This is a genomic window from Sphingobacterium sp. xlx-96, assembly GCF_011007365.1.
In the GTDB taxonomy this organism is placed as follows: Bacteria; Bacteroidota; Bacteroidia; order Sphingobacteriales; family Sphingobacteriaceae; genus Sphingobacterium; species Sphingobacterium luzhongxinii.
The window spans coordinates 172,844-230,514 of sequence record NZ_WFKM01000004.1 but is presented as its reverse complement, the minus strand read 5'-3'; the positions used below and the strand labels follow the sequence as shown (position 1 = coordinate 230,514).

Genomic DNA, 57,671 nt, shown 5'->3' with positions numbered 1-57,671 from the left:
GCCTTCTAGGTAATGCTGACCGTGTGCCCATCCACTCAAAAGCGATTTTTTGTTGTTGATACTGCCTAAGGAGTACAACATATCTGTATTTTCGATTTTAAAGACCGGACTATTGTTAAAGACGATATTTACCTTACTATTCATGCCAAAATTTTCTGCTCGTGAAAGATCTAGCTCCGCTTGCAAAATACTTGTCGGTATATAATAATCAGAACTGCTTAGTCCCACAGCTTTGTTTTGTTTATCAGTTGTCAAGAGCGGGTCTACTACAGGTAACTTAAAATGGTATACCAGATCTGAAGAACTACCGATGGTCAATATTTTTCCACCTTGCTCGATGTATTGTTCTAATATTGGGATAGACTTACTTTTCGTAACCTGTCCAAGTAAATGAGTGAATTGAGTAGGAACCAGACGGTCTTCAGGTAGCCTGAATTTAGTTGTTTCCTCTCGTCGGGTGGGAATGCCTTGACCTACAAAAAGCAAGATGTCATATTTTTTAATATCATTATTGTCTATATTTTTCGGATAGAATAGCTCATAGTTAAAGCCGTATTGTTCGAGAATCCAACGCGTCCAACCAGAAGACATAGAACCACCATAATGATCGAATAACCCGATCTTCAGTGGTTTTATAGAGATTAGGTGTTTAGGTTTCTTGTCTATGGCTTGGATATTAAGACTTAGATCATGAATAGTGTTCTGAAGGAGGTTCTGCTGTTTTCCGTCGATGTAAAAGTCTTTTGAATGAAGGTCCCGTTGGGGTTTTAGACCCGCAGCAATTAATTTGTTAACGACCAAAAACGCATCATTTGCTTTTGCGTTGATAAGGTATCCTCCTCGGCTGGTCAGCAGTTTGTCGGTAGGCGGAGTAAGAGCTATTCCATACGGTTTCCGTTCAAAAGGACCTGCAATGTCCTCGTAAAGACGGTCATATTGTACCCCCATTTGGAGGCCTAGTGTCCAACCTGCAGCATCATAAGGTCGGATGGGTGGGCCACCTTCGTATTCGGTATCATGCGGATGATCCTGTGGCTCGAACATATCAATGATTTGTGGACGAAAGGCCTGATTTGTTTTTACAATAATGGAATTTTTTGGATAAGATTTACCAGCAATAGAAAAGTCCTCATGAGCCTGATATACATATATTCCTGATTTTATTAGCGCATTGACAAATTTTAAGGCTGTGCCAAAGTCTGCCTGGTCTGCTGGAATGATATAGCTACGAGGATCTCTGTTTTCGGAGTTACGATATAGACTGTCTACATAAGAAGTTGGGATACCTTTTGATCGAGAAGCGGAGGTCCCGTCGTAGGACATTTTTTTTGATTTAATATCATTTTCGTAGGCTGTTTTTAGCGCGTTAATATATCGTGGATACGCCGTCCAGTGGTCTGTATTACCTCTTTCAATGGAGTTCTTGCCCATTTTGTAGAAGTTGTACAGCAGTTTATCCCCATTTCGGGAGGCATAGTCTAATATGGCCATGTTCATTGATACAGAGTAATCTATGGATTGTTGAAAATGCCACTTTTGGGGAGATACGGGATTAGGTAGACCATTTCTTGGCATCTGTCGCTCAGCTATGAAAGGGATTTCCGCCGGGGTAGGACTACCTGTTGTCTCCGTCAGTATACCGATCATATTATGAAAGTAAGGTGCTGTACGCAACCCTCCATTCCACCAAGTGGAAAATGTGGACTGATCCATACGCACATAGCCAGGCTTGCCCTCTTCATTTAGTCTGTTTATCATGGCAAATCCCACACCATCGATTCCGCTTACGACTAAGGGGTCGTAAACCTGGTTAAAAGGGTCTCGGTAAGGAGGGCCTGCAACAACTGTCCCTTCGGGTGACGTTTGATGATGATTGTACACAATTTGCGGCAACCAGTCTACATACATGACTTTTGCCAGATTGCTCGCTTCTTTCATGTTGTACATAAAGAAATCCCGGTTATTATCATGTCCGACATACTTTTGGTATAACGTAGGAATAGACATGTTTCGATCCTTAGGATTTTCATATTGCATATACCAATCCGCAAGTAAATCCTGTCCATCAGGATTGACATGCCACATCAATACGACGACCTTATCGAGGTAGGTTAGTATCTCCTGATCGTTGCGTGAGGTAAGTTGATAAAGTGTCTCGACCAGTTGGTGCGATCCTACGGTTTCATTTGAGTGCATTCCTCCATCAATCCATACAATAGGTTTACCCGTCTTGGCTAGTTGCATCGCATCTTGCTCACTTATACCTTCGGCACGGCCTAAGGACTGCGATATTTTTCGATACTCTTCTATATTAGCAAGGTTTTCAGGAGATGAAATAATTAAAAGATATTGTTGCCGACCTTCCTCCGTCAGGCCTGCTTTTTGTATCTGTACGCGGTTGGATGATGAGGCTACTTTTAGAAAATAGCTTTCCATCGCTTTGTAATTTGCGATTTTATAATCGTCGCCGATGTTAAATCCAAAATGAGATTTGGGACTGCTGACTTCTTGAGCCTGTGTTTGTGCAAGTCCCAGTGTAAGGGAAAATAGATAGGTGAGTAATTTATTTACTTTCATCATTATTTATCGGAAGTTACGGCCTAAATAGCTTCTAGGGTTTACGAATTATTTCGGTTAATATAATGATAAAGATACTTTTTCTTTTTGGAATCTCTAGCTATATAAGAATCCCTTTAGATCTCCTTCTGATCGGTAAGAATAAAAAAAGCGATTCGTATTACGAATCGCTTTTGTACCCAGCGCCGGAGTCGAACCGGCACATCCGAAGATATTGGTGTTTGAGACCAACGCGTCTACCAATTCCGCCAGCTGGGCATGCTGTTGTTTCATTGTTGACGATGCAAATATAGGTCTAATCCTTAAAAAAGCAAAGAAAAAAAATGTATTTTCTCAAAGTGTCTGATTATGAAATAGAAAGTTTTTTTGACAAGGTTCAAGCCCATAGAAAAGCTATTGAGAGATGGGCTGTATTCTAAAACAATAAAGGCCAGTTTTATGTACTGGCCTTTGCGAGGTATAAAATTAAGTGGACATTAACTAGTGTGCACTCAGTTGCTTTTTCTTTTCTTCATCAAAACCAGCTTCTAGTTCAGCCAATTTTTTCTTGCCATAAGCCATTCTTGTAATAACAACGAATAGCACGGGTACTATAAAGATGGCTAAGAATGTAGCTGCCGTCATACCTCCGAATACAGTCCAACCAATTGTCTGACGAGATACAGCTCCTGCTCCAGTAGAAAGCATCAAAGGAATAATACCTAAGATAAATGCGAGCGACGTCATGATAATCGGACGGAGACGAAGTTTAACAGCATCTAGTGTCGCTTCAATAAGATTCATACCGATGTCTACCCGTTCTTTTGCAAATTCTACGATCAAAATTGCATTTTTGGCAGCCAAACCAATGATAGTAACGAGACCAATCTGTGCAAAGATGTTATTGTCGAGCTGCGGAATAAACATTAACGTTAATATCGCTCCGAATATACCTAAAGGAACGGATAGTAAGATTGAAAATGGTACCGACCAACTCTCATAAAGAGAAGCTAACAATAAGAAAACAAATAGGATACACAGCGCAAAAATCTGTAATGTCTTAGAGCCCGATTGTTTCTCCTGTAATGTCAGTCCGGAGAACTGATAATCGTATCCAGCAGGAAGAGTCTGTGCCGCGACTTCCTCTAGTGCCTTGATCACATCTCCCGAGCTGTAGCCAGGGGCAGCACCACCAGAAATATCTATAGCACGGAATATGTTATAGTGATTGATCAAAGACGGCATAGTGATCAGTTCATAGCTGACCAAAGTTCCTAAAGGAACAGGATTGCCTTGAACATTATTCACATACAGTTTGTTGATATCGTCGATCCCCATTCTATAACCAACATCTGCTTGTGTTACAACACGGAAGTTACGGCCATATTTGGTGAAATCGTTGACATAGCTGCTACCTAGGTATGATGAAATAGTAGCATAGATACTTGAAATTGGCACTCCCATGCGTTTCGCTTGCTCGCGGTTTACTTCCAACTTATAGTTTGGCGAGTTGGAGTTAAATAGGGTATAAGCCATTCCTATTTCAGGACGCTGATTGGCTGCCATTAAGAATTTACCCACGGTAGCCTCGAACTGTTTGATATCTACGGTCTGTAGATCTTGAATCTGTAGCGAGAAACCTCCGGAAGCACCTAGACCCGGAATAGCAGGAGGTGTAACGGCTAATACCCTTGCTTTACTATATTGTGCATATTTCTTCATGATGGTACCTGTGATTTCATTCACAGTACGTTTCCGCTCTTTCCATGGCTTTAGCGATACGAATAGTGTAGCACCATTGGGTTTAAATGCTCTATTTAAGATATTGATACCCGAGATGGATGTCACATATTTTATTTCCGGGAATTCTTTTAAGAATTCTTTTTCCAGTTCTTCCAATACAGCATCTGTCCGTGCTGAAGAAGAACCTTCTGGCAGGGTAACACCGGCAAAAAACATTCCGCCATCCTCTGAAGGTATAAAACCTGTAGGCTTGACTTGGAACATCCACCCCGTGCCAATAAATATACATAGTAATACGATCAGTACTAATGGAGTCGCTTTGATCGCTTTTTTTACACCTTTAGAATAGGAATATGTTACTTTTTCAAACCACAAGTTAAATTTGTAGAAGAATTTGTTTAGGCCTCTGGATTCTTTCGTGACAGAAGTCGGCTTAAGCATTATAGAACAGAGGGCAGGTGTCAATGTTAAGGCTATAAAGGCAGAAAGCATTACCGAAACGGCAATCGTAATCGCAAATTGTTGGTACAATTTACCTACCATTCCTGGGATAAAACCTACAGGCACAAATACCGCTGATAGGATTAACGCAATAGCGATTACTGGAGCTGTGATGTCTTTCATGGCTCGCATAGTAGCTTCTTTTGCGCTCATCTTATAGTTATCTATATAGTGCTGTACGGCCTCCACAACAACGATAGCATCATCCACAACTATACCGATGGCCAATACAAAGGCGAGCATCGTCAGGTTGTTGATCGAGAATCCAAATGCGAGGAAGAAGATAAAGGTACCTACAATAGATACAGGAATAGCAAGTACTGGAATTAGCGTAGCTCTCCAGCTCTGTAGGAAGAAGAAAACTACCAACGTTACCAACAATAGGGCTTCTATCAAGGTCTGGATCACCGACTCGATGGATGCATTTACTACAGAAACCGTTTCGTAACCGATGACATAATCAACATCTTCGGGGAAGGATTTTTTTAGTTTTTCGAGTGATGAAAAGATACCTTCAGCAGTTTCTACGGCATTACCTCCCGGAGTCTGACTGATCATCATACCGGTTGATACCATACCATTTACTTTTGTCGAGGTACCGTAACTGAACTGTCCCAGCTCCACGCGAGCAACATCTTTTAGCAATACAATTGATCCGTCTTGATTGGTTTTAACGACTATCTCTTCGAAATCTTCAACTTCGGAAAGATCAGAATCTGTGATTACAGGATATTCAAACACTGTTGACGACTCTTGTGGTTTACCACCAACACTTCCTCCTGGGATACGTATGTTTTGTTCCGCTATGGCTGAAGAAACATCCGAAGGAGTCATTTTTAAGTTGGCAAGTTTGTTTGCATCTAACCACACCCGCATAGAAAACGGTTGACCAAATGCAGTAACATCACCCACTCCCTTAACACGCATTATCGCATCTTTGATATAAAGGTTGGCGTAGTTGGACAAGAATTTATCATCTCGCGTTCCTTTCGGCGAAACGAGGGATACCAACATCAGGATATCCGTGTTGGCCTTACGTGTAGTAACACCGAGACGACGGACAGCCTCTGGTAAAGATGGCTCGGCGATACCTACTCTGTTCTGAACGTCCAAAGTAGCAATATCGATGTCCGTACCAACCTCAAATGTTACTGTTATTTGTGATTGACCATTTGAAGTACTGTTGGAAGACATATAGATCATTCCAGGAGTACCATTGATTTGGCTCTCTATTGGTGTAGTTACTGTTTGTTCTACGGTCTGCGCATCTGCTCCAGTATAGTTGGCCGTTACGGTAACTGTAGGTGGGGCGATGGAGGGGTATTGACTGATAGGCAATGTCGAAACGGCAATCACACCAACGATGGTGATCAGGATGGATATAACCATCGCCGTTATTGGCCTTTTAATAAATACTTCTGATATCATTATTATTTATTTAGCGTCTAGCAATTATTTTTGTTTGTTTTCTACATTGTTCTCGGCAACTTTAGCTCCTGGCTTTAAGGATGCTGCTCCATCAACCACAATTTTTTGACCTGCTTCAAGCCCTGAGCTTACAACAATTTTGTCGTTTATTTTGTGACCAAGTACAATCTGTTTCAATTCAACTTTGCTACTGTCGTTGATAGTATACACATTGAATGTTCCTAATTGCTCGAATACCGCTTTGTAAGGAATTACTAGTTCTTCTTGTGTCGATGTACTCTCTACATTTAATGTGGTGTTCATTCCTGCCCTAAGTGCATTTGTTCCATTGGAGAAAGATGCCCTGACTTTCAAGGTTCCTGTTTGACTGTCTACGGCTCTATCTATTGTTACTATTCTTCCTGCATCTTCATAGCGGCTGCCGTCAGGCATAGATACATAGATTTGCGTTGACGAGTTTCCTCCCTGAAGTTTTGTGAACTCCGGGATGTCTTTTTCATTAATTTGAAACTCGACAGCAATAGGGTTGGTAGAGGATACCGTATTTAAAAGTGTAGTACCAGCATTAACCAATGCACCATTACGAACTTGCGATATACCGATATTACCCGAAAACGGCGCTACGATTACAGAGCGTTGTAAATTGGTGCGAGCGGTAGTTAGTGCTGCTTCAGCAGCTTGCACTTGCGCTTTTTGATTGTTTACATCTGTCATCGCATAGTCTAGTGTCTGTTTGGCGATAGCGTCTTTCTCTGCTAATGTTTGATAGCGTTGTAAATCTTTCTGTACGCGATCTAGGTTAGCTTTAGCAATTTCTAGGTTGGCTTTTGCTTGGTCGACCGCCGCCTGGTAGCGTATCCTATCGATTTCATAAAGACGTTGTCCTTTGCTTACAAAAGCACCATCCGCGACAAAAATATTGGTTATATATCCTGTTACCTCAGCTCTAATTTCTGTTTCCTGTAATGGAACCACATTTGCCGGGTAGCTCTTCAATCCTGATACAATTTCTTTACCTACGACAGCAGAAGAAACCGGCGTTGCCATCTCTGCTTGTTGTCCCGGAGCTCCTTTGGTTTTATTATCTTTAGAACCACAAGATTGCCATAACAATCCAGAACCGATAAGTAAGGCCGAAAGTAATTGATTTTTATTCATGACGTTATATTTTCTTTGTTAGTGAGGTTGTATTATTTGTTAATTTCTACTGTGCCTAAGGCTTTCTGTATGTCCAGTTTGCTCGACAAGACAGCATAAAGCGAGTTCAGATAGTTCAATTGCGAGGTTTTCAAATCAGTCTCCGCAGTCATTAATTCCAAGTACGTCTTTACACCGGCATCGTACTGCAGTTTAATGGTATTATATACTTCTTCTGAAAGCTCCATATTATCTTTCCCATTGCGCCATTCATTCATATTGGCTCTGTAGTTTGCCATAGCAGCAGAGTACTCTGTACTGATCTGGTTCTCTAGATTTTGGAGATCTAATGCAATCCGTTCTTCCTGTAGCTCCGATTTTTTTATCTCTTGGATTCTCTTTGTTCCTGTAAAAATAGGGACAGATAGGGTTAAACCAACATTTGATCCTGGAAAGTTATCTTTGTATAGATTTGAAAAGCTATCATTTCTATAATTCATTGCGTAGTTGGCATAGGCACTCACTTTAGGCAAGAAATTCCATTTTTGATATTGGGTATTTAATTGCTGGATTGCTTTTATGTTTTCGATTTGCTTATACTCAACCCGGTTTGCTATTTGTAATAATTCTGTTGTATCTAACAGAATATTGCTTTCCAAGCTCTGATTTGCAAAGGACAAAGAGATAGGTTGTGCTGTAGGAATTGCAAGTAATAATTTCATATAATCGTACTTGTATTTTCTATTTTCCGAAGCAGTCTTTAAATCTGCCTTAGCATTATTTAAGGAAATCTGAGCCCTTTTGAAGTCTGTTTTGTCAACAAGTCCTACCTCATAACGTGCATTAGCTTCTGTAAATTGACGTTCTAATCGTAAGATATTCTCGTTAATTATCTTGATCTGCTCTTCACTAGTTAGTATGTCGTAGTACGCTTTACTAACATCTACGACGGTATTTATCTTTGTAGATTCTTCATTAAGGTTGTTCTGTTGGCGCACATACTTGGATGCTTTCGATGCCTGAAACAATTGAGGACTGATCAATGCTTGGTCTGCCTGAAAAGTCAATGCACTATTGTTGCGTTGTCCCAGTGTGATGTTTGAACCGTTAAAGTTCGTTGTGGGCAACTGCATAGCATGACTTATACTTCCATTTGCACTTATTTGCGGAAACCAACCTGATAAAGCTGAAGCAATTTCTCGCTCCCCGATTTCCTTATCAATTTGTGCCTGTTTAATTTCAATTTTATTACGCAGCGCGTAATTAATTAAATCGTCTAATGTTGCATTACCACTAAGTGTTGACTGTTGTGCAAGAGAGGCACTACACCCAAAAATAGTAAGAAAAGTAAGGGATATTATTTTTCTAAAATTATAATTCATATTCATTGTTTTGTTTTACACCGTTCCAAATAATTTCTATTAATTCATCTAAATGTTGTTGATTAAATTGAAGTTTTCCATAAATTACTGACTTTGAGAATGTGACAGCGGCCCCTATATAAGCTGCTGCTATGATATGTACATCTATTTTCCTTATTTGATTGATCTCCATACCTTTCAACAGAAAATCCATAACATTGTTTTCTTCATAGGGACCTGTTGCTTGCTTATTATGTGCAAGTTCATTGAAAGGGGAGTTGTAAAACTGCTCTAGGAAACTGAAAATATCGGTGTTTTCAATCTGAAAAGCACAGAATCGTTGCAATACAAAGGCAAATTGCTCTCGGTAAGAACTTTCTTGATTTATATCTTTAAATATAAATGTGTTAATTTTCGTTTTGCAATAGAAAAAGAGCTCGACAATCAGATTTTCCTTAGAAGGAAAGTAGTGGTAGATCGTACCGATAGCTACGTCTGAGTGTTTGGCAATCATACTCATAGGTGTTCCGTGGAACCCGTTTTCTTTGATGAGTGCTAGTGTATGTCTAAAGATACACTCTATTTTATCTGTAAATTGAACGTTCATTCGGTTGCAAATGTAATGATTGAGAACCAATAAAAAAGTCAAAATTTTGTTATAAAATGGGCCTTCTTAAGAGTGTAAGCTATTCTGGGAAATGTTGATTGAACGTCTATGTGTTAAGAAATTGTTAAGTATCAAGAAAGGTGTTGACAAGTGTTAGATATACACTTATCTTTGTAGTATCATAATTTAGGTTTATAATTGGTTAGTAAAGGTTTTCATTCTCCCCGTTTGAAAACCTTTTTTTTGTATTACGGCATAATCCGGTATAGATAAAATCAAAGGGATTCAAACCTGCATTCGAAAGAAATCTTTATTTACAATTTTTTAAGGCACGTTGTACCTCTTCGTGAGAATAAATGGAATCTTGTTTAGCGAAAGTGGTCGTGATATAGGTTAGAATATAAGCGATGTCCAATTCTGTCAAATGGGGGTTAGCCGGCATCTTTTCGTTGAATTTTTCACCATTTACTGTAATTTCTCCTTGCATACCATTACGGATAATGCAGCTCAATTGCTCTCGGTTTTTCTCGAAAAAAGAGGCATCGGTCAATGGTGGATATAATTTACCAAGCCCCTCACCATTTGCGCCGTGACAGTTTTGACAATTTGCTATATACAGTTTTTGTCCATTGACGGCATATTGAGCAGTTTTTATGTTAAGATTAGAATGGCATGACGCTAGGTAAGCCAAGCTCACTACCGTCATACCTATGATAACGAATATTTTAAATATGCGCATATTACTTGTACTCTTGAAGGAGTATGTCCATGTCGGTTAATAACTTTTGAACTTCTTCTTCGTTCGTACCATCATAAGCACCACGAATTCTTTTGTCGTGATCGATAAGTACTAAGTAGCCTGAATGATCGTATCCTCCAGGCACAGATGCATCTTCTTTGGTGTATACCAGATACTTATCTGAAAGACCGTAAATATCCGCTTTCGATCCTGTAACAAATTGCCATTGATCATTGTCTACACCTAGTTTTGTGGCATAAGATTTCAGCACATAAGGTTGATCATATTTAAAATCGATGCTATGAGAAAGGAAGGCTACTCTATCATCTTTTTTATACTTTTGATAAGCCTTTAAAAGATTTCTTTGCATTGTCGGGCAAATGCTGGGACAATGTGTGAAAAAGAAATTAGCAACGTAGATTTTGTTGTCAAAGAATTTATCAGACAACATTACGCTATCCTGATTCAAAAATTGAAAACTCGGAATCGTAGGGTAGATAGTGTCTCCCTGAACTACTTCGCGTTCGCCTATAATAGGGAGGGGTTTTGATGTAGATTGACATGCTCCAAGCGTCAATACACAGGTTGTCGCGAAAAATAAAGTTCTAATCATATTTCAAATTAAAGTTTACCCAATTTTTTGTTGCTTTCTAGAGAGACATCTTCAAATTGTTTTTTCATGGCTCTTATTTTTTCAATTTCGGCTTGTTGATAAGCTACATCCGTACTATCTGGCATGTACTCTTTCATCCATGTCATCATATTGTCTGTAGCAGCTTCTAAATTGCTTTTCAATGTGATGAGATCTGTCTTAATAAGTGCTGTATCGGCCTTTGCATCCTTTTTCAGAATTTGCCCTAAATTTCCTAAAATAGAATCTATTTTAACGGTAGTTTTGTCAAAGTGTGCAATTTGCGGCATGATTTCATCGTGGATTGTTATTGCTTCTTCCGAAAGCTGTTGATGTTTTACAGCTTCTTTTGTGGCTTGTTGTTGGCAAGCTCCGATTAAAATTACACTTGCTGATAATAGATAGAAAGTTTTTTTCATACGATTCGTTTTTTATAAGTCTTTTTCAAGAGATGCAGTTACAGACTTTCTTTCAAAAGTAAAGTCCAGATTCCTAATGTAAATTTCGTTATGGCATATAGCACATTTTACACCATTTTTATCAAATACGGCTGTAGAGAATGTTTTTATCACTTTGCCTCGTCTTTTAATCTCATCAAAAGCCTCAGCTATATCTTCCTCTTCTAGGTATAGTGAGTAACTTAGGTCCGTTCGTCCTGGTTTGAGATATTCTATGCGGGCAGATTTTAACCAAGCAACAGTTCTTTTTAATCCATTTGCTTGAAAGATTTGATCCAAAAGGATCGAGTGTACTGGGTCCAGTGCAGAGAAAATGGTTCCACCAAATACGGTTTTGTTGGAGTTAATATTCAAAGAGCTTTTGTAGATTTTGACATCAATTCCCTTAAAGCCCTTGTGGACTTGTTTTATCCATATCCTTTGAAAAAAGAAAGGTGGATAAAAACGGAGCAACCATTTAAGTGAAGAAGGATTTAACTTCATATTAACAAAAGTACAATTTATAAGGCTTTAAAAAGCTAAATAGTAGCAATATGTTGTATAAAATGATTTTCTGTAGTAAATTACATGAAATTTAACCGTTTTGTGACTTAAAAACAGTTTTCCTTATTTTTAGATTAACCCCTTATGGATCCTATTCGTACCAAGAATACGTGGTTGTTGATTATGGTGGCCTCATTAGGCTATTTTGTAGACATCTATGATTTGATTATTTTTTCTATTGTACGTGTACGTTCCTTTCAGGATATTGGTATTCCAGAAGAATTGATGCGGGTGAAAGGTGAGTTTGTGTTGAATATGCAAATGGGAGGTTTGTTGTTGGGGGGATTGATATGGGGAGTAATAGCAGATAAGTATGGTCGGATTAAGGTATTGTTTGGATCTATTTTACTGTATTCTCTCGCTAATATATACAATGGTTTTGTCCAAGACGTGACCACCTATGGAGTTGTTCGGTTTATTGCAGGAGTAGGGTTAGCGGGTGAGTTAGGAGCGGGCATTACATTGGTAAGCGAATCAATGCATCGCAGTAAAAGAGGGTACGGCACGATGCTCGTGGCGGGTGTAGGGGTATTGGGAGCTATTCTTGCGTATTTCGTTTCTGAATGGTTTGACTGGCGTACGGCCTATTTTGTAGGAGGCGGAATGGGAATATTATTATTGTTGATGCGTGTGGGAACATTTGAGTCGGGGCTTTTTGTACAATCTGCCGAAAGCAATCATGTGAGAAAAGGAAGTATTCGATTGTTGTTTTCTAGTTCCGATCGAATCAAGCGCTACCTATACTGCCTGTGTATCGGCCTACCTATTTGGTTTGTGGTTGGGGTCTTAGTCACGCAGGCTCCTGAGATAGGAGCTGCATTGGGAGCCCCTAATACATTGAGTGCGGGAAAAGGCGTGATGTTTACTTATCTAGGTATCTCATGTGGAGACTTTATGGCTGGATTGTTGTCGCAGTGGTTTAAATCCAGAAAGAAGGTAGTTTTTTTATGCCAAATATTGATTTTGGTTTCGTCTCTTTGGTATTTGAACAGCGAAGGGATCGAGGAGAAGCAATTTATGTTCCTTGCATTTTTTATGGGTATCGGGGTAGGGTATTGGGCTACGTTTATAACTATTGCGGCAGAACAGTTTGGGACAAACCTGAGAGCTACAGTCGCTACCACTGCTCCAAATTTTGTGAGGGGGGCTCTCATACCTTCAACTTTATTATATGGCTATCTTGTCGGCATGTGGGGGATAATAGTGGCAGCAATAATTACTTTGGTATTACTGACAGCAATTGCCATTTATGCCTTAACGCAACTTGAAGAAAGCTTTGATAAAGATTTAAATTACTACGAAGAGTAATACTAGCGGTCAGGACATTTTTTACAACGCTTTCCTCTTTTATACTTTTTACAACACTTTTTCAGTATACAACATGAAAAATCGCCAAAGGGATTTAAGCCTTTTGGCGATTGTTGAATTTCAAACTCTTGTTGCTCTTGAAATACCATACTTTGCTTATCCATGATGCAAAGATAGTTATTTAGACTTATTTTAAATTAAGCTAATTGTAATTTTTCTTTAAGATCTTCGGAAATAACGTTTGTAGCCTGATTGATCAATTCAGGATCGTCCGAATTATTTACGATGACTCTGTCACAGCTCTCTCTATAAGGGAGCAGATAGATGTTGTATGAAGGGACGACATGATTAATCCATTTATACATGACATCATCATGATCATAACCACGTTCCAGAAGATCCCGTTTCAATCGGCGTTTTAAGGCCACATCTTCGTCGGCGTCTAGAAATATACGATAGTTCAATAAATCATTGATCTCTTCATAATGAAAAATAAATAACCCTTCTACAATTAAGATCGGAGCAGGTTTTATTTCCAACATTTTCGGAGCTATGTTCGGATTATTGAATGTATACTCTTCTTTGTGTATTACTTTGCCTTCAAAGAGATCCTTAATATCTTTGAAAAATGCTTCTCTATCAATTGATGTAGGGACATCAAAATTGTAAAGTCTATTTTCTTCTTGTGTTTTGGTATTCGCAGGAATATAATAGTCATCCTGCGAAATCAATGTAATTTGGTCTAGCTGGAAATGATCCAAAAAACTTTTTAAAAAGAAAGTTTTTCCCGAACCGCTACTTCCAGCAATACCTATCACGTAAGGTTTGTCCATTTATATTTTAAAGTTATGGAAGTTATATTAAGTGATGTGAGTTATGAAGGTGCCTTCTATAACTACATAACCTTTGTCACCATTATAACTTTATTCTAAATATTACTCTTGTTCCAAAGGAATACCATATGTAATTTCGACTTGAAATTTACGGTCTAGCACGCCGATTGAAGTGGCAACAGATTTGGATAAAACTACGATTGCGTCTTGTGTATCTTCGTTATCACCAAATTTGCCCACAACTTTTGCAAAGGTAACACTTCGATTCATAGGATTTGTAATTTTTAATATAGTTCCTATCGGAGCGCTTTTGTGTAAGGCCAAGCTAGTCTGTCCGTCACCTTGCAGACTATCCATCCATACTGCTACACCACGTTCTTTTTTTTCCCGGATACCGTACTTGTTGGGCTTAAACTGGGACTCGTCGATCGGTTGATGTTCCTGTATATCTTGAGGTAGTTCTTGTACAACAGGAACTACGATTTTTGGTTCGGGTTTGGGCAGGCTGTGATTCGGCACTTTTAACAACTGACCTTCACGAAGATTCTCCGATTTTAAGCCATTTACCTTTTTGATGTCATCTACCGAAATACCAAAACGTCTTGAAATAGCGTAAAGTGTTTCACTTTTACTGACTTTATATTCTGTCATATCCCGGGGATCGATCAGAACATTGTCTTTTTCTTGTGGAACGTTTTCATTCTTTATCGCCTGTGTTTCATTTACCGCTTTACCTCTTGGTATTTTTACAGTATCACCATTACGCAGGTTTTTCTTGTTGTTGGCATTCATGATGTCGTTTACAGATACACCATAAGTCCTACTTAGTTGATAATATGTCTCTTGAGGAGTTAATTTATGGACAACATAGCGTTGACCATTTACGATTTCGTTTCCAATAGAATCAGGAGCAACGGTAGACGGTATAGTCAACCTATTTTTGGCTTGAACGGGTGCCAACGTGCTTAATCCTAGTCCTAGAGCTAATAAAAACGATATTTTATGATACGATTTAATAGTTTTATTATGCTTCATAGTTTGCAATTATACTAAATACGCTGCAATTTCTTGTTTAGTATTTGATAAAAAGAAAATATATCCTTTGACTTGAAAATAGGGCTGAGGGATTAATTTGTCTAGACCACTTAACACTATTTTACGATCGAGTATCTCATTTTTAGTCGATAGGCAGAGATGTAAGTCGAAGTATTGTCCCTTCTTTTTGTGATACGACCATATGAAAAAATCCTTATAGGGCTGCAGCCATATTTGATCTTCAAAGTAAAGATCCTTAATGAAATAAGGGAGATTGCCCTGATAGGGGATTGGGTAAGCAATGTTTTTATCAGGGAATGTGAATTTTTGTTCTAGGATATTTGAGACAATCCCTGTGGCTATTTCTACGAAAAATTCAAGACCTGAGGGAATAGATCGATGTACGACCCTAAGTCTATCTTTATAAACATCTTTTAACACGTATTCGTGATGTGTAAAAATAACAGATTGACTAGGGATATGTAACACTTGTATTCCAGCTTGTAGGGGAGAAGAAGAACCGAAACGTTTAAAAATTAAAAACTCATCCTGTATAGCTTCCAGTGTCCATTCTTTTTCTGTAGAGGTGTAATGTTCGAGAAGTGTTTCTCCTTCAAAGCTAATTACGGCAAATGTAGGGAGTGTATCCGTTGGATTCCTGTATTCAATTGCTAGACAATTATTCGAGCAGTCCACTTCTATTTTCCATATTGGAAAAGGGAAGTGTTTTTGAAATGCTTTAATTATTGTATATTTATTCATACTTTAAAAAGATAGAATTATGCTATACAAATTTACAAAATCCATTCTGTTGTTGCTATTTTTTGTGTTTGCAATCAGTACTGTGACAAATGGACAAGATGTATTCAAGACTGATCTTAAAGAAGATGTCGGGGCGAATGCTTGGCGCATAATAAAGAAATCTTATCAACAGGCGCTGGCTGAGCAGGCTGATTACTTTTTGATTGAGATGAATACATTTGGGGGAGCTGTAAATTATGCGGACTCTATCCGTAGTTTATTGCTTAATTCTGACATAAAGACAATTGTATATGTAAATAATAATGCGGCGTCCGCAGGCACGTTGATAGCGCTCGCATCCGACTATATTTTTATGCATTCCGGAGCATCGTTGGGCGCGGCGAGCGTGGTCAATCAGAGTGGTGAGATTATGCCCGAAAAATACCAATCTTATATGCGAGGACTTATGCGGGCTACAGCAGAAGCCAAAGGACGTGATCCAAGAATGGCTGAAGCTTTCGTTGATCCTACGATTTCTATCCCAACTCTTAAAGAAGACGGAAAGATATTGACGTTTACCGCTTCGGAGGCTGTAAAGGCCAAACTGGCGAACGCAGAAGTGAAACGGATTGAAGAGATTTACAGCAATTTAGATATCCAGGCACCGAGTGTTAAAGCTTATGAAAAAACGTGGGTTGACATTATTATTGCTTTTTTAGTTCATCCCATGGTTAGCGGTTTATTAATAATGGGTATTATTGGGGGGATTTACTTCGAACTACAGACTCCGGGTATTGGTTTTGCTTTAGTTTTAGCATTAATTTCAGCAACTTTGTTCTTTGCCCCTTTGTATTTGCAGGGATTGGCTGACCATTGGGAGATAGCTATTTTTGTATTGGGGGTTCTGCTTTTGGCATTGGAGGTATTTGTGATCCCTGGATTTGGTGTAGCAGGTGTTGTAGGGATTATTTTTGTGTTATGTGGGTTGGCTTTTTCGATGTTAGCTAATGATTATTTTGATTTTAAAGTTTCTCAACCCGGTTTATTGATGAATTCTTTTTTGATTGTTATTGGAGCGATGGTTTTCTCCATAATTTTAATGGTGATATTTGGGAAAAATCTTCTCAATTCATCGGCATTTAAGCGTTTAGTGTTGGAGGACGAGCAGCGTGCAGATAGTGGTTATACCTCTTCTGTACCTAAGATTAACTTGCTAAATAAAGAAGGAGTAGCACGAACTGTACTCCGTCCTGCAGGAAAAATAGAAGTAGATGGGGTATGGTATGATGCTGTTGCGCTGGATGGATTTATTGATGCAGGCGAACAGGTCTATGTTGAAAAACATGAAAACTATAATCTATTTGTACGAAAAACAGCCGATAAGCCTGTTTAAGTTTTATGGACTAAAAGAGACGTAATTGCTGTCCATAATTTAGATTGTCGACTCTCTGAGCAAAGGAAAATTTAGTGGTGTTTAGTTGGTTCTTTCTACAGTGCAATTGGAAGGCGGCTTTTATTATTTCGGCGACCTCGCCAGTACCTTTCATGCGCAGTCCAAAGTTGCTATTGTTGACATTGCCTTGATGACAGCTTTGAATAGCATGCCAAATTTTATTGTATCTTTCTGGATAATTCGCTGTTAACCAATCGTGAAATATGTTACCTATCTGTCCGTTAAGACGTACGATAATGTAGTTGGCCCAAAGGGCGCCACTTTGGGCCGAACGCTTTAAAATGGCTGGAATCTCGTGATCTGTTAGTCCGGGGATTATCGGCGCTATGTTGACACCGGTTGCAATCCCTAGTCTACTTAATTCTTCGACTATTTTTAGTCTTTGATTGGCTGTGACCGTTCTAGGTTCCAATTTCTTTCTGATTTCTTCCGATAGCGATGTGATCGATACGTATACTTTCAATAAGTTTTCTTTGGCCAGTTCCTGTAAGATATCAACATCTCTTAATATTAAGCTGTTTTTAGTGATAATACTTATCGGTTGTCCATGGTCTCGCGCGATTTGGAGGATCTGTCTAGTTAGTTTTTGTATACGTTCTATAGGTTGATAACAATCTGTATTGCCCGAAAGGTGTATCGGTTGGAAATCCCATCCTTTTTTACTTATGAATTCTTTAAAAAGTATAGGTGCGTTTTCTTTTATGATGATTTTCTTTTCAAAGTCAAGTCCTGCACTCATATCCCAATATTGATGCGAATTACGTGCGTAGCAATAGATACAACCGTGCTCGCAACCTTGGTAGGGGTTTGCTGAATAGCTCATGCCTACATCCGGACTATCGACTTTATGTACGAGTGTTTTCGCTTGAGAAGGAATGAAAGAGGTGCGGTTGTTTTCCTCTTCGTACATGTCTATCCCTTCGCTAAAGTATTGGTCATATTGTTGCGTCCTATACTTGTTGTGCGGATTGATTTGAGCACCCCTTCCTTTTATTGTTTTTTTACCTTCCATTAGAAAGTAAAATTACTAAAAATAATAGTAATCTAGTGCATTGTTTTAGCTATTAGATATTTGTATAATTCTATTTGAGACCGAAACTCGGCTTTATTATCCCTGACGTAGGCATTGTCCAGGTTATTGTTTAGTAGACGAGCTTTTACATTGCCTTTAAGCTGAATTTTCAACATGTCCAAAATCTCTGTTTTTATCTTTTTATCATTGATTCTAACCGCGGCTTCAAGACGATGGTCCAAATTCCGAGTCATCCAATCGGCCGAAGAAATATAGGTGTACTCCTTACCTCCGTGATAAAAATAGAAAGCACGTGCATGTTCAAGGTATTCATCTACAATGCTTATCGCGCGAATAGGTTGCTTAAAAGAGTCTTGATTGACAGCACAATAGATGCTTCGTACTATCATTTCAATTTTTACGCCAGCCTCGGCGGCTTCGTATATTTTTTTTATGAGCAATTTGTCGCTGAGTGAGTTAATTTTCACGATGACGTGTGCTTTTCTACCCGCCTTAGCTTCTAAAATTTCGTTATCAAAATAATGCATCAAGGTATTACGCATATCTGTGGGACATACTAATAAACCTTTGCCCATTTTTAAAGTCTGTGCAAGATCTTGTTTTGGACGCCGCAAGGCGTTAAAAATTTTATTGATATCCGCCATGATCGCTCGATTGCTTGTCAGGAGGCAATAATCACCATACAGTTTGGCTGTTTTTTCATTTATATTGCCGGTACTCACAAAACCACATTGAATCGTTTTTCCATGGACTCTTTTTTTGATGATACATACTTTAGCATGTATTTTTTTATTCGGAATTCCAAGTAAGACTTTTACGCCCTCCATTTCAAAACGTTCCTTCCATTCCAAATTGTGTTCTTCATCAAATCGTGCACGCAGTTCGAGCATGACCGTGACAACTTTTCCGTTACGCACGGCGTTAACTAGTGCATTGGCGACTTTAGAGTTAGATGCTAACCGATAAGCTGTGATTTGGATGGATAGTACGTCGGGATCCATAGCAGCCTCTCGTAATAGGTCTATGATATGTTCAAACGTATGATAAGGAAAAGAAAGTAATACATCTTTCTTCGTAATCACATCGGTGATACGAGTTTGATCTACTAGGTCTGGATGTAAAAAGGACGATCTTTCTTTAGGCTCATGATCTTTTCTGAAGATAGCTGGAAAGTTCATAAAATCCTTGAAATTATGGATTTTTTGACCAGGAATGATACTGTCCTTTTTCGATATATTTAATTTTTTGATTAGAAATTCTACAAGATTGCTATCCATTTCTTGATCAAATACAAATCGTGTAGGTTTTCCTTTTCTTCGGCTTTTTACAGCTTTGGCAATTTTGTCGGCAAAGCTAGTATTAATATCGTTGTCCAGATCAAATTCAGCATCTCTGGTTATTTTAAAGGCATTTGCCGTAAATCCGTCGAAACCAAAAAAAGAGAATATATGCGGTAAGTTGTGTTTAATAACATCTTCCAATAAAATAACGTGCACTTCTTTGTCAGGACAGGGTAGTAATACAAAGCGATCATGCTGAGCTGTTGGGATTTCTATGAGCGCAAATTTTGTTTCATATTGCCAGTCTGCTTTTTTCATGGCTATGCCTAAGTAGAGAGATTTGTCTCTTAGATAAGGCATAGGCCTATGGTCGTCCAATAATAGGGGAATGACGCTTGATTCTATTTCATCAATATAATATTGTTTAACAAATTTTTGCTGTGCCTCTGTAAGATTCGAACTTGTCTTGATATAGACGCGTTGTTTTTCCATTTCTTTTTGAACCTCTTGCCAGGTGCTATCAAATTTTTTCTGTTGTTTTATAACAAGGGCATTTAGTTCATTAAGAATGAGTTGAGGTTTTTCAAAAAATATATTCTTAGCTTCTTTCTCGTCTACTGCCAGCGCTCGTTTTAGACCAGCTACCCGTACGCGAAAAAACTCATCGAGATTGTTAGAAAAGATGCCGAGAAATTTAATCCTTGAAATAAGAGGTACTGTTTTGTCGGCTGCCTCTTGCAAAACCCGTCCATTAAAACTCAACCAACTAATATCCCTTGGAATAAATTTGCGTGCCATATATTAATTATCGATTTAGAATCAAAGCTATGTTTTAGCTGTTATTTTAATGTTAACTAAATATTAAATAGTCTCAAATCTTACTTTGAGCCGTACCGTTTTACAATGTTGATCGCGTTAAATCTGGACGTATCATAATAGGGGGCATCTACCTGTAGTTCGGTGGGGTAAGGTGCTTGCTTGTCAAAGAAAAAAATACGAGTTACGCTATTATAATCATTGGTTGGAAATAAGTCTGCGCAAGCATCGTAATTTGCATTTGGTATGTCGCCCACCGTAACCGCATAAATGCGTACTATGCCACCTTTATTTTGCTCGTTACGAACGAAGGCTACCTCTTCAAAATTACCAGGGATATCTTTGATAGACGTTTGACTGAAAGAGTCCCAGATTAAATAACCTAAAATAAGAATAATAGGTATGGCAATAAACCATACCCTTTTGTTTTTTTTCATATGTAAATAATTCTTTCATGATCCGCCAGCTAACGGATCCAAAATATATTATGCACGCTTTTATAACGAAAGAGTGTGCATGTTGCTTCGCGGTCATTCGTGTTTGTGCAGAACTGCGACATGGATATTTGATATATAATAATTAATTCTTTTGTGCTCCATCAGTTGACGGCTCGGTTCGTTTCTATCTGTCCGATAGAGCCTATGAGGACTATAAATTAATTGTGATACCCAATAGTTTGTAGAAATCACGTAAGATTGCTTGATGACCGGGCCATGCCGGCGAGGTCACTAGATTACCGTCTATTACGGATTGATCTGCTGGGATGTTTTTCCAATTACCCCCTGCCAATTCGATGTCGGGACCTACAGCAACATAAGCGGTTAGCGTACGGTCCTTCAATACCTTAGCTGTCGTCAAAACCTGTATACCGTGACATATTGCAGCTACAGGTTTATTTTTTTCAAAAAAGTGCTGTACGATCTCAATGACACGCTTGTTTAACCGGATATATTCTGCAGAGCGACCGCCGGCAATATATAGACCATCATATTCGTCGGGATTGACTTGGTCAAAATTTTTGTTGATCGTAAAATTGTGTCCTCTCAGCTCTTTGTAAGTCTGATCTCCGGTAAAATCGTGTACAGCCGTAGGTACTGTATCTCCTTTTTTTCGGTCAGGAGCGATCGCATCAACTTCGATACCTATGGCACCCATCGCTTGATACGGAACCATTGCTTCATAATCTTCAACGTAATCTCCTACTAATAATAATACTTTTTTTGCCATATCATTTAGAATTTTTAATGTGTTTTATTACTATCTAAAAACAATTAAGATGAGGTAAGGTTTTTATTGTTATTTGGATAGTCTTTCGAGCATCATTCGTTTGGTTTTCCTCACCTTAGCTTCCAACTGACTGCGTAGCAGTGCAGTTATAACACCTTTATCTTCTTCAAAATTTACGTTGAATTCGGGTAAGGAAAATGTTTCCAGGACTTCCGCACCATCAAACGGCATTCTTGCTGTCGCGATATCAAGAACAGATTTTCCGCCACGTGTCCCTTGGCTGGTGGCTAAGAGAAAAACAGGCTTGCCATTATATATCTTTCGTCCTTTGATTCGGGAAGTCCAGTCTATAAGGTTCTTGTAACCTACATTATAATTGCCATTATTTTCAGCTAGTGAGATAATCAATAGATCAGCTTGATCTATCTTATCTGCAAACCGTGTTGCAGCCTCAGGAAGACCAATCTCTTTTTCTTTGTCTTTTGAAAAAAGCGGCATTTCAAAATCATTTAAATCAATTATTTCAACAATGTCTTCTTTTTCTTTGTAGTATTTGCTTACTGATGTGGCAAATTTCTTATTGATGGAATCCGAACTATTGCTCCCCCCAAAAACTAGTATGTTCATTTAAAAATAGTTTATTTGCATGGATAGATCCACGTAAGTTTAATGACTACAATTTAAGAATAATTTTATACAAAGACGGCGAAAGATGGATATGATCATAAAAAAAGAGAACTACCAGATCAGGCAGCTCTCTTTTTGTTTTTTTTCTATTGTCTATATATTATACGTTAAAACGGAAGTGCATGATATCACCATCTTCTACAATATAGGTCTTTCCTTCGACGGATAATTTTCCGGCTTCTTTTACAGCAGCTTCTGATCCGTAATGAATAAAGTCCTCGTACTTCGTTACCTCTGCGCGAATGAATCCTTTTTCAAAATCGGTATGGATAACGCCAGCAGCTTGAGGGGCAGTGTAGCCTTTTTCAATGGTCCATGCTCTCACTTCTTGAACACCGGCTGTAAAATAAGTCGCTAAATTCAGTAGTGAATACGCTGCGCGGATCAACTTGTTGACACCCGATTCCTCAAGACCTAGATCATCTAAAAACAATTGTCTTTCTTCATAACTCTCTAGTTGTGCTATTTCTGATTCGATCTGTGCAGAGATTACCAGTACTTCGGCTTTTTCTTCTTTCACAGCATCTCTAACACGTTCTACATAAGCGTTACCTGTATTTACAGACGCTTCGTCTACATTACATACATACAGGACAGGCTTCACTGTAAGCAAAGTAAGATCTGCTATATACTCGAAATCCTCTTCACTGATAGCAGCGGTACGTGCAGATTTACCAGCCTCTAAATGCTCTTTTACAATAGATAAAATCTCAAAAGTTTTTTTGGCATCTTTATCACCTCCGGTTTTAGCCATCTTTTCGACTTTTTGTATGCGTTTAACAACGGTGTCGAGATCTTTTAACTGAAGTTCTGTATCGATGATTTCTTTATCACGGATAGGATCTACAGAACCATCCACGTGGATTACATTGCCATCATCAAAACAACGTAATACATGTATGATCGCATTAGTCGTGCGAATGTTTCCTAAGAACTGATTTCCTAATCCTTCACCTTTTGAAGCGCCTTTTACTAAACCTGCGATATCAACAATTTCAATCGTATTTGGTACAATCTTTTGTGGATTTACAAGTTCTGCCAATTTTGTAAGGCGGGCATCTGGTACCGTAATGACACCTACATTGGGTTCGATTGTACAAAAAGGGAAGTTTGCCGCTTGTGCTTTCGCATTGGACAAACAATTGAATAATGTTGATTTACCTACGTTCGGTAGGCCTACTATACCACATTGTAAAGCCATGAGTCTTGCTGAAATAATTAAAATTTGCACAAAGATAGAAAAATTAGTGTAAGAAAATATGTATTACAATTTGCTTTCTTTGCTTATTTTTGGAACACAAATTATTACTTCGTATGAGATTTTTTTTAATTCTACTCGGGCTTTCATTAAGCCTTGCAGTCTCTGCACAAAAGAGACTAGATCACAAATTCAGTTTTGGGATGAATTATGTTATTGGCGACTCAGAGCAAAGGAGTTCCAATGATTGGTTCGACGCCTTTGAAGACGATTACTTAAGCCTAAAATTTGATTATGTCGCGAGTTTCAAGCTTAATCAATTTATCTCGGTAGGACCTGGGGTAGGCGTACGCCACCTGGTCGCTTTGGATGAGACTTCAAGCGATCATGATATAAATACAAACGTATTAGGTTATACCTCAAATACGATTTCGAATTATTTCGCAATCCCCCTTTTTGTAAACTTCAACGCGCGTTTCATCGATAAAAAAGTGAGCCCCTTTGTTTCCGTTTCAACAGGCTACTCTTTTGCCGTAAACAGCAGCGATATTGAGTTATATGATAGTGATTCTGGTCAACGGGATAATTATACTTCCAAAATGAAATCTGGTTTTATTGCCAATGGGCAGCTTGGTGCCAATATTCGTTTTCGTAATGGTATGAATATTTCTGCTGGGCCTTACTTTGAGTTTCAGCCTACTACAATTGTTAGAACCAATGTTATCAATAGTGGATCGTTCCGTTCAGAGACGAAACGAGATCTTTACCATATCGGACTACAAGTGGGGTTTGCTTTTTAAAGGGTATTAATTTTACATCTTTTAACAGTTCGTCCGTTAATCCTTTTGTCCTACCTGTGCGTCCTAGTTACAAGTAAAAAAAGAAGAACAAGGAGGATGTTATGAAAAGATATTTTTACCTATCGTTATTATTTGTTGGATTGAGTTTTTTTCAGACCAGCAATGCACAGGTAAGTGTAAGTATTAACATTGGCAGTCAGCCATTGTGGGGGCCGGTAGGATACGACTACGTTCGTTATTATTATTTGCCCGAAATGGATGTTTATTATGATGTAAGTAATCGAAGATATACGTATTATCATGGTAACCGGTGGGTTACGAAATCGAAGTTGCCAACTAGGTATAGACATTATGACGTGTACCGGACCTACAAAGTAGTATTGAATGAATCTTCACCGTGGCGTTATCACAGTCGTCATCGTAGCAGCTACGGACGATACGCACATAACCACTCACAGGTGATATTGAGAGACTCACATCGGGATCATTATCATGATCGATATGGTGGTCGTAGAGATGATAAATATTACAAAAAATCACACAGGAAATACGATAAGGATTCTAGGAAGCACGGACGAAAAAAACATGATGATTAACATCTTGGTGCTGGAAATAGTTTAATTGTAGTTAAGTGTTATTAAAGCCTCTAAATCAAAGTATTTAGAGGCTTTTTTTCTTTTTTTTAAAACATCCATTAAAAACAAAAAATTATACTTTGTATTAAGATATTTGTTCTAATTTTGTGGAATATTTAGGGTAATCGTTAATTGCTATATTCATGAGGAAGATAGGTAGAGGGTTTGCTTTTCTGGTTGGAGCTGCTCTCCTAAGTGTTTGGATCATTTCTTGTCAAAATTTATCATCAGCTGCTTTAGGATCTGTAAATAGGGACTCGATAGAAACCATCGAGCAGGAGGAAATTATCTCCGTTAAAAAACCTTTACTTTTAGATAAATGGGATTCGCTACAGAAAAATCAGATTCGGTTTGTAGTGGATACGCTAAAGCCTATCGATATCAAAACGCAAAAAAGAATGCTTAAAGATTCATTGCGACGTGAATTTGATAAGATGCCTAAGCACGTGTTTTTAACTTTTGATGACGGACCTTTGGTAGGAAGTGCGGCTATTGATTCTCTTGCTACAGCGAAGAATGTTAAGGTTAACGCTTTTTTGGTCGGTAGACACGCTAATATGAGCAAAGGTCGTAAACGTGATTTAGCAAAATACGAGAATAATCCTTTGGTTTCTTGTTATAACCATAGTTATACCCATGCCTACAACAGATTCAGTCATTTTTATAGCACACCTCAGACTGCTTTTGAAGATTTTGTCAAAAATGAGAATGATCTGAATTTAAAACATAAAGTAGTTCGTCTTCCAGGGCGCAACATCTGGATATATGATGATGTTCGTAAGATTGATTTGCAGAGTGGCGCTAGTACTGCGGATATGTTGTTTGCGAATGGGTATAAGATTTATGGTTGGGATGTTGAGTGGCGGATCAACAGCCTGACTGGTGTACCGGTACAGGCATTGGAAACGGTTTATGGAAGGATACGTAATTTTATGAACAATAAAAGTTCAATGACACCCAATAATGTCGTGTTATTAATGCACGACGACATGTTTCAGACTAAGAAGGGGCAATATTTATTAGCTGAATTGATTGATCGTCTTAAAAAAGAGAACTACAAGTTTGAGTTTATAGCGGATTACCCTATCAAGTACTAGTAATATTTTTCCCAAAATAAATCAGGGAATGCAACTTTTTTTCTAAAATTACGTTATATATAGTATACCAATTTTAGAAAGGAGGTCATTATGAACCTAATTCACCGAATAGAGCATTGGGGAGATCGTCATCATCCACAATGGTTAGACTATTTCAGAATCGCATTAGGGATTATTATTCTTGCCAAAGGAATAAGTTTTGTAAACGATCAGGAAGCTGTAAGACGATTGATCGAACAAACTAATTTTCAGCTATCCATTTGGGGAGCGGTGCACTATGTTGTGTTCACTCATTTGGTCGGAGGATTATTCGTTATCTTTGGGTTTCAAACCCGATTAGCCACTTTATTGATAATTCCGGTAGTGATCGGGGCGGTGTTTTTTGTCAATATCACTCGTGGTTTCAGTTTTCTGAATTCAGAGTTATGGTTGTCTATCCTTGTAATGATTCTATTAGCTGTTTTTTTGGTGGCTGGATCAGGGAAGTTTTCGCTCGATCATATGATGGATAAACCGGGGTATCGTCGGTCTATATAAAATGGAAAAAGCTCTCCTTTTTGGGAGAGCTTTTTCCATTTGAAATTATTTTTTATTGGTTTCGCACCAATTTTTAGCGTTTACGAAAGCCTCCAACCAAGGTGTGACTTCGTCTTGACGTCCGTTTGGATAATTAGCCCAGTTCCATTGGAATGTCGAACGTTCGATATGTGGCATGGTCACTAGATGACGACCTGTGGTGTCACATAACATCGCTGTATTATAGTCTGATCCATTTGGATTATGCGGGTATTGTTCGTATGCATATTTAGCAACGATCTGGTAAGCAGACTCCTCATTAGGTAGATTGAATTTACCTTCTCCGTGCGAGATCCAAACACCTAATGTAGATCCGGCAAGGGTTTTTAGCATGATGGAGTTGTTCTCTTGCACCTTAACCGAGACAAAGTTTGATTCGTGTTTTCCAGATGTATTGTGGAGCATTTTGCCATGTACTTCATGTTCAGGGTTGATTAACTCCAGTTCCATAAACAATTGACATCCGTTACATATCCCGACAGACATGGTGTCAGGACGAGCGAAGAAGTTATCCAATGCTTTTTTTGCTTTCTCGTTGTACAAGAAAGCTCCAGCCCAACCTTTGGCCGAGCCTAATACATCTGAGTTAGAGAATCCACCAACAGCTCCTATGAATTGAATGTCTTCCAATGTCTCACGTCCAGTTATTAAATCTGTCATGTGCACGTCTTTAACATCAAATCCAGCAAGATACATAGCGTTAGCCATTTCTCTTTCTGAGTTAGATCCTTTTTCACGAAGGATGGCAGCCTTAGGACGTGATCCAGAAGTGGTGAAAGCTGGTTTTTTACCATCGAAATGTGTCGGGAAGACAAAATTTAACGGTTGTTTTTTGTAATTATTGTAACGCTCTTGCGCCATGCCGTTTTTCGACTGTTTTTGATCTAACAGGAAAGATGTCTTGTACCAAGTGTCGCGTGTTTCGGCTACATCGAATGTAAATACATCCGTGTTGTTTTTTAAACTGACAGTATTGCCTTCGATGACCTCACCGATTTTCACAACTTGAATGCCTGCCGTACTGAAAGCTGTTTCTAGCGTAGTATTATCTTTTGCTTGCAAAACCACTGCAATATTTTCGCTGAACAAAGTTTTCACCGTATCAGCTTCGTCTAAGTCGGATAGATCATAGTTAGCTGCTAGATTTACATCCGCGAATGTCATTTCAAGCAATGTAGTCACTAAACCACCAGAACCAATATCATGACCAGCCTCAACCTGACCTGCATTGATCAATTGTTGTATCGTATTGAATGCCGTTTTGAAATAAGCAGCATCTTGGATCGTAGGGGCTTCTGTTCCTACTTTATTCAGAATCTGTGCAAAAGAAGAACCGCCGAGTTTGAATGCATCTTTTGATAGATTAATATAGTAGATAGAACCGCTGTTCTTTTTCAAAACAGGTTCAACTACCTTGTTGATATCTGTACAGTTTCCAGCAGCGGAGATAATCACAGTTCCAGGGGCGATTACATTATCACCGTTAGGATACTTTTGCTTCATTGATAGCGAATCCTTACCCGTAGGGATGTTAATACCTAATTCAATTGCAAAATCAGAACATGCCTTGACAGCTTTGTAAAGTCTAGCATCTTCTCCTTCATTATTACAAGCCCACATCCAGTTCGCCGACAGCGAAATACCCTCAATACCATTGATGATCGGAGCGAATACAATGTTGGAAAGAGCTTCGCCGATAGCTGTTTTACTGGCTGCAGCTGGGTCGATAAGCGCTGCTACTGGAGAGTGTCCTACCGTGGTCGCAATACCTTCTTTACCTTTATAATCCAATGCCATTACGCCCACGTTGTTTAATGGCAGTTGTAGAGGACCTGTACATTGTTGTTTAGCGACACGACCACCTACACAACGATCTACTTTGTTAGTCAACCAGTCTTTGGAAGCGACAGATTCCAATTGTAATACTTGGTTCACGTATTTAGGTATATCTTGTGTTGTATAGGAAAGATCGGTATATGTGCGCGTAATGGTATTATCCCGCATGATCGTTTTAGGAGATGATCCGAAGAAATCTTCTAAGGCATAATCCATCGGTTTAGCACCTGTCGTCTTTGATTCGAATGTAAAGCGGTTGTCACCAGTGACATCTCCTACAGCATACATTGGAGACCGCTCACGATCAGCAACACGCTTTAAGATGTCGATATCTTTTTCAGCAATGACTAAGCCCATACGTTCTTGCGATTCATTACCGATTATTTCTTTAGCAGAAAGGGTAGGGTCACCTACTGGAAGTTTATCCAGATCAATCAAGCCTCCAGTCTCTTCAACCAGTTCTGATAGACAGTTTAAGTGACCACCTGCACCGTGATCGTGGATAGAGACGATCGGGTTGTTGTCGGACTCGACCATGCCGCGTACCGCATTGGCCGCCCTTTTTTGCATTTCTGGGTTTGAGCGTTGTATGGCATTCAATTCTATGCCTGAACCAAAAGCACCTGTGTCTGCTGAAGAGACAGCAGCTCCGCCCATTCCGATACGGTAATTTTCGCCTCCTAGGATAACGATTTTATCCCCAGTTTGAGGTATATGTTTCTTTGCTTGGTTTAATTTTCCATAACCCACACCACCAGCTTGCATAATGACTTTGTCATAGCCTAGTTTACGGCCTTCTTCTTCATGCTCGAAGGTTAATACCGATCCGGTGATTAGTGGCTGTCCAAATTTATTACCGAAATCTGAAGCACCGTTGGATGCTTTGATCAGGATATCCATCGGTGTTTGGTACAACCACGGCCGCTCCTGCATCCCATTTTCCCAAGGACGGTTGTTGTTTTGGTCCTTTGACGGTTCTGTGATGGTGCCAGACTGAAGGTTGAGCTTATTTTGTTCTAATCTGGAATAAGCAGTCATATATATAGCTGTACCCGCTAAAGGGATGGCACCTTGACCACCAGCCAGTCTATCACGGATCTCTCCACCAGAACCTGTAGCAGCGCCTGAAAACGGTTCAACAGTTGTTGGGAAATTGTGTGTTTCAGCTTTGACCGATAGTACTGAGTCGAACTCTTTCTCCTCGTAAAAATCAGGTTTGTCTGCCGATTTAGGTGCAAACTGCGTTACTCTAGGTCCTTTAACAAAGGCTACGTTGTCTTTGTACGCCGATACTATCTGATTTGGATTTGTTTCGGATGTCTTCTTGATTAACTTAAATAATGAGGTAGGTTGTTCTTCACCATCAATAATGAAAGTCCCGTTGAAAATTTTGTGACGACAATGCTCTGAGTTCGCCTGTGAAAAAGCAAAAACTTCAGAGTCTGTCAGCTTGCGGCCTAATTTGTCGGATAGTTTATTTAAATACGTTACTTCTTCTTGATTTAGAGCAAGACCTTCTGTCTTATTATAGGCATCAATATCGTCTATGTCTATAATAGGCTCTGGATTGATATGTATGGTATACATATCTTGTGTCAAGGCTTCAAACTTTTGAGAGATCATCGGGTCGAAGTCATTGAAGTCAGCCGGTACAGGTTGAAATTCCTCGATACGGATAATTCCTTCAATGCCCATATTCTGTGTGATCTCTACGGCATTGGTACTCCATGGAGTGACCATAGCTGCGCGCGGGCCAACAAAGTAGCGGCTTAAGGTTTGTTCTTCTAGCTTTTTAGCATCGCCGAATAGCCAGTTTAGTTTAGTAATGTCTTCTTGTGATAAAGAGTTTACGCTTTGAACACTATAGATAGTATTCGATGGGTTCTCAAAGAAATGAATCATTATATAATGTGTGGGTTTTGAACGTTCTTCAACTTAAGTTACAAAGTTACGGAATATTTTAAATAAGCAACTAGCAAAAAGTGCTTTATTTTCTGCTCAAAAGCCTATCTTTGTATCTCTTAAAAACTATTTAATAATGAATATTTCTTACAATTGGCTTAAGAATTACCTCGATATAGAAAAGACTCCGAATGAATTGTCCTTGATTCTGACCGACATAGGTCTAGAAGTAGAGGCTGTTGAAAAAGTACAGTCTATTCCTGGTGGATTAGAAGGATTAGTGGTAGGAGAGGTGATTTCGGCCGAGCAACATCCCAATGCAGATAAATTACGTGTTACGAAGGTGGATGTTGGTACAGGTACACCATTGGATATTGTATGTGGTGCGCCAAACTGTCGCGCTGGTCTCAAAGTGATCGTCGCGACGGTGGGAACGACTTGTCACCCAACTGTTGGGGAGCCGTTTAAGATTACAAAGTCCAAAATCCGCGGAGAAGTTTCCGAGGGAATGTTGTGCGGTGAGGACGAAATAGGACTAGGTAGCTCACATGCAGGAATCGTAGAGTTGCCTGCTGATGCAAAAGTGGGTTCGCTGGTCAAAGAGTTTTACCAAATGGAAGATGATTTCTGTTTCGAGATCGGATTGACACCGAATCGTGCAGATGCAGCATCTCACTTGGGGGTAGCACGCGATTTGGCCGCTTATTTTCGCAGTACGTACATATTACCGAATGTCGAAGGGTTCGCTGAACCTACAGGAGCGAGCGCTGCGGCAGTAGAGGTGAAAAGCACCGAAGCTTGCCCAAGATATTCCGGAGTACACATTTCTGGCGTTAAGGTAGGGGACTCTCCCGATTGGTTGAAAGAGAAGTTAAATACAATAGGTATCCGCTCAATTAATAATATAGTCGATATCACAAATTATGTCTTGCATGACTTAGGACAGCCTTTGCATGCCTTTGATGCAGCTAAGATAGCAGGGGATAAAGTCGTCGTACGTCTAGCCAACGAGGGTGAGCTTTTTAAAACACTGGAAGGCGTTGAACGTAAATTGTCTTCAGAAGATTTAGTTATAGCCGATGATACCAAGCCTATGTGTATCGCAGGAGTTTTTGGTGGAGAATATTCAGGTGTTTCTGAAAGTACGACGGATATCTTTCTAGAGTCCGCATATTTTAATTCCGTTTATGTTCGTAAGACTGCTAAGCGTCATGGTTTAAAAACAGATTCCTCATTCCGTTTTGAGCGGGGGACAGATCCTAATATTACTGTTTTTGCATTAAAAAGAGCTGCACTTTTGATCCAAGAGATCGCAGGGGGAACTATTTCTTCTGCTGTTACAGATCATTATCCGAATCCGGTTTCTCCATTTACGTTTGATGTAGACTGTAAAAGTGTACAACGTTTGATTGGTAAAGAGATTCCGGTTCAAGAGATCAAGGAAATTATCCTTGCTTTAGGGATTGCGATTACTTCCGAAAAAGATGCTGTCTTTTCGGTTGAAGTTCCCGCTTATAAGGTGGATGTAACGCGTGAAGTAGATGTTACCGAGGAGGTTTTACGTATTTATGGTTACAATAATATCGAGTTAAAGAGTCAGATTCTAGCTTCACTTAATACACAGGAGAAGCCAGATAAGGAAGTCGTATTAAACCAAGTAGCTGATTTATTGATCGGTAACGGTTATAGAGAGATCCTTTCAAATTCGTTAACGAAATTAGCTTACGTAGATGATGAGTCTACAGCTGTTCGTTTGTTAAATCCCTTGAGTTCGGATTTAGATACGATGCGTCAAAATCTGGTTTACTCCATGTTGACAGCTATGTCTTATAATCAAAAACGTAAGTCTAGCGATCTTAAATTTTTTGAATACGGTAAGACATACCACCTGTTGGAAGAAGGCTATAGCGAACGTCAGCGCCTTGTACTTGGTGTGGTAGGAAATAAATCAAAAGAGCAGTGGAATGCATCGAATGGCACAGTAAACTTCTATAACCTTAAAGCTGCTGTCGATATGATTGTGAAGCGTTTGAAAGTTGAAGGTCTCCAAGTTGTGGAAACTGCAAACGCAGATCTGGCCTATGGTCTAGATTATATGAAGGGACAAAAAGTGTTGGTTTCTTTTGGTGCTGTTGCTGCTGAAGCGTTAAAAAAGGCGGATGTTGATGGACAGGTATATTACGCTGATTTTGATTGGGATTTGGTCATTCGATCGATTCGGAAGAATGAAATCAAGTTTAAAGAGGTTTCTAAATACCCTGCTGTACGTCGTGATTTAGCATTATTGTTGGATGATTCGATCACATTTGAGCAGTTAAAAAACATCGCATTGAAGTCTGAACGTAAGCTTTTAAAAGGCGTTAGCATTTTTGATGTGTATAAAGGAGATAAATTGCCGGAAGGTAAAAAGTCTTATGCTTTGAGTTTTACGATTCAGGACGAAGAAAAAACGCTAAATGATAAACAAATTGATAGCATTATTCAAAAATTAATTATTAACTTTGAGAAAGAGACTGGTGCTGTAGTGCGCTAGTTTATTTAATTTAATTGCGAATTATTATATGGCATCATTATCGACACAAATGAATCTTATCGTTGAGAAAACGAAGAATTTAGTTCAATTGTGTGAAGCTTTACAAGAAGAAAATGATCTTTTAAAACTGGAGTTGCAGTCGGTACAGGTTGCATTTGAGACCAGTTCAGGAAAGGTAAATCAGCTTGAAGAAAAGATCAAGGCAATGGCTGTAGCCAAATCCTTAGAAGAGGCGGATATAGATAAAAGTGCTATAAATGAAAAAATACTTGACACAAAACAAAAAATTAACGATTTTGTGCGAGAAATAGACAGATGTATAAACCTGTTGAAATAACTAAATAAGGGTGAAGTCAATTTGGTTTAATACATTATAAAGCTCATAAAAATGGGAGAGATTTCCATAAAAATAAATATCGGTGATCGTGTGTATCCTTTACGTGTTGGGATAGAAGAGGAAGAGGTGATACGTCACGCAGCGAAATTGATAAATGAAAAAATGAAGGAATTGCAGGAAAACTATTCCGTTCGTGATAAACAGGACTTGTTGTCTATGTGTGTATTACAATACGCTACTGGAATGATCAAAGCCGAGCGTAGCGCACAGCATCAAGATCTTGGACTGGAGCAGTCCGTTCATGAATTGGATACGATTTTGACAGATTTCTTTAAAAAATAAGTTTTCGTTCTTATATATAGAGCTTTAACAACGAATTTGCCGCAATTAAATTCGGGTTGTCACTATTTTAAACTTAACGCTTCAATATCACGAGCACTAAAAAGATGTAGGCCATTTTGCATATTTGCCATCTAGGTCATGATCATACGCTCAAATCATGTGTAATCGAAGTTTAATAATACATGATACCTGTTAATTTAATTGCGGTTTTTTTTTAAAAAAAAACTAAATAATATATACTAAATAAAATGGAGTTATCTATAACAATTTCAATTATAATATCGCTCTTAATTGGTGTTGCAATAGGGAGGTTTTTATTGCAATTGCTGTTTAAGAAGCAAGAGAAGGATGCTAGTGAAAAGGCGGAAAGTATTTTGAAGGAAGCGGAAAAGCAAGCAGAGCATACCAAAAAGCAACGACAATTGGAGGCTAAAGAGAAGTTTCTTCAACTGAAAGCAGAGCATGAAAAAGAGGTCAATCAACGTAATAACACGATAAGCCAAAAGGAAAATTCTATCCGTCAAAAGGAACAATCTCTTAACCAAAAGTTGGAGAGCATCAATCGTGAAAAACAAGAACTTGATAATAAGAGCAAGAAGTTGGATCAGTTGACCGAATTGAACGAAAAGAAACGTGAAGAGGTTGAAGCGTTGAAAAACCAACATATCCAACAATTAGAGACTATAGCAGGACTTACTGCCGAAGAGGCGCGTGAGCAATTGGTATCTTCTCTGAAAGAAGAGGCCCGTTCACAAGCGATGATTCAAATCAAGGATATCGTTGATGAGGCTAAATTGACAGCTTCAAAGGAGGCTAAGAAAGTGGTTATCCAAACTATCCAACGTACAGCTACGGAGTCTGCTATAGAAAATACGGTTTCTATCTTCAATATTGAAAACGATGAGGTAAAAGGACGTATTATCGGACGTGAAGGGCGTAATATCCGGGCTTTGGAAGCGGCGACTGGCGTAGAAATTATTGTAGACGACACACCAGAAGCTATTATCTTATCTGGGTTTGATCCTGTGCGTCGTGAGATAGCTCGTTTAGCGTTACATCGTTTGGTGACAGATGGTCGTATCCACCCTGCTCGTATCGAAGAGGTTGTTGCAAAAACACGTACACAGATCGAAGATGAGATTGTAGAGATCGGTGAGCGTACAGCAATCGACCTGGGTATCCATGGTCTACATCCAGAATTGATCCGTATGGTAGGTCGTATGCGTTACCGTTCGTCCTATGGACAGAATTTATTACAGCACTCCCGTGAAGTAGCCAATTTCGCAGCTACTATGGCTTCTGAATTAGGCTTAAACGTGAAACATGCAAAACGTGCCGGATTATTACATGATATCGGTAAGGTACCAGATGACAATCCTGAATTGCCACACGCGATTTTAGGTATGCAATTGGCCGAAAAATACAAAGAGCATCCGGATGTATGTAATGCGATTGGCGCTCACCACGACGAAATCGAAATGACAGCGATGATCTCACCTATCGTTCAGGCTTGTGATGCGATATCTGGAGCTCGTCCAGGTGCTCGTCGTGAAGTAGTTGAAAGTTACATCAAGCGTTTGAAAGAATTGGAAGCATTGGCATTATCTTACCCAGGGGTAGAGAAGACATTTGCGATTCAGGCGGGACGTGAGCTTCGTGTTGTCGTAGAGAGTGAAAAAATATCTGATGCACAGTCAGAGATATTAGCCGCAGATATATCGAACCGTATTCAGACAGAGATGACTTATCCAGGTCAGATCAAAGTCACTGTAATCCGGGAGACACGTTCTGTTTCGTACGCGAAGTAATCGCTTAAGACATAAGCATAAAAAAGCCTCAAAGTGAAAATTTTGAGGCTTTTTTATGCTTGATTGTAAGATCGTAGGTGCGTACCATTGAATATTTAGATGTTTTCAAGTTCTTCTTTCGTATAACCTCCCGTACAATCCATACAGGAATTTGCATATTGGTTGTACTCATCATAAGCAGCCCCTATTTTCCCAAATAGTGTTATGATACGGTCTATTCTTATCCGATAATCGTTATCCATGATTATGAAGACGCCTTTGTTTTTTTCTTCGGTCATTTGGAGTACGGTTCCCTGCGCTTCACCGACTGTGTTATCATCCTCAAAATAGAATATTTTACCCCTGTTTTTTTTGAGGATCTGCTCTTCAATAATTTCACGATATTCCCATGCTACCGGGAGATATTCGTTTCCTTTCGTCGCGATTTTGGTCTTCATTTTTATTAAATTCAGACTTTAGAAGTCAAGTTCAGTTATTTGGATTTTTTATAAATGAAAAATACGTAATTTCTCACAGACATCACAACTGCTCCTATAGCATTACATCCCTAGTCAGCTTGGTGTTAATAGAAAATCGCTGAGGAAGACTGGATCTTGGTGTCTGCGTATTTCCAGGCTTCATTGAATGCGATCATAATTTTTTTTGCGTCGCTGATTTTTTTTTGCTTTAGTAATGCCTCATGTAGTCCCAATAATGCCCAGCCATTTTTCTTCCATTTTTTTAAGTCTTCTACATATATATGTGCTGCTTTTTCGTAGTTTTTAGATCGTAGTAGTACTGCTCCTAAATGATGCCTTACAGAGAAAAACCAATCCGGTGGTTCGTTATATTTTAGTTTATCCTCTATAGTAACAGCTTCTTGAAGTAGTTGTATCGATTTATCGAGATCGTTATTTTTAACATTTATTGCAGCAGCAAGTACTTTATTTGCTATCTGTACCAAATCAGCCATTGTATTTATATTCCAGACCGTGAGTTGGGAGAGGCTGCTGTCTCTGGATAATTCTTCCAGTTTTTCGGCTTCTTTTTGAGCGTTGTTAATCTCTTTTTTCCCAATGTAAGCCAGCCCTTTAGCATAATGCCAGATTGCGTTCGGATAAGGCATGTTTCTTGGCGGAGCAGGAAAAGATAGAATTTTATCCCACATACCGAATTTAACAGCTATGTAGTAAGGTATCGTGTAATAATGCTGTAGGGTGCTCCATTCGGGCTGTTCCATCAGATCGCGTGCCAGATGTTGTTGTAGCCTTTCAGCAGCATAGAATGATAGCGATGAATTGCCCTCTAGGGCAGCTGTGGCAGCAAGGAAATGGTAGTTGTGTGGATAATAAGCTAAAGGGTATATTCCATGCGCATAGCATGCTATTGTATAAGCACTGTCAACAGCTATGGCACGCAGGTTTGATTGTGTCGCGAGATGGTAGTCACCCGTGTTAATGTAAATATGGGAGGGCATATGTAGTAGATGGCCTGCTCCCGGCACTAAAGTATCTAAGAGCTTTGCACTATTGAGGGCGCGTTGGGGAGCAGATGATGCTTCCACCGCATGTATGTAGAAATGATGCGCGCCAGGGTGCTTTGGATTGGATTTCATAAGCTGTTCTAAAACGCCAACCAATTCGGGAGTCCATTCTTTAGACTGTTTTGTTGTATTGTCGTAAAGATCCCAAGGGTGTAAGTTCATTAAAGCATCAGCGTATAAAGCACCGATATCCGGATGTGCAGGAAATTTCTCATACACTTTTTTCATTGCGTTGGCGTAAGCAATATTTAATGGTGATCGGTCGGCTGGTGGACTAGATTGATACCGATAGCTTAGTGCTTTGATAAGTTCTATTTCTAGTGGGGTACCACCCATGGAAAGAGATTTAGCTTTTATGACAGCATCGTTAGCTAGTTGATAGTTGTCGTTTTCCATTCCTGCATTGTAGTTAGGCCCTAGTGCATAAGCAAAGCCCCAATGGGCCATAGCGCAAGTTGAATCTAGTCGCATGGCTTCAAAAAAAGACCTTGCTGCTTCCGCATGATTAAAACCATAGCATAACATCATTCCTTGGTTGAAATATTGTTGTGCTTCTTCGTTTGTGGTTGATATTTTGAAATCAATACCCGCTAAGCCTTTAAATAGAGGAGCTTTTTTTCCTGAATAATACCATTCTCTATCGGAAGTTGTAGTACTAGCACAGGTGGATACATCCGAAGTTTTTCTCTTCTTTGGTTGTTTTCCCTTGCAGCTGATAAGAAACAGTGCCGTTAATAGTAGAAAAGCAAATCTAAACATAACAGTATAGTTGAAATAGAAACTTTGGCTATCGTCAGGAGGCTGAACGAAGTGCTATACTATAGGGCAGTAATTATTTGGCGTTGCAAGTTTACTTCGTTTATAACATGAAGATAATGAATGCTATCGATACTATCTTATAACATTTGAAAATTGTATACATCCTTGCTCAGTTGTGCAATATTGAAGATAGCTCGGCTGTATATCTGATACAATTCATTATACTGCACGATATAGTCGTCCATGGTATTGTAAACTTCTGTCACGGTCTGTAAGAACTCTTGCAGATCCTTATCCAAAGAAACGATATCGACATCCATATCTTCATGATGGAGGAATATAGCGTCCAGAACGGTGAAGTTTAATGGATCTATCGGCTTGTCTCCCCTGTAAAAGGTATCGGTAATAGCATTGTATGCCGTGGTACAGCTACGTACCTCATCATAAAACCGTAGGATAGCTTGATGTAGCTCTTTTACCTGCAAGTAGAAGTCGCGTAGTTCTACCTGTAGTTTATAGTCTAAGTTGTATAGCGGGGCTGATGGCGACAATTGGCTGGTCTCTTTGTAGAAGTTATACATGTCCAGCAGTTCCAGATATTCTCTATCTAGGAGGTCGATCTCTATGATGGCTAATAGAACTTTTCCTCTTTCTTTCTCGAAGAGCAGTTTCATTTTCCAGACCTCATCGTGTGCTTTGCGGTAATTGTCCAAACTTTGAACTTCATGAGATAGGGGAGTCCCTATTTCATTCGTTGTATAAATAAGATCTCGAAGAGGATGTTTGATGCAGATAGTCTTCATAATTGGTAATCAAAGTAGTCTAAAGATAATAAAACTTTCACGATGTACCAATATTGATGCATCGTGAAAGTTTCGTTTAACTATACGACATAGCAGCGTACGATGTCACTGTAATTGGGCGTAGGGTTTGTACCTAGATAGGTCACTCTAAATTCGTATTGTTGCAAATGCTCCAGATTGCCGATTATTGTCTTGGACTTGCTTGTCAACACACGCGTCCACTCATTTTCGCTACCTACCTTTCGGTATTCAAATTGGTAAAATCGTGCTGGTTTCCATGCTTTGACACGCACACCGACCTGCTGTAATCCCGCTTGCGTAATTTCTACCCTAAAATCGGTTGGTTTAGGGGAGGATTCTCCACTGGCGACCTTTTTTTTGCTTGGGGCGAATCCGGCTGCCATAATGGTTGCTGGATTACCCTGTGCCACAGTCTCCACGTAGAGCGAGAAGTCATACAGCAATGCCTTTAGTTGAGCCGCCTGCTGGTTCTTTAATTCCACCTGTCGCATATCCCTAAAAGAAGCCTCTGTGAGACCACTACGATAGGCCTGTAGAGCGGATTCTATATCCGCTAAGGTAGGCACAGGATCAGGAAATAGGCTTGCATTTTCTGTTACTTTTGCAAGGATGTTTTCAGCGTACTGCAGCAACTTTGCTGCGGTTTCTGTTTTGGATGAAAGTACTGGTTTTGCCATGACTTAAAATTTATATTTGTTAATAGATAAAAGTTTATGCCCCAAAGGTACTACGGGCACTATTTGAAACAGGGGGGTAAATCGGGTCAATCTTTTTAGAGGGTGTCTGTTTTTTGTGACCCGATTTGACACCATCGGTTCTAAAATAGTTTTAAATAGGGTGAAAGGTTATTTAGAGCATGTTTTTGAGGGTAAGTCCGTACTCACCGTTTTGATCCACTTTTGCGCCAAAAGTGGATCGGTTTTAAGAAAAAGTAGATCTGTTTTTGGCAAAAGTGGATCCGATTGCTGTGATCTTGATGTACTTTGTTGCAAAAGTCAAAGGGATTGTCTCGATCTTGATTCCAGTCGAGTGTAAAGTGAATCGGTATTTGCCAAAGCCAAATCCGATTGTTGCGATCTTGATGTGTTTTGCAGGAAAAGTCATAGGGATTGTCTCGATCTTGATTCCAGTCGAGTGTAAAGTGAATCGGTATTTACCAAAGCCAAACCCGATTGTGAAAATCTTGGATCTGATTATCGCTAATTAATTCACCAAAGATCTTTTTCGTATCATTTTTTCTCTCCATTCGGTAGGGGTATATCCGAATCGTTTTTTAAATAGTTTTGAAAAGCTCTTTTGACAGACAAAATGTAATGAAAATGCAATAGAAACTATGGTATTATCCGAAGCCATGATCCGGTCCCGAGCTTCCACCAGCCGTAATTCCTGAAGATACGCACTTACGCTGTGCGGTCGATTCGCGAAGCTCCGTGTCAATGTACTTACACTGACATTCATCGCCTGGGCGATACTGTTTAAAGAAAGTCCTTCTTCGCAGAAGTGCTGTCGCAAATAGGCCAAGGTGCCGTAATATAATTTTACATCGTGACTCTGCTCATTCGTGTCAGATACTTTGCTCTCATTAAAAATTATGTCAAATATACGTAGGTTCCATGCCATCAATAGATAATATGTGCCAAAAGGCCGGAAGGTGATACGTTTGAGCGCATCTAGCACACCGTACAATTTGCTATTAGTGGTCATCTTGCCAAGTATTTCATTTATCTCTTGCAGATTTTGGACAGTATGTAGTTGTCGAAGGAGGGGGTACTCAGCGACGATATCGGCAAAATGCTTAGGTGTGATACCAATCATGAGTAACCAGTTCTTGCCGTTCTCCAGTCGTACCTGATAGGGATTTAGCGATGTCCAATAGCACAGGATCTCCCCGCTCGACAAAGACTGTGGTTTCGATAACAGGACAAGACTTTGTCCCAATAGATCGATGTAGATCCATAAGCAATCTTCTTGTGTTTCAATTTCTAGTTTTGCCGTAGCGTTGGTGACGCTGTCCTTCATTTCCAACCAAAAGAAATCTTGGTTAGCAAGATAGCGATGTGCTAAGGTATTATCCGGATTATCGCCGTAGACATCAGGGATGAAGGAAAGATAGCCATTGTAGTTAGCCTTGCCTCTAGGGACAGTTGTTTCGTTTAAAAATCGAAAAAAAAGAGGGTTGGACATTTTCTTCAATTGGTTTTCTATTGCTAAGATAGTTAAAATCTGTTATTAAAATTAGAAATCAATTAGAACTTGAAAATGTAGTTTGTTTCGGTTAGTACAGTTTTTTGATATATAATTGTTCTACCTTCTCTAGTGCCGAAGGTATTTTTCTTAAGAAGGTCAGGGAAGACTTGATGCTTGGATTTTCATTAAAACAACGTATTGGTATGATACGGCCCAATTCTTTCCATTCACAATACTCGACCAGTGCCTCTAGAATGAAGTCTTATCTTTTGCCATGTAGCGGATTGATTTTTTGTTCTTGCATAATGGACAAAGATAACGACTTGTTCTTTCGATCTAAGGGTTACATGTGAAAGTAATTTAGCTATAGCCAATATCCCCGAATTCAGTTATATCAAATCTGCGCAAGGCGATGAACCGGAGTATTATATAGATATATGCGAGAAAGGAATATAAAGAATAGCTTGGCCTTCGCAATGTTTTGAAGCCCGATCTTTATTACACGGCTTAAATTTTGAGAACTAAAATTAGAAATCCATGTAAAGCTGTTTCTTGTCATAGCTGTTGTTTATAAAAGATGTTATGCGCCTTTTGCTACTGTTTCTGAGGGCAAAAGGAATAATGTAAAGTTAGGTAGTAGATATCTCGAAAAACTAGCAATAATGGAGGGAAACTAACGAATTGGTAGTGCTATTCTCAGGAATTGATAGTTTAAACAAGGTCTTCGTAAAGTATAAAATAGAACAGTTCTGAATTTGTCAAATTCAGAACTGTCTATATAATCTTATTGAATGCTATCTAGGATCTGTCTATAGGACTCTTTTAAGACAGAGTCAAAATTGGTGATATTATTTTCTTTAATGGATTTATTCATATTGATTACGTCCTTTTGTACTAAATCATAATACTGAATAGGCATCCCTTTTTCTACAAACTCTTTCTCACTTAATTCAAAATATACCTCATTATTTTTTACTGATAAATTTTCATATATTATTTTCGTAAGCTTGAGTAAAAAAGCCTTTTGTTCTGGAGTTCTAAGGCTGTCTGGGGTTAACTGAACATAATCCACACCGGGTTTTAAATATGGTTCCTTCGATGTGTTTTGACAGGAACACAATAATGCAATCCAAAAAAGAGATAAAGGTATAAGAGTTTTCATAGATCAAAGGTAATGAATTATTATTCAGTGGTTTCGTGTGGCGATTTAATTTAAAGAAAAGAAGGATGTTTGTCTATACAAACACCCCTTTGAGTTTTTTATTATGGAATACCTTGCCAAGCCGCTGATCCTCCATTAGAGTCCGATGTTCTGAAGCCTACAGCTACATTATCATTAGAGACATAGAGGTTGACGATGACCTCTGTAACGGTTAATAGGCTGCCTGTGGCGGTTTTTGATTGCCAAGCACCTGAAGAATATGTCCTACACACGTAAATAGGTGTAAGGGCTGCATTAGTTCTGCATCTAAACCTTACCTTTCCCATGGCATGTGGTGCGAAAAATCCATTCGTACCCTCACTTTGGTCAGATGTGGTGATGACTCCGGATGGAAGTGTCTGAAACATTTCCGCAGTTAGTGTTTTTGGGTCAAATAACTCTATTTCGTTGTTAGGTTCTTTCTCAGCGATAGCAATTAACTCGTTTGTCGTTTTCAGTTCATTGATTATAAACTGATATTGATTTAGGGGAATCCCCAATCCTTTAGCTTGTTCTTTTGTAAGATCAATCGAATACCTATTGTTTTCTAGTCGCAATAAATGATAGATTTTCTCCGATACTTCTCTCAATGTTAGTTCTTTGTGTTTCATGTCTTTGTTTATAAAAGATGTTATGCGCCATTTGCCACTGTTCCTGAGGGCAAAAGGAATAATGTAAAGTTAGGTAGTAGATATCTAGAAAAACTAGCAATAATGGAGGGAAACTAACGAATTGGTAGTGCTATTCTCAGGAATTGATAGTATTTAAAGGGAATAACTATCTTTTATTCCTTTGCCGATAGGATTTTGGGCTGATCCCGTTTTCCTTTTTAAAGGTTCGGACAAAGTGCTCCGTACCAGAAAATCCGAGTTGTAAAGCTAAATCTTTAATAAGGATGGAAGAACACTTTAAATGATCCCTTGCCGCAGTCATTTTTAGTTTGAGGATGTATTTAAAAACGGTACAACCTAGGGTCTTCTGGGCTATGGTTCGTAATGTCCATGCTGACCAGCTGAGTTCGCGAAGGATGTGATCTGAAAGGCAGGCACTATCATCTCGAAAATGCTTGTTTAAATAGTCCTTTAAGATCTTGCCCTTGTGAAGGGTGTCCCACTCTTTGTAATCGTCCGAGCCTATAAGCATAGAGTGGTATTTTGATAAACAGTCTGAGATCAATTTGAGGATTTGAACGTTGTCTTCAAAACTATCTACGAGTAATAACCGAATCTTGATCAATATATCTTCAATCGCTTTTGTGATTGGTACCCGTCCAAGAACGACAAAATTACCACTTCTTGACTGCCACATTTCGGTCAGTGGGGCAAAGGCAGGGAAGTATTCGTTGTTGACAATGGGCCAATCCCGGTCTAACGTGATGGCTAGAAAGCTGAGGCTCCCTCTGGTAAGCTCCATCTGAACCTCGCAAACAGGGTTATAATTTAAGTAGAAGCAGGGGCCTTCTGCTTCTGATAATTGTTTGTTTTCGAGGTTGTAAAAGCGCACATAACCATGAAAGAGGAAAAACAGGATTTTCTTGGGCCTATGGATTGTAAAGTAAATCGAAGACTCTTTTTGGATGTCTAATTCAAATAATTGAAGGTGCGCACCGACCATATTGCGCTGCTGTCTGGAAAGGGTGTAATCTGTAAAGTGGAGTAGTTCCCACGGAACACCAATCACCGGATAGCGACAATGGTCTGGCTTGGTGCGGACTACCGTACTACGGACCAAAGGAGGGCATTTTGATAAATTGATGGATATAGCGCTTTCAATTGTTGTCTTTATTTTCGATCGATCATTTTTCTATGTTCACTTTTTAGTGTTTTCGGATTTTTACCGTTGACTTTCTCAAACAGTATTAATTTTTCTCTGAAATTCAGCGTTACTTCATTTGGGTTGTCACACCACCATTTGTAAAATTCAACAGGTTTGTCGGTATAAGGCAATAGGGCTTTTACCGGTGTACTATATTTGGGGAAAGTGATGTGCATTTGTAAGCGCAGGGTATCACGGTAATAATCGAAATGATGGGTTCTTAATTTAGAATTTAATATTTGATAGGTCCTTCCTTCTAGCTTGAACTCCATTTTAATTCTTTCTTTATCAAGGGCTACGGGGTCATACATCAACCATTCAGAAACGCGCATTGTCCGGACCTCATCGCCGGTTTGAATGGTGAGCAATTTACGCTGCTCGAGTACGGAATCTTTGGTCGCGGTAAAGATATGTAGGTTGCTGTCCGTGACTTCGGTGGTAGATACGGGGGCGCTTTCTACCGTAGTACAGTCTTCGATTATGCTCTTTTCGCTATGTGCAATTTTTTCCAGCCTACTTTTTAGATCAGCTTTGTTGGCGCCTGTCGGCGGATAGGGGATTAATAAGCTATCTATGGACTCTCCTAAAAAGTAATTTTCGATAAATTCCCAGCGCTTTTGGTTGGTCCAGTCGTTTTGAAAAAAGTGATTAAATAGGGCGTAGCTGGTTTCTTGTCGCTCTGTCGAGTCGGCAAGTAATTGATTGCTGTACTCAACGTTGTTGCTATCCACTTCAAGGTACTTAGGCGCGTTGATGCGGATATGTACCATAGTTTTATCGCCTCCTTTGATTTCGAAGGTGGCTAGCCCCAATGTTTCAAGAAAGTTGCCCAATTTTACATAGCTGTCTGAGTTGATGTTTTTTTGTGTGCAAAAGCGACTCGATCGACGGTTGCTGTTGTTTTCAAATAGATTATGGAATCGGGTCATCAGCCTGGCGAATGTGGTCTTACTCGCTATGGGGTCATTCAGGTATTTTAGTTCATCACCAAAAGTTCTCTTTTTCAAAAAACCGTTTGAAACATGATGACGGTTTCCATAAGAACTGTTGATATAGGCTGTAAAAAGCAGGTTGCTGATTTTGGGAACCATCCATCGGTCGGTAATAAGTTCTTTCAATTTGAATTCAAACTGATTGGTCGTAAAGAAACCTTCAAAGGATTGGAGGGTTTGTTGTATGGCATGGAAGACTGCTTGCAGTTTGCGGGATTGATCCTCGAAGGATCCTCTGGCGCGTTCAAACATTATCTTTAGCTGCGGTTCTAGGCTGATCTTATCTTCTTCGAAAATCGTATTATTGTAAAATGCTAATTTTAAGTTTTCGAAATTTTGTTTCTGCCCGTAGTGTTTCCAGAATTTTTCGATGTCAAATTCAATGATGTGCTCGCCGTTTTTTCGGGTGCTGATCAGTTCATAGGTATTTGGGTAAAGATGTGATAGTTTTACGAGATGCGCATCAGCAACTTTGGCATACCCTGTTATAAAACGTTTTTTTGGTCTTGCTGAGAATACTGGGAACCCTTGCTCAAGAAGGTAGTTTTTCTCCAGAAACATCAATGAAGTAAGCATCTTCTGTTGGGCATCTTGACCTTTGTCAAATATATACTCGAAGTCCTCTGCCGATAGGAGCAGGTTATTCTGCTTGGCACTGCAGTGATAGGCGAGTAGTATTTTTCGTAGTACGAGTTGTATTTGATAGGAGGTAATCGTAGATATCTTATGCAGTGTTTTTGCATACAGCAGGTCATCAGGGTGATAATTGATAGCAGCAAATCCCTTAAGGTCTTGATTTCGTGCCGCTCTGCCCACTTCCTGGATATAATCTGAGAATAATCCAGATGGCGCATGGTGATAGACCATATCTACATCGGGAATATCAACACCCATTCCGAATGCTTTGGTACAAAACATTATTTTTCTTTTGTTCGTTTTGAATTGCTCTAAAGCGAAGTTTTTATTCTCACTGGTCATACTACCATGATATCCTGTAGCGATAGTACTAAATCCTTGGTTCAGGGCTTCTATAATGCTGGAAATCTGTTTGGCATAGGGGGTGTAGACGAGTGTTTTGAGTTGTAGTTCGTGAATCTGCTTGCTGAAGGAAATGGTTTGTTCGAGCTTGTTGGCTTCGAGTTTTTTTTCAAAAGCAGGGTAGTTCTGAAATACAAAGGTGATATCTTCTCGTTTTACTTGACCGATATAGAGGTATGGGTTGTTCAAATGAAGACTATTGATGCTATCAAAAACCATATCATTAGCACCACCGAATACAGCTGTAGCTGTCACGGCAACAACGATGAAATGCTGCAGGTTTACTTCACGAAGTTTGCGCAGATGCTCGCCGAGAAACCAGTAGTCTACTCTGAAATCTCTGCCCCAGGTTGTGATGAGGTGTGCTTCATCTATAGCCAATAGACCGATTTTTCGGTTTCCTATAAAGTAGGTGATATCGTAGGACAGGAATAGCTCTGGCGACATATATAGGATATCGATTAATCCGGATTGACATTGCTGAATAATGCGTTCTCTTTCTAAAAAAGAGAGCTCACCATTGATGTAGGCTATTTTTTCAAAATTTCGCTCCGTGACTATGGCCTCGACCTGATCTTTCATTAAGGCGATCAGGGGACAAATAACAATAGTGATATCGCCCTGATTTGAGATATGAAAGGCCGGAAGTTGAAAAATAAGTGATTTGCCTGCGCCGGTAGGTGCCGTCAAGAATACATCCCTGTTTGCCTGCTCTACTTTGCTGTTTTCATAGGCCGCGATTATCGTATCGACGATATTGCCCTGCGAGATAGGTATGACTTCGTTCGTGTGGTCCGGGTTCTTGTAGATAAAAAGCGTTCTGAAGGTCGCTTCCGCCCCCCAATGTTGTTTCAATAACTGGGTCGTTACTTCTCGTATGGGACTGTCCTCTTCAATTTGCGCGATAGCACTATACTGTAGTTTTCCAGAAAATTGACTTAATACTGCGTTCCATTTCTTAAGGTCGCCCAATAAGCGGTTGTTCTGAAATTGTTTTTCATAATAGGTGATCGTCGTGGTCGTACCAAAAATAGGTTGATTGATGTGCTCATTAATGAGTAGGTCTAAGGCGAAATTGTCAAAGGACAGGTTGTACGCATCCGGATCTTTATGGCTGTTTTTTTTAACTTCTATTTCTTCTTGGAAAAGGGGGATAACTTTAAAATTGTTTGTCGGTCGGCGCGTTGAATAATAATATTTTTGGTTCAGTACGCATTGTTCGATGTGGTGTAACGGTAGGTCCGCCGGTCTGCTATCTATATTATCTTGGCCGCTGGTCTGTATGTAATCTTCTTCATAGAGGGGGAATAGTTGGCGTAGATTGTCTTCAATAACTACCATGCGGTCCACAAAGGGCAGCGGAATGTCGCCAGCATAGGCCTGTAAGTAGCAAAGCTGTGCATAAGATATCAGGTGATAGTCTTTCACTAGGGCTAATGTGTTTTGCATCTGCACATACCAGTCCTTGCTATAGGAATGGTGCTTATTTTCATTTATTAAATGGCTGCTATCGGCAATATTGGTGCAGGGTAATAGCGAGTGCCACAGGGATGTTTGCCCTAATAAAACAAAGATCAGGTTTTGGCGTTCAGCACTTTCGGATTCGATAATAGCACTTATCCTTTCTACGTAATAGTTGTTAAATGACTTGGTCATAATCAGTATAATTAGCTTTTGTAGTTAATTACCAGTTATTTAAGGTAGTTGTTTTTTCTGATAAATAAAAACTTACGATGACAACCTTTTTATAAAAACACTGTTATTGATTTCTTTAAAATTAGAAATTGTGAATGTGGTATGTTATGGTTTAAAATACTTTCAAATGAGGGTAAGAATCTAGATAATTGCTTACTTTTGTTGGATGAACAAGAAGAATAGGAAGCAGGACCAACAGGAAACGCCGATTAGGCCGGTAGATAAGTACTTTAAGGAATTGGATAATACATTTTCGCTGGGAAATAAAGGACTCTACGCCCTGTTTTTAGCACTTGCTTTTTTTGGATTTATGGGATTGATATGGATGATTCCATTTCCGCAGTTTGATTTTCTTATTCGTATGAATGCCCATACGTTTCTGAATTGGGGATCTATATTTATTGCTGTGGTAATCTATAGTTACCTGAAATTAGCACCGACATTGTCGTATGCAGTCTTGTTTTGTATCGCTGTTATGAGTTTTTTTATTGTGCAACTCGAATATATAGAGCGGGATGGCGGACCTTCGGTAGTGTTGGTATGTTCGAGCATAGCTCTCGTATCGTCACTCGTTTTATTCGTGTTGATGAGAAAAGAGGAAGGTTTGGGACTAAAGCACTTTTTTTGTCTAATGGGATTGGGGCCGATCTGGTTATGGTCTAAGGTGTTTGATAAATTTAAATGGAAATATTAATATGAGTACGTTTAACTATCCCCTGCATTTTCAATTCAAGATCGGAACGCTTTCCAATGACTTTATTGCTAAGGATGCATCAGGTGAGACCATTTGTTATGTACGTGAGAAAATATTTGCATGGCGAGATCAGATTAAAATCTATAGTGATGAATCCAAAACTAATCTCCTTTATGAATTGGTGTCTGATAAGTTGATTGATTTTCAACAGACGTTTACGATCAGCGACCATTCAGGTAGGGTAGTCGGTAAGGTGCGGAGAAAATCGCTTCGATCACTATGGAGATCGACCTTCCGATTGATGGATAGTACGGATACACACGATCATACCATCCAAGAGAAAAATCCTTGGACAAAATTTATGGATGGGCTTTTTGGAGAGATACCATTGATAGGTATACTATCGGGTTATTTCTTTAATCCTGCTTATTTATTGTCCAATAGTGATGGCCAGGTATTATTCGAAATCAAAAAGGAACCTTCTTTTTTCGGGCGTAAATTTACGGTACATAAGCTGACGTCGGATGCAGTGGATGAAGAACGTTTTGTCTTGAGTCTAATGTTAATGGTATTGATAGAAAGAAGCAATGGTTAACCATTGCTTCTTTTATTCTATTTTATAATCCTTTTTATCTTATTGGACTTCTTTATCAGTTTGTGAAGTCCTTCGTAATCTTCATCTTCTAGTTTACGATGTAGTTTTTGCAACTGCTTGATATGTTCTTCCAAAACTTCCAATACATTAGTTCTATTCTGTTTAAATATAGGTGTCCACATATCGGGCGATGATTTGGCAAGACGTACGGTAGACTCAAAGCCCGAACCCGCTAGTTCAAAAATCCGACCCTGTGACTTTTCTTTTTCCAATACCGTCAATGCTAGCGCAAATGAAGTCAAGTGGGATATATGCGAAACATATGCCGTATGCATATCATGCTCTTCGGCATTCATAAATACTGATTTCATCTCCAACTGTTCGGTGATAGCATCAGCTATATCAAAGGCATCTTCGTCCGTACGGAAGGCATCGACATATACCATGTTTTTGTCTTTAAACAAATTTGGTATCGCCGCCTCGGGTCCCGAATACTCTGTCCCTGCCATGGGATGGGCTGCGATGTAACGCCCTCGTTTGGGATGATCGGCGATGAGTTGCAATATATTTATTTTGGTCGATCCCATATCGATGACGACCTGTGTGTCAATCTGATCAAGAATAGCAGGAGCCAACTGCATAATTGCATCAACGGGTACTGTTAATACAATTACTTTGGCTTGCTTTATGGCGTCTTCCAAAGACATAATCTCATCTACCAGGCCTAACTGTAGGGCTTTTTTTTGATTGGATTCGTTTTTGTCTACCCCAATTATTTTGTCGAAAGATTTTGTTTCTTTCAATCGGATGGCTGTAGATCCACCAATTAATCCGATCCCGACAATAGCTATGTTCATTTTATAGTATTTAAATGTGAGATATTAGATAGGAGATTTCATAGCCTTATCAACCATACAACTCCGTAACAATATAACTCGATAACCTTATTTAACCATTATTCCGATTCGTGCCAGTGCCTTATCTAGAACCTCCGTTTTTGCGCATAGACTAATACGGATATATCGATCTCCCGCATTACCAAATATGCCGCCCGGAGTTATAAAAACTTTAGCGTCATATAACACTTTATCACTTAGTGCATAGCCGTCCGTATATTGCTCAGGAACTTTGGCCCATACGAAGAGTCCAACCTGATTGATATCGTATTGACAGCCTAATAGATCCATAATTTCAAAGACCTTTTTGCGACGCTGTGTATAGGCTTCGTTCAACTGGGTATACCATGATTTGTCCAAAGATAGTGCTTTTGAGGCTGCAAGTTGTAATGGTAAGAACATGCCTGAGTCCATATTACTTTTGAACCGTAAAATCTCATTAATTCGGTTTTCGTTAGCAACGAGCATACCAATACGCCAACCGGCCATATTGGACGATTTACTTAAAGAGTTTAGTTCTATAGCAACTTCCGCAGCCCCATCAACAGCCATGATACTTTCCGGATAATCATTCAGTATAAAGCTGTATGGATTGTCATGACAGATTAAAATGTTGTGTTTTTTACCAAAAGCAATTAGCTTTTCAAAGAAGCTTTTGTTGGCCAATGCTCCTGTTGGCATATGTGGATAGTTAACCCACATCATTTTTACTTTGCTTAAATCTGTTTTTTCTAAGGCGTCAAAATCCACCAACCAATGGTTTTCTTGACATAGATCGTAAGGCACTATAGTCGCGCCAGAGATCTTTGCCGCTGATGTATAGGCTGGGTATCCTGGATTAGGTATTAATACTTCATCACCTTCTTGAAGGTAAGTCATACATATATGTACTATACCTTCCTTGGATCCTATTAATGGAAGAATTTCTGTTGCTGGATTTAAAGTAACGTGATAATATCGCGAATACCAATCTGCCATCGCTTGACGTAACACAGGAGATCCTTTATAGTTTTGATAACCATGTGTATTGTCTTGAGCGGCTTGCTCGGTCAGCACTTGGATGACTTCAGGGTGCGGTGGTAGGTCAGGGCTTCCTATACCTAGATTGATTACCTGTGCTCCGGCCTTGTTCATCTCGTCAATTTCTCTCAACTTCTTCGAGAAGTAATATTCCTCGGTCTGTTGTAGCCTTTTCGCAACTTCAATATTCATATGTAAATTATTTCATAACAGTGTCTAAAAAGGAAGCGATAGGCGTCATTGCCAACCTGAGGAACAGCCCGTCCCGAGAATCGGGAATGGTGTGCCATCTAATTTGCTTAAATACAGATTGTCTCGTCATACTTCCTACCCATGATAGATTTGTAAACTATGCCGTCATCCCGACCGAAGTGGAGGGATCTAGAAGTTATATATTAATCCTATACAGTTCATAGACCTCTCCATAAGGTCGAGGTGACATTTACTTTTACTGTCATCAAATCTCCTTTTTTAAATTTGGTGCTAAATTTATAAAAACAAAATCGCTTTGTTGAATTATTTGGCGACAAAATAGCTAAAGGCTGTAAAATATGTAAATTAGGTGTGCCTAATAGGACAAGCTTGATTGGATAGCTGATATGCCGCCGATAAACGGCCGATGGTACATCTGGTTCAAGAATAGGATTGATGAAGGTTTTTTTCTATTTTTGTGGTTCTTAATTTTTTAAATGAAGACATACTTTAGACTATTATCTTTTGCTAAACCGATAAGCAAATTTGCCATACCTTATGTTATCTGTACAATAATTACTGTTGTATTTGGAACATTAAATCTAGCATTGCTGATGCCATTGCTATCGGTATTATTCAAGGGGAGTGCAGAAGTGGCCGAAGCTGTCGCACCTGTATTGCAGAAACCTGAACATTTTTACCAAATAAAGGAATGGTTTAATTATTTGTCCAATAGCTTATACTATGAGCTAGGACCTTATGGTGCGTTAAAGTATATTTGTGTTATTATTGTCATATCTGTCTTTATTTCCAATCTATTCCGTTATTTCTGTCAACGGATTATGGAAAATTTTAGAATACATACTTTATTAAGGTTGCGTAAGGCCGTTTTTGATAATGTAATGAATTTGCATTTGGGTTTCTTTACCAACCAACGGAAGGGAGATGTTATATCAAAAATAGCTTCGGATGTCGGTACCGTACAGTATTCAGTAACGGGGACGCTTCAGGTGGTTTTTAAAGAACCACTTCAATTGATCGCTTATTTGGTCACTTTATTCCTCATTTCACCTCAGTTGACTTTGTTTTCCATGACGGTAATTCCGGTATCTGCATTTTTGATCGCACGTATTGTAAAAGGTCTTAAAAAGGAGGCACGTGCTGGACAAGAATCTTTTGCGAATATGATTACTTATCTCGATGAAGCTTTGTCGGGTGTAAAGATCATCAAGTCCTTTAACGCGACACGATTTGTGAAGGATCGTTTTCATGATGAGAATGAACATTTTGCCTCTATTATGCGTAGAATGGCCGCACGTCAACAGATGAGTTCGCCTGTGTCCGAGTTATTGGGAGTAGTGATGGTGGCTATTATTCTGTTGTATGGCGGTAGTCTAGTATTATCGGGGGAAGGAAGTTTAGATGCTGAAGCATTCATCACCTATATCGGTATCTTTTCTCAGGTAATGCGCCCCGCGAAAGCGTTGACTGACTCTTTTAGTGGTATTCATAATGGACTGGCAGCAGGAGAGCGTGTACTGGAACTGATTGATGAAAAAAATCTGGTCAAGGACAAAGAAGATGCTGTGGTCGTGAACACTTTTGAAGATTCTATTCAGTTTGATAGTGTGGATTTCAGCTATGGTGATCGTAATGTGCTTAACGGTATTAATCTTAATATTGAGAAAGGGCAGACGGTGGCTTTAGTCGGCCCTTCAGGGGGAGGTAAGTCTACGCTAGTCGATTTGATTCCTCGGTTTATGGACGTGACCTCCGGAGCTGTCAGGTTTGATGGTAAAGACTTACGCGATTTGAATCAGGATTCACTGCGAGCTTTAATAGGTACGGTGAATCAAGACTCTATATTGTTTAATGATTCTATCTTTAATAATATTGCCTTTGGAAGTCCATTTGCGACAATGGAGGAAGTAGAGCATGCTGCGCGTATAGCGAATGCCCATGATTTCATACTGCAGACGAGTGACGGTTATGATACCAATATTGGGGATCGTGGGACTAAGTTGTCCGGTGGACAGCGGCAACGGATCTGTATAGCGCGGGCAGTACTCAAAAACCCTCCTATTATGCTGTTGGATGAGGCTACATCGGCATTGGATACCGAATCAGAAAGACTGGTACAGGATTCTTTGTATAAGTTAATGGAAAATAGGACTACCGTGGTGATCGCCCATCGATTGAGTACGATACAAAACGCTGATAAAATTGTGGTATTAGAAGGAGGAAGGATTGTGGAGGTGGGTGCACATACGGAACTGTTGACAAAGAATGGATTGTATCGAAGATTAATAGATATGCAGCAATTTGCGGAGACCTAGTAGATTTTTTTCTGATAACTTTCTTGCCTATTGGCGAACCAAAGGAATCATGAAATTTTTGTTCTGTGGATTGGGTGTAAAAAGGTACTACGAGACGCATATTTTGCGTTAGGTATTGGCGAATACGAGGCATTTTAGCTAAGTTTGTATTAGAAGGAGAGACACATGAATGCTAATAAGGCACTTGATTTTTTAATCAAAAGTGAGACAGACCCAGATTTAAAAAGAATAGCAGAAAAAGTCGTTGCTGAAGAACGAATTACAGTCGAAGAGGGTATAATCCTTTACCAAAAAGGTGAACTGAACTATTTAGGTGTTTTAGCGAATTTCATCAGAGAGCGTAAGCACAGGGATCGTACCTATTTCAATAGAAATTTTCATATCGAACCGACCAACGTATGTGTTTATGATTGTAAATTCTGTTCGTACTCACGGATGATCAAACAGCGTGAAGAAGGATGGGAGATGGATGTAGCGGGTATGATGGATGTCGTTCGCCGCTACGATGATGAAGCAGTGACCGAAGTACATATCACAGGCGGCGTTGTACCTAAACAAAACCTAGAATTCTATGCTGATTTTTTTAAAAAATGTAAAGCGCATAGACCTGAATTGCATATCAAGGCATTAACTCCAGTAGAATATTACTATATTTTCAAGAAAGCGAAATTAAGCCATTACGATGGGATGAAATATCTTAAAGAATGTGGCTTGGATTCGATGCCTGGTGGAGGGGCTGAAATTTTTCATCCCGAAGTCCGGGAGAAAATAGCACATGATAAATGTACCGCTGAGCAATGGTTGGATATTCATGAACAGGCACACAAATTGGGGATGAATACCAATGCAACAATGCTTTACGGTCATATTGAAGCGTACTGGCATCGGGTCGATCACATGGAGCGTTTACGCCAATTGCAGGACAAGACCGGAGGTTTTCAGACTTTTATCCCCTTGAAGTTTAGAAATAAAGACAATCAAATGTCGAATATTCCTGAGGTATCTGTGATTGAAGATTTAAGGAATTATGCTATCGCACGGATCTATTTAGATAATTTTGATCATATAAAGGCCTATTGGGCAATGATATCAAGAGAAACGGCACAATTATCGCTAGCTTATGGTGTTAATGATATAGATGGTACCCTGGACGATACCACAAAAATCTATAGTATGGCTGGTGCGGAAGAGCAAACTCCGGCGATGAGTACACAGCAATTGGTCGAATTGATAAAGAATGTAGGGAGGCACCCAATCGAACGGGACACTTTGTATAACGTGATAACAGACTATAAAGATGTTGTTTTTGAAGAGGATAAATCAAAGCGTTACTATGCTTTGCCCGTTGTAAATTAAAACAAAGCATTGAAGAAAAGTTTCTATTTTATAAGACACGGACAAACGGATCTAAACCTAAAAGGGATCGTGCAGGGACGGGGAGTAGATTCTCCTTTGAATGAGAATGGCCTCAAACAGGCTGAAGCGTTTTTTGAGGCTTATAAAGATGTACCTTTTGATAAGATCTATACATCGACCCTTTTGCGCACGCATCAGACGGTTGAACCTTTTTTGACCAAGAACATTTCGGTTGAACAATTGGAGGGATTGGACGAGATTAGTTGGGGGATTTATGAGGGACAGGAGCAAGATGAAACTATTTTGAAAGGGTTTCAGGCACTTATCGAGTCTTGGCGAAATAATGAACTGGACGTCCACGTGGAAAATGGGGAATCACCTAATGAGTTGGTTGAACGTCAAAAGCGGGCAATAGCCTATATGTTGACAAAGGAAGAAGAAGAGAATATTTTGGTCTGTATGCACGGCCGTGCACTACGGATTATGTTGTGCCATCTTACGAATGTACCTGTCAGTCAAATGGATGATTTTCCGCACACAAATACTGCTTTATATATCTTAGACTACGATCAGGGGACATTCTCGATATCAGATTATTACAATACAGAACATTTGAAAGAATTATTATAATGAGTAAAGTAAGGGTTTCAGCGGTGAGCTACACCAATACATTGCCATTTCTGCAAGGACTTAAGTCTTCGCCTGTAATGGATATGGTGGATTTAAGTGTAGATTACCCTGCAGAATGTGCTCGGAAAGTAATAGCAAATGAAGCAGATTTGGGGATTATACCTGTGGCTGCATTATTAAAGATAGCTAATCCTGTTATTATTACAGACTATTGTATAGGTTCGGATGGTGCGGTCGATTCTGTTTTTATCTTTTCGGATAAACCTATTTCTGAAGTAAAAACACTTCGTCTAGATCCTCAATCCCGAACATCAAATGGATTGGCCCGTATTCTATTAAAGTACTACTGGAAAAAATATGTAGATATCGTATGGGAAGGTGATGCGGATGCCTATGTCCTCATCGGAGATCGGACTTTTGGCAAGAAGGAAGAAGTCGCTTATGTATATGACCTTGGTCATTTCTGGAAGGAACTAACCGGTTTGCCCTTTGCTTACGCCGTTTGGGTCGCGAATAAGGAATTGTCGGCAGAGTTTGTGGATTTATTCAATAAAGCATTGGCCGATGGTGTGTCGCATCCTAAAGATGTCATACCTGGGTTGCCGGTATATCCAAACTTTGATTATGAGGTCTATTTAACAGAAAGCCTAGATTTTAAATTGAATGTCGGAAAGAGACAAGCTATAGCAAAATACCTCGAGTTGTATAAAACACTAGAAGAAATAGAAATAGCTCCTATAACTTAGGAGCTATTTTTTAATTGTAATTTATTTGGCTGCCTTTTTCTAAGTCTTTAATTACCGATATAGAGCGTGGCATACGCTCTTTCAGTTCATCCACATGTGAGATAATACCGACAACCCTATTCTCATGGTGTAGGTATTGAAGCGTATCAAATACCGTATTAATGCTTTCTGCATCTTGGGTTCCGAAGCCTTCATCAATAAAGAAGAAATTTCGATCGGCTTTATTTAACGACTGGATATTTTCGGCTAGTGCCAAGGCAAGGCATAGCGAGGCTTGAAAGCTCTGCCCGCCAGAGAGCGTCTTCACTGATCGTTGGTAACCATCATGAAGGTAATCAATCACCTCAAATTCATTGTTTTCATTGAGGCACAAGCTGAGCTGATTCTTGGTGAGTCTATGGAAACGCTGGTTGGCTATCTCGCAGAGTCGTGCCAGATGTATACTCGATACATAATTGATAAAACCATTGCCTTTGAACATATTGTCTAGTAATCTTAAATTTTCCTTACGATTATTAAGCTGTTCGTAGTCAATTAATAAGTTTTTTTTCTTGTCCAATTCAATGGTCAGACGGGTTAACTCTTTTTCTAGTGCGCCGGTTAGTGCGAATTGCAACTCAAGTTCTTCTTTTTTTAATTGGTAGATTTCTTCCGTGTCTTCGAATAGCTTCTGAGAGAATGAGCTGTCTTTAGTCAGTTCTTTTAGTTCAACGATTCTTGTGCTTAGTGTATTGTGTTGTACATAGAATAACTGTATCTTTTCACGTAGGGTCACGACATCCAGATTTTTGTCTAGAATAGCCTTCACGACGGTGATATCTCCAAATTGAAATTCTTTCAGGAGACTATTGATTGTTCCTTGTAGCGCTTGGAGCTGTCCATTCAGGGCAACGTATTGTTCATGAGCTTCTGCATATTGACCAGCAGTCTCTGCAAATTGCGTCTTGGCCCGTATGAGTATATCATTCCAATCTGTAACCTGTTGCTCGACACGATTTATTTTCTCTTCCAGTTCGCGGAGCTGGTCGATCAATACTGATTTTTCTATTCCTTTATAGGTAGATACTTCGATTACTTTTAACTGTTGTGTATGTTGGGCCATTTTTGCCTCAACTATCTTGATCTGATTTTTTAAATCATCTAAGGATTTTTCATATTTAACCCGATTCTCCTGGGTTTCCTGTAGCTCCTTACGAATATCTTTGATGTCATTTTCTTGTTGAAGAATCTTGGATTCTAATTGCTGAACTTCGTTTTTTTTCACTTCAAAAGCTTCACGGTTTCCCTGTTCAAAACTTTGCCAGATAAAACCATTATTATGTATTGAAATTAAGCCGGAGATTTCCTGTGCATTTTGTTTAAGGGATTCCAACCCTTTGAGTTTATCCGTAATCAATACAGTAATCGCCGATACCTTGGTATAGCGATCCCTCAGCTCCTGTTCATTGGTTGTTAACTGTACTCTTTCACCATTTAATCGGTCGATCTCTAGCGTCCAGTTTTCTTCATGCATGGGATTCGGATGATCTAAAGAACCACATAACGGACATGGCTCGCCCTGATGTAGTCTTAGTACATATTGAGATAGTTCCTGCTTGACTAAGATCGAGTTTTCCTGTTCTTTTAATAAATTACTTTGTGCCGAAATATCGGTTATTTTTCCTTGGAGTACCTCTCGCCAATTTGTTTCAGAAAGATTTTGCTTTTCCAGATCAGAACGATAGCCTGCTATTTCTACTTCTTGCTGCTGCAATTTGTCTTGAATATCGGAGAGTTGTCCCTGTAACTGATCGTATCGTTGGTACCAGTTTTCGATAGCCATTAATTCCTGTGTCGGCGTACGTGAGTTTTTAGCAAGCTCTAGTCGATGCTCCTCTTCTTGAAGACGAATAATCAGGTTTTGTTCTTTCTGCTGGGTTTGAAGTACAATAGGGGAGCCTCTATTTACCCGATTTTCTAACTCGATCTTGCTTTGTTCTAATTCGGCATTGG

At 39.3% G+C, this 57,671-nt stretch carries 48 protein-coding genes and 1 tRNA gene (2 of these 49 running past the window's edge); 16 read left to right on the top strand and 33 right to left on the bottom strand.

The genetic code is table 11. The features are described from left to right. The 10 genes from G7B20_RS09345 to G7B20_RS09300 form a co-directional block, all read right to left on the bottom strand. Positions 1-2,580 carry the 5' portion of a M14 metallopeptidase family protein gene (locus G7B20_RS09345; protein WP_240465997.1) on the bottom strand. 123 nt of this gene lie to the left of the window's left edge, so the window shows 2,580 of its 2,703 coding nt (coding positions 1-2,580); its start codon is at positions 2,578-2,580; its stop codon lies beyond the left edge, outside the window. A gap of 173 nt (positions 2,581-2,753) precedes the next feature. Then, positions 2,754-2,835 (bottom strand) — tRNA-Leu (locus G7B20_RS09340). A 222-nt stretch (positions 2,836-3,057) separates the two neighbouring features. Further along, positions 3,058-6,228 carry an efflux RND transporter permease subunit gene (locus tag G7B20_RS09335; protein ID WP_164110562.1) on the bottom strand — a complete coding sequence of 1,057 codons (3,171 nt, stop codon included), beginning with the start codon at positions 6,226-6,228 and terminating at the stop codon, positions 3,058-3,060. 24 nt (positions 6,229-6,252) lie between these two features. Continuing rightward, on the bottom strand, positions 6,253-7,386 hold the full coding sequence (locus tag G7B20_RS09330; RefSeq protein WP_164110560.1) for an efflux RND transporter periplasmic adaptor subunit: 1,134 nt from the start codon (positions 7,384-7,386) through the stop codon (positions 6,253-6,255). 32 nt (positions 7,387-7,418) lie between these two features. Beyond that, positions 7,419-8,747: a TolC family protein gene (locus G7B20_RS09325; RefSeq protein ID WP_205600199.1), complete on the bottom strand. Its 1,329-nt coding sequence runs from the start codon at positions 8,745-8,747 to the stop codon at positions 7,419-7,421. After that, positions 8,737-9,333: a TetR/AcrR family transcriptional regulator gene (locus tag G7B20_RS09320; RefSeq protein ID WP_164110556.1), complete on the bottom strand. Its 597-nt coding sequence runs from the start codon at positions 9,331-9,333 to the stop codon at positions 8,737-8,739. The genes G7B20_RS09325 and G7B20_RS09320 overlap by 11 nt, the downstream gene beginning before the upstream one ends. 310 nt (positions 9,334-9,643) lie before the next feature. Next, a complete protein-coding gene (locus tag G7B20_RS09315; RefSeq protein ID WP_240452747.1) occupies positions 9,644-10,072 on the bottom strand; it encodes a c-type cytochrome in 429 nt (142 codons plus the stop codon). Position 10,073: 1 nt separating this feature from the next. Continuing rightward, the gene (locus G7B20_RS09310) at positions 10,074-10,685 is read right to left on the bottom strand and encodes an SCO family protein (protein WP_164110555.1); all 612 of its coding nucleotides are present in this window, start codon (positions 10,683-10,685) and stop codon (positions 10,074-10,076) included. A gap of 8 nt (positions 10,686-10,693) precedes the next feature. Next, on the bottom strand, positions 10,694-11,122 hold the full coding sequence (locus G7B20_RS09305; RefSeq protein ID WP_164110553.1) for a transposase: 429 nt from the start codon (positions 11,120-11,122) through the stop codon (positions 10,694-10,696). Positions 11,123-11,134: 12 nt separating this feature from the next. Further along, positions 11,135-11,644, bottom strand: coding sequence for a DUF4442 domain-containing protein (locus G7B20_RS09300; RefSeq protein WP_164110551.1), 510 nt, complete (start codon positions 11,642-11,644; stop codon positions 11,135-11,137). A 144-nt stretch (positions 11,645-11,788) separates the two neighbouring features. On the opposite strand from G7B20_RS09300, the gene G7B20_RS09295 reads away from it, so the two are divergent. Next, positions 11,789-13,012: an MFS transporter gene (locus G7B20_RS09295; RefSeq protein WP_164110548.1), complete on the top strand. Its 1,224-nt coding sequence runs from the start codon at positions 11,789-11,791 to the stop codon at positions 13,010-13,012. Positions 13,013-13,209: 197 nt separating this feature from the next. Here the strand turns inward: G7B20_RS09295 and G7B20_RS09290 are convergent, their stop codons facing one another. The 3 genes from G7B20_RS09290 to G7B20_RS09280 form a co-directional block, all read right to left on the bottom strand. Next, entirely contained in the window at positions 13,210-13,845 is a 636-nt protein-coding gene (locus tag G7B20_RS09290) for a uridine kinase (protein ID WP_164110546.1), read from the bottom strand. Between the two features lie 102 nt (positions 13,846-13,947). Beyond that, on the bottom strand, positions 13,948-14,880 hold the full coding sequence (locus G7B20_RS09285; protein ID WP_164110543.1) for a LysM peptidoglycan-binding domain-containing protein: 933 nt from the start codon (positions 14,878-14,880) through the stop codon (positions 13,948-13,950). Positions 14,881-14,889: 9 nt separating this feature from the next. Then, positions 14,890-15,642, bottom strand: coding sequence for a hypothetical protein (locus G7B20_RS09280; protein WP_164110541.1), 753 nt, complete (start codon positions 15,640-15,642; stop codon positions 14,890-14,892). A gap of 19 nt (positions 15,643-15,661) precedes the next feature. Here G7B20_RS09280 and G7B20_RS09275 point away from each other — a divergent pair, with 19 nt between their 5' ends. Further along, complete coding sequence (locus G7B20_RS09275) at positions 15,662-17,014, top strand: NfeD family protein (protein ID WP_164110539.1); 1,353 nt, start codon at positions 15,662-15,664, stop codon at positions 17,012-17,014. Between the two features lie 10 nt (positions 17,015-17,024). Here G7B20_RS09275 and G7B20_RS09270 read toward each other — a convergent pair whose 3' ends face one another. The 6 genes from G7B20_RS09270 to ychF form a co-directional block, all read right to left on the bottom strand. Then, entirely contained in the window at positions 17,025-18,086 is a 1,062-nt protein-coding gene (locus G7B20_RS09270) for a PA0069 family radical SAM protein (RefSeq protein WP_164110537.1), read from the bottom strand. 32 nt (positions 18,087-18,118) lie between these two features. Continuing rightward, positions 18,119-20,185 carry a polyphosphate kinase 1 gene (gene ppk1, locus G7B20_RS09265; protein WP_164110535.1) on the bottom strand — a complete coding sequence of 689 codons (2,067 nt, stop codon included), beginning with the start codon at positions 20,183-20,185 and terminating at the stop codon, positions 18,119-18,121. Between the two features lie 80 nt (positions 20,186-20,265). After that, entirely contained in the window at positions 20,266-20,640 is a 375-nt protein-coding gene (locus tag G7B20_RS09260; RefSeq protein ID WP_164110533.1) for a hypothetical protein, read from the bottom strand. A 211-nt stretch (positions 20,641-20,851) separates the two neighbouring features. Further along, entirely contained in the window at positions 20,852-21,430 is a 579-nt protein-coding gene (locus G7B20_RS09255) for a DJ-1/PfpI family protein (protein ID WP_164110531.1), read from the bottom strand. Positions 21,431-21,499: 69 nt separating this feature from the next. Further along, positions 21,500-22,057, bottom strand: coding sequence for an NADPH-dependent FMN reductase (locus tag G7B20_RS09250; RefSeq protein WP_164110529.1), 558 nt, complete (start codon positions 22,055-22,057; stop codon positions 21,500-21,502). A 160-nt stretch (positions 22,058-22,217) separates the two neighbouring features. Continuing rightward, positions 22,218-23,318 carry a redox-regulated ATPase YchF gene (ychF, locus tag G7B20_RS09245; RefSeq protein ID WP_164110600.1) on the bottom strand — a complete coding sequence of 367 codons (1,101 nt, stop codon included), beginning with the start codon at positions 23,316-23,318 and terminating at the stop codon, positions 22,218-22,220. A 113-nt stretch (positions 23,319-23,431) separates the two neighbouring features. Between ychF and G7B20_RS09240 the strand changes: the two genes are divergently transcribed. The 4 genes from G7B20_RS09240 (at position 23,432) to G7B20_RS09225 (ending at position 26,384) form a co-directional block, all read left to right on the top strand. Next, positions 23,432-24,115 carry a hypothetical protein gene (locus G7B20_RS09240; protein WP_164110527.1) on the top strand — a complete coding sequence of 228 codons (684 nt, stop codon included), beginning with the start codon at positions 23,432-23,434 and terminating at the stop codon, positions 24,113-24,115. Between the two features lie 101 nt (positions 24,116-24,216). Further along, the gene (locus G7B20_RS09235; protein ID WP_164110524.1) at positions 24,217-24,711 is read left to right on the top strand and encodes a hypothetical protein; all 495 of its coding nucleotides are present in this window, start codon (positions 24,217-24,219) and stop codon (positions 24,709-24,711) included. Positions 24,712-24,893: 182 nt separating this feature from the next. Next, positions 24,894-25,847, top strand: coding sequence for a polysaccharide deacetylase family protein (locus tag G7B20_RS09230; RefSeq protein WP_240452745.1), 954 nt, complete (start codon positions 24,894-24,896; stop codon positions 25,845-25,847). Positions 25,848-25,937: 90 nt separating this feature from the next. Next, positions 25,938-26,384: a DoxX family protein gene (locus tag G7B20_RS09225; protein ID WP_164110523.1), complete on the top strand. Its 447-nt coding sequence runs from the start codon at positions 25,938-25,940 to the stop codon at positions 26,382-26,384. 45 nt (positions 26,385-26,429) lie between these two features. On the opposite strand, the gene purL is transcribed toward G7B20_RS09225, so the two are convergent. Then, the gene (gene purL, locus G7B20_RS09220) at positions 26,430-30,161 is read right to left on the bottom strand and encodes a phosphoribosylformylglycinamidine synthase (RefSeq protein ID WP_164110521.1); all 3,732 of its coding nucleotides are present in this window, start codon (positions 30,159-30,161) and stop codon (positions 26,430-26,432) included. Positions 30,162-30,297: 136 nt separating this feature from the next. On the opposite strand from purL, the gene pheT reads away from it, so the two are divergent. From pheT to rny, 4 genes are all read left to right on the top strand, one after another. Beyond that, positions 30,298-32,694: a phenylalanine--tRNA ligase subunit beta gene (pheT, locus tag G7B20_RS09215; protein ID WP_164110519.1), complete on the top strand. Its 2,397-nt coding sequence runs from the start codon at positions 30,298-30,300 to the stop codon at positions 32,692-32,694. A gap of 28 nt (positions 32,695-32,722) precedes the next feature. Beyond that, complete coding sequence (locus G7B20_RS09210) at positions 32,723-33,031, top strand: hypothetical protein (RefSeq protein ID WP_079645574.1); 309 nt, start codon at positions 32,723-32,725, stop codon at positions 33,029-33,031. Positions 33,032-33,082: 51 nt separating this feature from the next. Then, positions 33,083-33,373, top strand: a complete 291-nt coding sequence (locus G7B20_RS09205; protein ID WP_164110517.1) for a cell division protein ZapA — start codon at positions 33,083-33,085, stop codon at positions 33,371-33,373. Positions 33,374-33,621: 248 nt separating this feature from the next. Further along, entirely contained in the window at positions 33,622-35,181 is a 1,560-nt protein-coding gene (gene rny, locus G7B20_RS09200) for a ribonuclease Y (protein ID WP_164110515.1), read from the top strand. A 95-nt stretch (positions 35,182-35,276) separates the two neighbouring features. Here the strand turns inward: rny and G7B20_RS09195 are convergent, their stop codons facing one another. The 10 genes from G7B20_RS09195 to G7B20_RS09150 form a co-directional block, all read right to left on the bottom strand. Next, a complete protein-coding gene (locus G7B20_RS09195) occupies positions 35,277-35,618 on the bottom strand; it encodes a hypothetical protein (RefSeq protein ID WP_164110514.1) in 342 nt (113 codons plus the stop codon). A 125-nt stretch (positions 35,619-35,743) separates the two neighbouring features. Next, a complete protein-coding gene (locus G7B20_RS09190; protein WP_164110511.1) occupies positions 35,744-37,462 on the bottom strand; it encodes a tetratricopeptide repeat protein in 1,719 nt (572 codons plus the stop codon). A 137-nt stretch (positions 37,463-37,599) separates the two neighbouring features. Further along, positions 37,600-38,265: a hypothetical protein gene (locus G7B20_RS09185; RefSeq protein WP_164110509.1), complete on the bottom strand. Its 666-nt coding sequence runs from the start codon at positions 38,263-38,265 to the stop codon at positions 37,600-37,602. 80 nt (positions 38,266-38,345) lie between these two features. Beyond that, entirely contained in the window at positions 38,346-38,963 is a 618-nt protein-coding gene (locus G7B20_RS09180; protein WP_164110508.1) for a fibronectin type III domain-containing protein, read from the bottom strand. A gap of 526 nt (positions 38,964-39,489) precedes the next feature. Beyond that, positions 39,490-40,470, bottom strand: a complete 981-nt coding sequence (locus G7B20_RS09175) for a helix-turn-helix transcriptional regulator (protein ID WP_164110506.1) — start codon at positions 40,468-40,470, stop codon at positions 39,490-39,492. Between the two features lie 91 nt (positions 40,471-40,561). After that, positions 40,562-40,729 carry a VF530 family DNA-binding protein gene (locus G7B20_RS09170; RefSeq protein ID WP_240465998.1) on the bottom strand — a complete coding sequence of 56 codons (168 nt, stop codon included), beginning with the start codon at positions 40,727-40,729 and terminating at the stop codon, positions 40,562-40,564. A gap of 528 nt (positions 40,730-41,257) precedes the next feature. Further along, positions 41,258-41,635: a hypothetical protein gene (locus G7B20_RS09165; protein WP_164110504.1), complete on the bottom strand. Its 378-nt coding sequence runs from the start codon at positions 41,633-41,635 to the stop codon at positions 41,258-41,260. Positions 41,636-41,736: 101 nt separating this feature from the next. Next, positions 41,737-42,285 (bottom strand): hypothetical protein, encoded by a 549-nt coding sequence (locus G7B20_RS09160; RefSeq protein WP_164110501.1) that lies wholly within the window; start codon positions 42,283-42,285, stop codon positions 41,737-41,739. Between the two features lie 166 nt (positions 42,286-42,451). After that, the gene (locus G7B20_RS09155; RefSeq protein ID WP_164110499.1) at positions 42,452-43,405 is read right to left on the bottom strand and encodes a helix-turn-helix transcriptional regulator; all 954 of its coding nucleotides are present in this window, start codon (positions 43,403-43,405) and stop codon (positions 42,452-42,454) included. A gap of 50 nt (positions 43,406-43,455) precedes the next feature. After that, positions 43,456-47,175, bottom strand: a complete 3,720-nt coding sequence (locus tag G7B20_RS09150) for a helicase-related protein (protein WP_164110496.1) — start codon at positions 47,173-47,175, stop codon at positions 43,456-43,458. A gap of 205 nt (positions 47,176-47,380) precedes the next feature. Between G7B20_RS09150 and G7B20_RS09145 the strand changes: the two genes are divergently transcribed. Both G7B20_RS09145 and G7B20_RS09140 read left to right on the top strand, forming a co-directional pair. Beyond that, a complete protein-coding gene (locus G7B20_RS09145; protein WP_164110494.1) occupies positions 47,381-47,908 on the top strand; it encodes a hypothetical protein in 528 nt (175 codons plus the stop codon). A gap of 1 nt (position 47,909) precedes the next feature. Beyond that, positions 47,910-48,503 (top strand): hypothetical protein, encoded by a 594-nt coding sequence (locus tag G7B20_RS09140; RefSeq protein WP_164110492.1) that lies wholly within the window; start codon positions 47,910-47,912, stop codon positions 48,501-48,503. Between the two features lie 17 nt (positions 48,504-48,520). Here the strand turns inward: G7B20_RS09140 and G7B20_RS09135 are convergent, their stop codons facing one another. After that, the gene (locus G7B20_RS09135; protein ID WP_164110489.1) at positions 48,521-49,360 is read right to left on the bottom strand and encodes a prephenate dehydrogenase; all 840 of its coding nucleotides are present in this window, start codon (positions 49,358-49,360) and stop codon (positions 48,521-48,523) included. Between the two features lie 87 nt (positions 49,361-49,447). Beyond that, complete coding sequence (locus G7B20_RS09130) at positions 49,448-50,611, bottom strand: pyridoxal phosphate-dependent aminotransferase (RefSeq protein ID WP_164110487.1); 1,164 nt, start codon at positions 50,609-50,611, stop codon at positions 49,448-49,450. 497 nt (positions 50,612-51,108) lie between these two features. On the opposite strand from G7B20_RS09130, the gene G7B20_RS09125 reads away from it, so the two are divergent. From G7B20_RS09125 to G7B20_RS09110, 4 genes are all read left to right on the top strand, one after another. Beyond that, complete coding sequence (locus G7B20_RS09125) at positions 51,109-52,947, top strand: ABC transporter ATP-binding protein (RefSeq protein ID WP_164110485.1); 1,839 nt, start codon at positions 51,109-51,111, stop codon at positions 52,945-52,947. Positions 52,948-53,112: 165 nt separating this feature from the next. Next, the gene (gene mqnE / locus G7B20_RS09120) at positions 53,113-54,303 is read left to right on the top strand and encodes an aminofutalosine synthase MqnE (RefSeq protein ID WP_164110482.1); all 1,191 of its coding nucleotides are present in this window, start codon (positions 53,113-53,115) and stop codon (positions 54,301-54,303) included. A 9-nt stretch (positions 54,304-54,312) separates the two neighbouring features. Beyond that, on the top strand, positions 54,313-54,933 hold the full coding sequence (locus G7B20_RS09115) for a histidine phosphatase family protein (protein WP_164110480.1): 621 nt from the start codon (positions 54,313-54,315) through the stop codon (positions 54,931-54,933). Beyond that, on the top strand, positions 54,933-55,679 hold the full coding sequence (locus G7B20_RS09110; RefSeq protein WP_164110478.1) for a menaquinone biosynthetic enzyme MqnA/MqnD family protein: 747 nt from the start codon (positions 54,933-54,935) through the stop codon (positions 55,677-55,679). The genes G7B20_RS09115 and G7B20_RS09110 overlap by 1 nt, the downstream gene beginning before the upstream one ends. A gap of 10 nt (positions 55,680-55,689) precedes the next feature. On the opposite strand, the gene G7B20_RS09105 is transcribed toward G7B20_RS09110, so the two are convergent. Then, positions 55,690-57,671 carry the 3' portion of an SbcC/MukB-like Walker B domain-containing protein gene (locus G7B20_RS09105; RefSeq protein WP_164110476.1) on the bottom strand. 1,054 nt of this gene lie beyond the right edge of the window, so the window shows 1,982 of its 3,036 coding nt (coding positions 1,055-3,036); the start codon falls outside the window, past its right edge; its stop codon occupies positions 55,690-55,692.

What these genes read in the sequence shown, in the direction of transcription:
- G7B20_RS09160 (WP_164110501.1), bottom strand. Translation starts at nt 42,285, where the DNA reads ATGAAACACAAAGAACTAACATTGAGAGAAGTATCGGAGAAAATCTAT.
- ychF (WP_164110600.1), bottom strand. Translation starts at nt 23,318, where the DNA reads ATGGCTTTACAATGTGGTATAGTAGGCCTACCGAACGTAGGTAAATCA.
- G7B20_RS09195 (WP_164110514.1), bottom strand. Translation starts at nt 35,618, where the DNA reads ATGAAGACCAAAATCGCGACGAAAGGAAACGAATATCTCCCGGTAGCA.
- rny (WP_164110515.1), top strand. Translation starts at nt 33,622, where the DNA reads ATGGAGTTATCTATAACAATTTCAATTATAATATCGCTCTTAATTGGT.
- G7B20_RS09290 (WP_164110546.1), bottom strand. Translation starts at nt 13,845, where the DNA reads ATGGACAAACCTTACGTGATAGGTATTGCTGGAAGTAGCGGTTCGGGA.
- G7B20_RS09110 (WP_164110478.1), top strand. Translation starts at nt 54,933, where the DNA reads ATGAGTAAAGTAAGGGTTTCAGCGGTGAGCTACACCAATACATTGCCA.
- G7B20_RS09285 (WP_164110543.1), bottom strand. Translation starts at nt 14,880, where the DNA reads ATGAAGCATAATAAAACTATTAAATCGTATCATAAAATATCGTTTTTA.
- G7B20_RS09125 (WP_164110485.1), top strand. Translation starts at nt 51,109, where the DNA reads ATGAAGACATACTTTAGACTATTATCTTTTGCTAAACCGATAAGCAAA.
- G7B20_RS09305 (WP_164110553.1), bottom strand. Translation starts at nt 11,122, where the DNA reads ATGAAAAAAACTTTCTATCTATTATCAGCAAGTGTAATTTTAATCGGA.
- mqnE (WP_164110482.1), top strand. Translation starts at nt 53,113, where the DNA reads ATGAATGCTAATAAGGCACTTGATTTTTTAATCAAAAGTGAGACAGAC.
- purL (WP_164110521.1), bottom strand. Translation starts at nt 30,161, where the DNA reads ATGATTCATTTCTTTGAGAACCCATCGAATACTATCTATAGTGTTCAA.
- G7B20_RS09280 (WP_164110541.1), bottom strand. Translation starts at nt 15,642, where the DNA reads ATGAATAAATATACAATAATTAAAGCATTTCAAAAACACTTCCCTTTT.
- G7B20_RS09145 (WP_164110494.1), top strand. Translation starts at nt 47,381, where the DNA reads ATGAACAAGAAGAATAGGAAGCAGGACCAACAGGAAACGCCGATTAGG.
- G7B20_RS09240 (WP_164110527.1), top strand. Translation starts at nt 23,432, where the DNA reads ATGAGATTTTTTTTAATTCTACTCGGGCTTTCATTAAGCCTTGCAGTC.
- G7B20_RS09235 (WP_164110524.1), top strand. Translation starts at nt 24,217, where the DNA reads ATGAAAAGATATTTTTACCTATCGTTATTATTTGTTGGATTGAGTTTT.
- G7B20_RS09230 (WP_240452745.1), top strand. Translation starts at nt 24,894, where the DNA reads ATGAGGAAGATAGGTAGAGGGTTTGCTTTTCTGGTTGGAGCTGCTCTC.
- G7B20_RS09225 (WP_164110523.1), top strand. Translation starts at nt 25,938, where the DNA reads ATGAACCTAATTCACCGAATAGAGCATTGGGGAGATCGTCATCATCCA.
- G7B20_RS09140 (WP_164110492.1), top strand. Translation starts at nt 47,910, where the DNA reads ATGAGTACGTTTAACTATCCCCTGCATTTTCAATTCAAGATCGGAACG.
- G7B20_RS09175 (WP_164110506.1), bottom strand. Translation starts at nt 40,470, where the DNA reads ATGTCCAACCCTCTTTTTTTTCGATTTTTAAACGAAACAACTGTCCCT.
- G7B20_RS09315 (WP_240452747.1), bottom strand. Translation starts at nt 10,072, where the DNA reads ATGCGCATATTTAAAATATTCGTTATCATAGGTATGACGGTAGTGAGC.
- G7B20_RS09275 (WP_164110539.1), top strand. Translation starts at nt 15,662, where the DNA reads ATGCTATACAAATTTACAAAATCCATTCTGTTGTTGCTATTTTTTGTG.
- G7B20_RS09270 (WP_164110537.1), bottom strand. Translation starts at nt 18,086, where the DNA reads ATGGAAGGTAAAAAAACAATAAAAGGAAGGGGTGCTCAAATCAATCCG.
- G7B20_RS09135 (WP_164110489.1), bottom strand. Translation starts at nt 49,360, where the DNA reads ATGAACATAGCTATTGTCGGGATCGGATTAATTGGTGGATCTACAGCC.
- G7B20_RS09150 (WP_164110496.1), bottom strand. Translation starts at nt 47,175, where the DNA reads ATGACCAAGTCATTTAACAACTATTACGTAGAAAGGATAAGTGCTATT.
- G7B20_RS09250 (WP_164110529.1), bottom strand. Translation starts at nt 22,057, where the DNA reads ATGAACATACTAGTTTTTGGGGGGAGCAATAGTTCGGATTCCATCAAT.
- G7B20_RS09300 (WP_164110551.1), bottom strand. Translation starts at nt 11,644, where the DNA reads ATGAAGTTAAATCCTTCTTCACTTAAATGGTTGCTCCGTTTTTATCCA.
- pheT (WP_164110519.1), top strand. Translation starts at nt 30,298, where the DNA reads ATGAATATTTCTTACAATTGGCTTAAGAATTACCTCGATATAGAAAAG.
- G7B20_RS09325 (WP_205600199.1), bottom strand. Translation starts at nt 8,747, where the DNA reads ATGAATTATAATTTTAGAAAAATAATATCCCTTACTTTTCTTACTATT.
- G7B20_RS09180 (WP_164110508.1), bottom strand. Translation starts at nt 38,963, where the DNA reads ATGGCAAAACCAGTACTTTCATCCAAAACAGAAACCGCAGCAAAGTTG.
- G7B20_RS09185 (WP_164110509.1), bottom strand. Translation starts at nt 38,265, where the DNA reads ATGAAGACTATCTGCATCAAACATCCTCTTCGAGATCTTATTTATACA.
- G7B20_RS09330 (WP_164110560.1), bottom strand. Translation starts at nt 7,386, where the DNA reads ATGAATAAAAATCAATTACTTTCGGCCTTACTTATCGGTTCTGGATTG.
- ppk1 (WP_164110535.1), bottom strand. Translation starts at nt 20,185, where the DNA reads ATGGCACGCAAATTTATTCCAAGGGATATTAGTTGGTTGAGTTTTAAT.
- G7B20_RS09335 (WP_164110562.1), bottom strand. Translation starts at nt 6,228, where the DNA reads ATGATATCAGAAGTATTTATTAAAAGGCCAATAACGGCGATGGTTATA.
- G7B20_RS09295 (WP_164110548.1), top strand. Translation starts at nt 11,789, where the DNA reads ATGGATCCTATTCGTACCAAGAATACGTGGTTGTTGATTATGGTGGCC.
- G7B20_RS09210 (WP_079645574.1), top strand. Translation starts at nt 32,723, where the DNA reads ATGGCATCATTATCGACACAAATGAATCTTATCGTTGAGAAAACGAAG.
- G7B20_RS09255 (WP_164110531.1), bottom strand. Translation starts at nt 21,430, where the DNA reads ATGGCAAAAAAAGTATTATTATTAGTAGGAGATTACGTTGAAGATTAT.
- G7B20_RS09260 (WP_164110533.1), bottom strand. Translation starts at nt 20,640, where the DNA reads ATGAAAAAAAACAAAAGGGTATGGTTTATTGCCATACCTATTATTCTT.
- G7B20_RS09130 (WP_164110487.1), bottom strand. Translation starts at nt 50,611, where the DNA reads ATGAATATTGAAGTTGCGAAAAGGCTACAACAGACCGAGGAATATTAC.
- G7B20_RS09190 (WP_164110511.1), bottom strand. Translation starts at nt 37,462, where the DNA reads ATGTTTAGATTTGCTTTTCTACTATTAACGGCACTGTTTCTTATCAGC.
- G7B20_RS09320 (WP_164110556.1), bottom strand. Translation starts at nt 9,333, where the DNA reads ATGAACGTTCAATTTACAGATAAAATAGAGTGTATCTTTAGACATACA.
- G7B20_RS09165 (WP_164110504.1), bottom strand. Translation starts at nt 41,635, where the DNA reads ATGAAAACTCTTATACCTTTATCTCTTTTTTGGATTGCATTATTGTGT.
- G7B20_RS09205 (WP_164110517.1), top strand. Translation starts at nt 33,083, where the DNA reads ATGGGAGAGATTTCCATAAAAATAAATATCGGTGATCGTGTGTATCCT.
- G7B20_RS09310 (WP_164110555.1), bottom strand. Translation starts at nt 10,685, where the DNA reads ATGATTAGAACTTTATTTTTCGCGACAACCTGTGTATTGACGCTTGGA.